The sequence below is a fragment of the Massilia sp. X63 genome (assembly GCF_041023745.1).
GTDB lineage: Bacteria > Pseudomonadota > Gammaproteobacteria > Burkholderiales > Burkholderiaceae_D > Telluria.
Map to the genome: position 1 here is coordinate 223,993 of NZ_JBFTEF010000007.1, position 56,961 is coordinate 280,953.

Annotated in this window: 48 protein-coding genes and 3 tRNA genes (2 of these 51 cut by a window edge); 18 read left to right on the forward strand and 33 right to left on the reverse strand. The window is 66.3% G+C overall.

Translation table 11 applies throughout. The features are described from left to right. Together maiA and AB3347_RS15995 are read right to left on the reverse strand one after the other, a co-directional pair. Positions 1 to 479, reverse strand: the 5' portion of a protein-coding gene (gene maiA, locus AB3347_RS15990; RefSeq protein ID WP_369092786.1) for a maleylacetoacetate isomerase. It extends 166 nt beyond the left edge of the window; 479 of the gene's 645 nt are visible here — the first part of the coding sequence; its start codon is at positions 477 to 479; the stop codon falls past the left edge of the window. Beyond that, positions 476 to 1,510 (reverse strand): fumarylacetoacetate hydrolase family protein, encoded by a 1,035-nt coding sequence (locus AB3347_RS15995; protein ID WP_369092787.1) that lies wholly within the window; start codon positions 1,508 to 1,510, stop codon positions 476 to 478. Before AB3347_RS15995 ends, maiA begins: the two co-directional genes overlap by 4 nt. A gap of 113 nt (positions 1,511 to 1,623) precedes the next feature. On the opposite strand from AB3347_RS15995, the gene AB3347_RS16000 reads away from it, so the two are divergent. Continuing rightward, positions 1,624 to 2,535 carry a LysR family transcriptional regulator gene (locus AB3347_RS16000; protein WP_369092788.1) on the forward strand — a complete coding sequence of 304 codons (912 nt, stop codon included), beginning with the start codon at positions 1,624 to 1,626 and terminating at the stop codon, positions 2,533 to 2,535. A gap of 19 nt (positions 2,536 to 2,554) precedes the next feature. On the opposite strand, the gene AB3347_RS16005 is transcribed toward AB3347_RS16000, so the two are convergent. Further along, the gene (locus AB3347_RS16005; protein ID WP_369092789.1) at positions 2,555 to 3,370 is read right to left on the reverse strand and encodes a substrate-binding domain-containing protein; all 816 of its coding nucleotides are present in this window, start codon (positions 3,368 to 3,370) and stop codon (positions 2,555 to 2,557) included. 121 nt (positions 3,371 to 3,491) lie between these two features. Between AB3347_RS16005 and AB3347_RS16010 the strand changes: the two genes are divergently transcribed. Together AB3347_RS16010 and AB3347_RS16015 are read left to right on the forward strand one after the other, a co-directional pair. Further along, the gene (locus AB3347_RS16010) at positions 3,492 to 4,628 is read left to right on the forward strand and encodes a substrate-binding domain-containing protein (RefSeq protein ID WP_369092790.1); all 1,137 of its coding nucleotides are present in this window, start codon (positions 3,492 to 3,494) and stop codon (positions 4,626 to 4,628) included. A gap of 32 nt (positions 4,629 to 4,660) precedes the next feature. Then, on the forward strand, positions 4,661 to 5,236 hold the full coding sequence (locus AB3347_RS16015) for a gamma-glutamylcyclotransferase (RefSeq protein WP_369092791.1): 576 nt from the start codon (positions 4,661 to 4,663) through the stop codon (positions 5,234 to 5,236). A 27-nt stretch (positions 5,237 to 5,263) separates the two neighbouring features. Here the strand turns inward: AB3347_RS16015 and AB3347_RS16020 are convergent, their stop codons facing one another. Continuing rightward, positions 5,264 to 6,712, reverse strand: a complete 1,449-nt coding sequence (locus AB3347_RS16020) for a cytochrome P450 (RefSeq protein WP_369092792.1) — start codon at positions 6,710 to 6,712, stop codon at positions 5,264 to 5,266. 87 nt (positions 6,713 to 6,799) lie between these two features. Here AB3347_RS16020 and AB3347_RS16025 point away from each other — a divergent pair, with 87 nt between their 5' ends. Further along, a complete protein-coding gene (locus tag AB3347_RS16025) occupies positions 6,800 to 7,729 on the forward strand; it encodes an AraC family transcriptional regulator (RefSeq protein ID WP_369092793.1) in 930 nt (309 codons plus the stop codon). 21 nt (positions 7,730 to 7,750) lie between these two features. Here AB3347_RS16025 and AB3347_RS16030 read toward each other — a convergent pair whose 3' ends face one another. The 5 genes from AB3347_RS16030 to AB3347_RS16050 form a co-directional block, all read right to left on the reverse strand. Further along, entirely contained in the window at positions 7,751 to 8,899 is a 1,149-nt protein-coding gene (locus tag AB3347_RS16030) for a PA0069 family radical SAM protein (protein ID WP_369092863.1), read from the reverse strand. A 94-nt stretch (positions 8,900 to 8,993) separates the two neighbouring features. Next, positions 8,994 to 9,635, reverse strand: a complete 642-nt coding sequence (locus tag AB3347_RS16035) for a tRNA-uridine aminocarboxypropyltransferase (protein WP_369092794.1) — start codon at positions 9,633 to 9,635, stop codon at positions 8,994 to 8,996. Next, the gene (locus AB3347_RS16040) at positions 9,632 to 11,005 is read right to left on the reverse strand and encodes an efflux transporter outer membrane subunit (RefSeq protein ID WP_369092795.1); all 1,374 of its coding nucleotides are present in this window, start codon (positions 11,003 to 11,005) and stop codon (positions 9,632 to 9,634) included. The genes AB3347_RS16035 and AB3347_RS16040 overlap by 4 nt, the downstream gene beginning before the upstream one ends. Continuing rightward, the gene (locus AB3347_RS16045) at positions 11,002 to 12,087 is read right to left on the reverse strand and encodes an HlyD family secretion protein (RefSeq protein ID WP_369092796.1); all 1,086 of its coding nucleotides are present in this window, start codon (positions 12,085 to 12,087) and stop codon (positions 11,002 to 11,004) included. The genes AB3347_RS16040 and AB3347_RS16045 overlap by 4 nt, the downstream gene beginning before the upstream one ends. 1 nt (position 12,088) lies before the next feature. Continuing rightward, positions 12,089 to 13,759 (reverse strand): MFS transporter, encoded by a 1,671-nt coding sequence (locus AB3347_RS16050; RefSeq protein ID WP_369092797.1) that lies wholly within the window; start codon positions 13,757 to 13,759, stop codon positions 12,089 to 12,091. A gap of 247 nt (positions 13,760 to 14,006) precedes the next feature. Between AB3347_RS16050 and AB3347_RS16055 the strand changes: the two genes are divergently transcribed. From AB3347_RS16055 to AB3347_RS16080, 6 genes are all read left to right on the forward strand, one after another. Beyond that, positions 14,007 to 15,266: a dienelactone hydrolase family protein gene (locus AB3347_RS16055; RefSeq protein ID WP_369092798.1), complete on the forward strand. Its 1,260-nt coding sequence runs from the start codon at positions 14,007 to 14,009 to the stop codon at positions 15,264 to 15,266. A 236-nt stretch (positions 15,267 to 15,502) separates the two neighbouring features. Then, positions 15,503 to 16,687, forward strand: coding sequence for an esterase/lipase family protein (locus tag AB3347_RS16060; protein ID WP_369092799.1), 1,185 nt, complete (start codon positions 15,503 to 15,505; stop codon positions 16,685 to 16,687). A gap of 79 nt (positions 16,688 to 16,766) precedes the next feature. Further along, positions 16,767 to 19,610 carry a type VI secretion system Vgr family protein gene (locus AB3347_RS16065; RefSeq protein WP_369092800.1) on the forward strand — a complete coding sequence of 948 codons (2,844 nt, stop codon included), beginning with the start codon at positions 16,767 to 16,769 and terminating at the stop codon, positions 19,608 to 19,610. A 1-nt stretch (position 19,611) separates the two neighbouring features. Continuing rightward, complete coding sequence (locus AB3347_RS16070) at positions 19,612 to 20,430, forward strand: DUF4123 domain-containing protein (protein WP_369092801.1); 819 nt, start codon at positions 19,612 to 19,614, stop codon at positions 20,428 to 20,430. Then, positions 20,430 to 21,167 (forward strand): DUF3304 domain-containing protein, encoded by a 738-nt coding sequence (locus AB3347_RS16075; protein WP_369092802.1) that lies wholly within the window; start codon positions 20,430 to 20,432, stop codon positions 21,165 to 21,167. Before AB3347_RS16070 ends, AB3347_RS16075 begins: the two co-directional genes overlap by 1 nt. Then, positions 21,164 to 23,158 carry a DUF2235 domain-containing protein gene (locus AB3347_RS16080; protein ID WP_369092803.1) on the forward strand — a complete coding sequence of 665 codons (1,995 nt, stop codon included), beginning with the start codon at positions 21,164 to 21,166 and terminating at the stop codon, positions 23,156 to 23,158. The genes AB3347_RS16075 and AB3347_RS16080 overlap by 4 nt, the downstream gene beginning before the upstream one ends. A 52-nt stretch (positions 23,159 to 23,210) precedes the next feature. Here AB3347_RS16080 and AB3347_RS16085 read toward each other — a convergent pair whose 3' ends face one another. Further along, positions 23,211 to 25,112, reverse strand: a complete 1,902-nt coding sequence (locus AB3347_RS16085) for a PAS domain S-box protein (protein ID WP_369092804.1) — start codon at positions 25,110 to 25,112, stop codon at positions 23,211 to 23,213. Between the two features lie 203 nt (positions 25,113 to 25,315). Between AB3347_RS16085 and AB3347_RS16090 the strand changes: the two genes are divergently transcribed. From AB3347_RS16090 to AB3347_RS16100, 3 genes are read left to right on the forward strand one after another with little or no spacing between them, the layout of a single operon-like run. Next, entirely contained in the window at positions 25,316 to 27,190 is a 1,875-nt protein-coding gene (locus AB3347_RS16090; protein ID WP_369092805.1) for a histidine kinase dimerization/phospho-acceptor domain-containing protein, read from the forward strand. A 42-nt stretch (positions 27,191 to 27,232) separates the two neighbouring features. Beyond that, positions 27,233 to 27,571, forward strand: a complete 339-nt coding sequence (locus AB3347_RS16095) for an ATP-binding protein (RefSeq protein ID WP_369092864.1) — start codon at positions 27,233 to 27,235, stop codon at positions 27,569 to 27,571. 1 nt (position 27,572) lies between these two features. Next, the gene (locus AB3347_RS16100; RefSeq protein ID WP_369092806.1) at positions 27,573 to 28,028 is read left to right on the forward strand and encodes a response regulator; all 456 of its coding nucleotides are present in this window, start codon (positions 27,573 to 27,575) and stop codon (positions 28,026 to 28,028) included. On the opposite strand, the gene AB3347_RS16105 is transcribed toward AB3347_RS16100, so the two are convergent. Continuing rightward, positions 28,010 to 29,680, reverse strand: coding sequence for a response regulator (locus AB3347_RS16105; protein WP_369092807.1), 1,671 nt, complete (start codon positions 29,678 to 29,680; stop codon positions 28,010 to 28,012). The two genes, AB3347_RS16100 and AB3347_RS16105, sit on opposite strands and share 19 nt — an antisense overlap. 158 nt (positions 29,681 to 29,838) lie before the next feature. Between AB3347_RS16105 and AB3347_RS16110 the strand changes: the two genes are divergently transcribed. The 3 genes from AB3347_RS16110 (at position 29,839) to AB3347_RS16120 (ending at position 32,195) form a co-directional block, all read left to right on the forward strand. Then, positions 29,839 to 30,168 (forward strand): hypothetical protein, encoded by a 330-nt coding sequence (locus AB3347_RS16110; RefSeq protein ID WP_369092808.1) that lies wholly within the window; start codon positions 29,839 to 29,841, stop codon positions 30,166 to 30,168. A 68-nt stretch (positions 30,169 to 30,236) separates the two neighbouring features. After that, on the forward strand, positions 30,237 to 30,575 hold the full coding sequence (locus tag AB3347_RS16115; RefSeq protein WP_369092809.1) for an ArsR/SmtB family transcription factor: 339 nt from the start codon (positions 30,237 to 30,239) through the stop codon (positions 30,573 to 30,575). 84 nt (positions 30,576 to 30,659) lie between these two features. Next, the gene (locus AB3347_RS16120) at positions 30,660 to 32,195 is read left to right on the forward strand and encodes an amidase (RefSeq protein ID WP_369092810.1); all 1,536 of its coding nucleotides are present in this window, start codon (positions 30,660 to 30,662) and stop codon (positions 32,193 to 32,195) included. A gap of 207 nt (positions 32,196 to 32,402) precedes the next feature. On the opposite strand, the gene AB3347_RS16125 is transcribed toward AB3347_RS16120, so the two are convergent. Next, positions 32,403 to 32,478: transfer RNA gene (locus AB3347_RS16125), tRNA-Asn, on the reverse strand. A 126-nt stretch (positions 32,479 to 32,604) separates the two neighbouring features. Here AB3347_RS16125 and purT point away from each other — a divergent pair. Then, positions 32,605 to 33,813: a formate-dependent phosphoribosylglycinamide formyltransferase gene (gene purT, locus AB3347_RS16130; protein WP_369092811.1), complete on the forward strand. Its 1,209-nt coding sequence runs from the start codon at positions 32,605 to 32,607 to the stop codon at positions 33,811 to 33,813. A 117-nt stretch (positions 33,814 to 33,930) separates the two neighbouring features. Here the strand turns inward: purT and AB3347_RS16135 are convergent. From AB3347_RS16135 to AB3347_RS16150, 4 genes are all read right to left on the reverse strand, one after another. Further along, a tRNA-Asn gene (locus AB3347_RS16135) sits at positions 33,931 to 34,006 on the reverse strand. Between the two features lie 68 nt (positions 34,007 to 34,074). Next, positions 34,075 to 34,833: an alpha/beta fold hydrolase gene (locus AB3347_RS16140; protein WP_369092812.1), complete on the reverse strand. Its 759-nt coding sequence runs from the start codon at positions 34,831 to 34,833 to the stop codon at positions 34,075 to 34,077. Between the two features lie 125 nt (positions 34,834 to 34,958). Then, a tRNA-Asn gene (locus tag AB3347_RS16145) sits at positions 34,959 to 35,034 on the reverse strand. A 120-nt stretch (positions 35,035 to 35,154) separates the two neighbouring features. Continuing rightward, a complete protein-coding gene (locus AB3347_RS16150) occupies positions 35,155 to 36,366 on the reverse strand; it encodes an aromatic amino acid transaminase (RefSeq protein WP_369092813.1) in 1,212 nt (403 codons plus the stop codon). 126 nt (positions 36,367 to 36,492) lie between these two features. Between AB3347_RS16150 and uvrB the strand changes: the two genes are divergently transcribed. Beyond that, positions 36,493 to 38,601, forward strand: coding sequence for an excinuclease ABC subunit UvrB (uvrB, locus tag AB3347_RS16155; RefSeq protein ID WP_369092814.1), 2,109 nt, complete (start codon positions 36,493 to 36,495; stop codon positions 38,599 to 38,601). Positions 38,602 to 38,659: 58 nt separating this feature from the next. On the opposite strand, the gene AB3347_RS16160 is transcribed toward uvrB, so the two are convergent. The 17 genes from AB3347_RS16160 to AB3347_RS16240 form a co-directional block, all read right to left on the reverse strand. After that, entirely contained in the window at positions 38,660 to 39,409 is a 750-nt protein-coding gene (locus AB3347_RS16160; protein WP_369092815.1) for a hypothetical protein, read from the reverse strand. A 227-nt stretch (positions 39,410 to 39,636) separates the two neighbouring features. Continuing rightward, a complete protein-coding gene (locus AB3347_RS16165; protein ID WP_369092816.1) occupies positions 39,637 to 41,652 on the reverse strand; it encodes an ATP-binding protein in 2,016 nt (671 codons plus the stop codon). Positions 41,653 to 41,745: 93 nt separating this feature from the next. Continuing rightward, complete coding sequence (locus tag AB3347_RS16170) at positions 41,746 to 42,342, reverse strand: MarC family protein (RefSeq protein WP_369092817.1); 597 nt, start codon at positions 42,340 to 42,342, stop codon at positions 41,746 to 41,748. Positions 42,343 to 42,442: 100 nt separating this feature from the next. Continuing rightward, on the reverse strand, positions 42,443 to 42,910 hold the full coding sequence (locus tag AB3347_RS16175; protein WP_369092818.1) for an Lrp/AsnC family transcriptional regulator: 468 nt from the start codon (positions 42,908 to 42,910) through the stop codon (positions 42,443 to 42,445). 306 nt (positions 42,911 to 43,216) lie between these two features. Beyond that, positions 43,217 to 43,756, reverse strand: coding sequence for a phosphoribosyltransferase (locus tag AB3347_RS16180; RefSeq protein WP_369092819.1), 540 nt, complete (start codon positions 43,754 to 43,756; stop codon positions 43,217 to 43,219). Between the two features lie 21 nt (positions 43,757 to 43,777). After that, positions 43,778 to 45,094 (reverse strand): adenylosuccinate synthase, encoded by a 1,317-nt coding sequence (locus AB3347_RS16185; protein ID WP_369092820.1) that lies wholly within the window; start codon positions 45,092 to 45,094, stop codon positions 43,778 to 43,780. A gap of 3 nt (positions 45,095 to 45,097) precedes the next feature. After that, on the reverse strand, positions 45,098 to 46,252 hold the full coding sequence (locus tag AB3347_RS16190; protein WP_369092821.1) for an ATP phosphoribosyltransferase regulatory subunit: 1,155 nt from the start codon (positions 46,250 to 46,252) through the stop codon (positions 45,098 to 45,100). Between the two features lie 283 nt (positions 46,253 to 46,535). Continuing rightward, on the reverse strand, positions 46,536 to 47,408 hold the full coding sequence (hflC, locus tag AB3347_RS16195; protein ID WP_369092822.1) for a protease modulator HflC: 873 nt from the start codon (positions 47,406 to 47,408) through the stop codon (positions 46,536 to 46,538). Next, positions 47,408 to 48,691 carry an FtsH protease activity modulator HflK gene (hflK, locus tag AB3347_RS16200; protein ID WP_369092823.1) on the reverse strand — a complete coding sequence of 428 codons (1,284 nt, stop codon included), beginning with the start codon at positions 48,689 to 48,691 and terminating at the stop codon, positions 47,408 to 47,410. Before hflK ends, hflC begins: the two co-directional genes overlap by 1 nt. 3 nt (positions 48,692 to 48,694) lie before the next feature. After that, a complete protein-coding gene (gene hflX / locus AB3347_RS16205) occupies positions 48,695 to 49,924 on the reverse strand; it encodes a GTPase HflX (RefSeq protein WP_369092865.1) in 1,230 nt (409 codons plus the stop codon). Positions 49,925 to 49,956: 32 nt separating this feature from the next. After that, on the reverse strand, positions 49,957 to 50,193 hold the full coding sequence (gene hfq / locus AB3347_RS16210) for an RNA chaperone Hfq (RefSeq protein ID WP_026354376.1): 237 nt from the start codon (positions 50,191 to 50,193) through the stop codon (positions 49,957 to 49,959). Between the two features lie 154 nt (positions 50,194 to 50,347). Further along, entirely contained in the window at positions 50,348 to 51,691 is a 1,344-nt protein-coding gene (gene der, locus AB3347_RS16215; protein ID WP_369092824.1) for a ribosome biogenesis GTPase Der, read from the reverse strand. 9 nt (positions 51,692 to 51,700) lie between these two features. Further along, positions 51,701 to 52,861: an outer membrane protein assembly factor BamB gene (bamB, locus tag AB3347_RS16220; protein WP_369092825.1), complete on the reverse strand. Its 1,161-nt coding sequence runs from the start codon at positions 52,859 to 52,861 to the stop codon at positions 51,701 to 51,703. A 97-nt stretch (positions 52,862 to 52,958) separates the two neighbouring features. Then, positions 52,959 to 53,633 carry a YfgM family protein gene (locus tag AB3347_RS16225; protein WP_369092826.1) on the reverse strand — a complete coding sequence of 225 codons (675 nt, stop codon included), beginning with the start codon at positions 53,631 to 53,633 and terminating at the stop codon, positions 52,959 to 52,961. A gap of 64 nt (positions 53,634 to 53,697) precedes the next feature. Further along, the gene (gene hisS, locus AB3347_RS16230; RefSeq protein WP_369092827.1) at positions 53,698 to 55,068 is read right to left on the reverse strand and encodes a histidine--tRNA ligase; all 1,371 of its coding nucleotides are present in this window, start codon (positions 55,066 to 55,068) and stop codon (positions 53,698 to 53,700) included. Positions 55,069 to 55,121: 53 nt separating this feature from the next. Next, positions 55,122 to 56,417, reverse strand: coding sequence for a flavodoxin-dependent (E)-4-hydroxy-3-methylbut-2-enyl-diphosphate synthase (gene ispG, locus AB3347_RS16235; protein ID WP_369092828.1), 1,296 nt, complete (start codon positions 56,415 to 56,417; stop codon positions 55,122 to 55,124). Positions 56,418 to 56,420: 3 nt separating this feature from the next. Beyond that, on the reverse strand, positions 56,421 to 56,961 hold the 3' portion of the coding sequence (locus AB3347_RS16240; protein ID WP_369092829.1) for a helix-turn-helix domain-containing protein. It continues 461 nt past the right edge of the window; 541 of the gene's 1,002 nt are visible here — the last part of the coding sequence; its start codon lies beyond the right edge, outside the window; the stop codon is at positions 56,421 to 56,423.

The window sequence follows — 56,961 nt, forward strand, 5'->3', positions numbered from 1 at the left end:
TCGCCGTGGCAGAAGCTGCCGGTGCCCGGGTTGCGCGCCAGGTGGGCCTCCAGCGAGCGCAGGCCTTCGATGACCCAATGGCGGTACCAGTCGGTCTTGGCCTGTTCCGGCTGCCCCAGGTGCTTCACCAGGTACTTCAGCACGCGCAGGTTGTTGACCGGGTGGATGTCGCAGGCCACGATCTGGGACAGTTCACGCACGCGGGCGCGGCCGATCGCATCCTTCGGCAGCAGCGGCACCAGCGGGTGGACCTCTTCCAGGTATTCGATGATGGCCATCGATTGCGTCAGGGTCATGTCGCCGTCCTGCAGCGCCGGCACCAGTCCGCTCGGGTTGACCGCCAGGTACGCGTCCGTCAGGTGCCGGCCGCCGTCGGCAAGCAGGTGCACCGGCACCGCCTCGTAGTCCAGTCCCTTCAGGTTGAGCGCAATGCGCACCCGGTACGCGGCCGAGCTGCGAAAGTAGGTGTAGAGCTTCATGCCGGCCTCCCCTCCTTGCGATGGTAGTGCGTGACCTCCTGGTCGATCGCGCCGAAGATGCTGGCGCCGTCCTTGTCGACCATCTCGATGCGCACGGTGTCACCATAGCGCAGGAAAGGCGTGGCCGGCTTGCCCTGTTCAATCGTCTCGTACATGCGCACCTCGGCCAGGCAGCAGTAGCCGACGCCGCCGTTGGCGATGCTGGAACCGTGCAGGCTGCCCTGCTTGTTCGACACCGTGCCCGAGCCGACGATGCTGCCGGCGCCCAGCTCGCGCGTCCTGGCGGCGTGGGCCACCAGCTGGGCGAAGCTGAAGGTCATGTCCTCGCCGGCGTTGGGACGGCCGAAGGGGCTGTCGTTGAGGGTCACCAGCAGCGGCAGGTGCAGCTTGCTGTCCAGCCAGGCATCGCCCAGCTCGTCCGGGGTCACGGCCACCGGCGAGAAGGCGCTGGCCGGCTTGGACTGGTAGAAACCGAAACCCTTGGCCAGCTCGTTCGGGATCAGGTTGCGCAGCGATACGTCGTTCACCAGCATCACCAGGCGGATCGCGTCGGCTGCCTCTTCCACGGTGGCGCCCATCGGCACGTCGCCGGTCACCACCGCCACCTCGGCTTCCAGGTCCACGCCCCAGTCTTCCGACAGCACGGCGATCGGGTCGCAGGGGCCGACGAAGGAATCGGAACCGCCCTGGTACATCAGCGGATCGCTGTAGAAGGATTCCGGCACCTCGGCATTGCGCGCCTTGCGCACCAGCTCGACGTGGTTGATGTAGGCCGAGCCGTCGCACCACTGGTAGGCGCGCGGCAGCGGCGAATGGCATTCTTCCTCGATGAAGGACTCGGCCTTCTCGGCCGTCCCCGCGTTCAGGCGCTCGTACACCTTCTGCAGCTGCGGCGCGACTTCCGTCCAGTTGTCGAGCGCACACTGCAGGGTGCGGGCGATCTTCGGCACGGCCTGGCAGGTGACCAGGTCGCGGCTGACGACGACCAGGGTGCCGTCGCGGCCGCCGGCCTTGAGGGAGGCGAGTTTCATTGCTGTTTCCTTTGCGAGGTTTGAGGTGACCCCGCCATTAGAGAGCAAATCGTACTATCATTCAAACAGTATTTTTCGCCCGATTTATTAGATTATCTTATGAATACCGCATCATGAATCCGACCCTGCGCCAGATGCGCGCGTTCGTGGCCCTGGCCCGGACAGGTAACTTTACGCTCGCCGCGCAAGCGATGCACGTCACGCAATCGGCGCTCTCGGGTTTGATCAAGGAGCTGGAACAGACCCTGGGCGCCAAGGTCGTCGACCGCAGCACCCGCAAGGCCCTGCTCACCGACATCGGCAAGGAACTGTACCCGCTGTTCAGCCAGATGATCGACGACCTCGACGGCGCGCTGGCGAACGTCGCCGACCATACCCGCCTGAAGAAAGGCATGGTGCGCATCGCCGCGCCCCAGCTGCTGTCCTGCACCCTGATGCCGGAAGCGATCGCCGCCTACCGCAGCAAGTACCCCGACATCGAAGTGCGGCTGGGCGATACCGGTGTCGACAGCGTGATTGCGCGGGTGCTGTCGGGCCAGGCCGACTTCGGCATCGGCCCCGAGCGCGAACCGGCTCCGCCGCTGGATGCGCGCCCGCTGTTCGAGATGCCCTTCGCGCTGGTGTTCCCGAAAGGGCATGCGCTGGAACGCGCGGCGCGCGTCACCTGGCAGGACGTCGCGCGCTATCCGCTGATCTCGCTGCAGGGCCAGTTCACCGAGCGCCTGCTCGACGACATGCACGCCTCCCTGCGCGAGGTGCCGGTGAAACCCGCCAACGAAGTGAGCTTCATGACCACCGCGCTGGCGATGGCCGCCGCCGGGCTGGGCGTGACGGTCTGCCTGCCCTATGCGGCGCCGCTGGCCGCGCTCTACGGACTGGTGATGCGCCCGCTCGAACAGCCGGTCCTGAGCCGCCGCTTCTTCATCTACACCCGGCCGGGCCGCTCGCTGTCGCCGGCGGCCGAGAGCTTCATCGCCTTCCTCGAAGAATTCGTGCAGCGGGCGGCTCCCGCTGCGGCGCCGTGAAGCCGGCGGCCGTTCGCCATCACCTGGCCGGCTTGGCCGACGGATAGAAGACCTGCTCGCCGCCGGCCTTGAACGAGGCGATCAGCTGCTGGCCTTCGCTCGAGGTGATCCACTCGATGAGCTGCATCGCCCCCTTGTAGTTGACGTGCTGGTGGCGCTCCGGATTGACCGCGATGATGCCGTAGGGGTTGAACATCCTGGAATCGCCCTCGACCGCGATCTGCAAGCCGGTCTTGGCCTGGTAGGCCACATAGGTGGCGCGGTCGGTGAGCGTGTAGGCCTTCATCTCCGCCGCCATGTTCAGCACTTCGCCCATGCCCAGCCCGGCCGAGATATAGGCCGCGCCCTGCGGCTGGGTGCCGATTTGCTTCCAGTAGGCCTTCTCCATCTGGTCGGTGCCCGAGTTGTCGCCGCGCGAGACGAAGCGCGCCTGGCTGGCGGCGATCTTCTTCATCGCGGCCAGCACATCCTTGCCGCCCTTGATCCCGGCCGGATCGCTCACCGGGCCGACCAGCAGGAAGTCGTTGTACATGACGTCGCGCCGGTTCACGCCATGGCCTTCGGCGACGAACTTGTCCTCGGCCGCGCGGGCATGGACCAGGGTCACGTCGACGTCGCCGTTCCTGGCCAGTTCGAGCGCCTTGCCGGTGCCGACCGAGATCACGTTGACCTTCGCCTTGGTCTTGGCTTCGAACCTGGGCAGCAGGTATTGCAGCAGGCCCGAGTTCTCGGTGCTGGTGGTGGTCGAGAGCTTGATGACCTGCTGGGCCAGGGCGGGCGCCGCCGCGGCCAGCAGGAAGCCCAGCAGGGCAAGCTGTTTGTTCAGGAAACGCATGGCAGGTGATCCTTTCCGGTGGCATCCATGTGGGCCCAGGCCCGGGCCGGCCCGCCATCGACATGGGTGGTGCCCCATCCTAAGCTATACTGAAAATCTTTCAATATGAACAAATTTGCATATGTTGCGCGTCAACCTGGCATACACGTTCGACCATTCCCCCTCCCCCCAACGCCAGCTCGGCAATCCCCTGTTCGACATCCTCGGCGCGATCCACGGCTGCGGCTCGGTCGGCGCGGCGGCGGCGCGGCTCGGGTTGTCCTACCGCCACATCTGGGGCGAGCTGAAAAAGTTCGAGACCGCGCTGCGGGCCGAGCTGATCGTGTGGGAGCGCGGCAAGCGGGCGCGCCTGTCGCCCTTCGGCGAAAAGCTGCTGTACGCCGAACGACAGGCCAGGATGCGCGTGCAGCCCCATGTCGACAACCTGATCGCCGAGATGGAGCGCGAGTTCGCGCTGGCCTTCGATCCGCAGGCGCACGTGATCCCCATGTTCGCCAGCCACGACCTGGCCTTGCCGCGCCTGAAGGAATTCATGGCGCGCGAGGCCAAGCTGCACCTCGACCTGCAGTTCCGCGGCAGCCTCGAATGCATCGCCGCCCTGTCGCGCGGCGAATGCCTGCTGGCCGGCTTTCACGTGAGCGAAGACCACGCGCCGGGCAGCATGACGCACAAGGCGTTCAAGTCGATGCTCAAGCCGGGCCGCCACAAACTGATCAATTTCGTCGGCCGGCAGCAGGGCCTGATGCTGGCCGCCGGGAATCCCAAAGGCATCGCTAGCGTCGAGGACCTCGCGCGCGCGGAGGTGCGCTTCGTGAACCGCCAGCCCGGTTCCGGCACCCGGGTCACGATCGAGCAGCTGCTGGCCAGGGCAGGCCTGCGGCCGGAACACATCGCCGGCTTCGACAACACCGAGCCGACCCACCTGGCGGTGGCGGCCAGCATCGCATCGGGCGCAGCGGACGCCGGGTTCGGCATCCAGGCCGCGGCGGCGGCCTTCGGACTGGCCTTCGTGCCGCTGATCCGCGAGCAGTATTATTTCGTCTGCCTGAAGGAGGCGGTGGACCGGCCGCCGGTGAGCAAGCTGCGCGAACTGCTGCGGCGCAGCGAATGGCAGGCCTTGATCGCCGACCTGCCCGGCTACGACATCGCCGCTGCCGGCGAAGTGGTCGCGCTGCGCCGCGCCCTGCCCTGGTATGCGTTCCGGACCCCGAAGCACGCCCCGGCGCCGGCGCCGGCGCCGGAGCACGCGGCAGGCTAGAATAGCGGGCATTCCCGTTTTCCCCGCCACCGATGTCCCTCAATACCATCGAGATCAACCGCCTGATGGACCGTTTCGACAGCCACGACAGCGTCTGGCTGTTCGGCTACGGCTCGCTGATCTTCAAGGCCGATTTTCCCTTCATCGAACGCCGCCCCGCGTCCATCCAGGGCTGGAGCCGGCGCTTCTGGCAGGGCTCGCACGACCACCGCGGCACCGAAGCGGCGCCGGGCCGCGTCGTCACCCTGGTGCCCGACGCAGGCGCGCGCTGCGACGGCATGGCCTACCTGGTCACGCCGGAAGAATTCGCCCACCTCGACCACCGCGAAAAGAACGGCTACCTGCGCCTGGCCACCGAGATGAGGTTCGACGATGGCGGCACGGCCGAAGGCATCGTCTACATCGCCACGCACGAGAATGCCGCCTACCTGGGTCCGGCCAGCGAACGCGACATCGCGCGCCAGATCGCCGGCGCGCGCGGCCCGAGCGGCCCGAACAGCGAATACCTGCTGGAGCTGGCGCGCGCCCTGCGCGAACTCGGCCGGCACGACGAGCACGTGCACGCGATCGAACGCCACCTGCAGGAACTGCTCGGCGCGGCGCCCTGAGCACCCTGAGCACCTGCCGCCAGGGCGCTACCTGCGCGAGAGCTTCAGCACCAGCGGCTGCTTCGGGCGCAGCGAGATGTTCAGCTCCGGTTCCGGCGCGGCCTGCCCGTCCGCCTGCGCCAGCACGAAGCGCTGCAGCAGCATGGCCGCCACCACCGTCATCTCCGCCAGCGCCAGGTGCTGGCCCAGGCATACCCGCGGCCCGGTCCCGAAGGGCATGAAGGCCCCGCGCGGAATCGCCGGCGCGCCGGGCGCAAAACGCTCCGGCCGGAAGGCCTGCGGCTCCGGGAACCAGCGCGGGTCCTGGTGCATCAGGAACACCGGAATCATGAACATGGTGCGCGCCGGGATGGTGAAGCCGCCCAACTCGACGCCGCGGGTCGCACGCCGGCTCATCAGGACCGGCGCGGCCGGATACAGGCGCATGGTCTCGTTCAAGGTCTGGGCCAGGTAGCCGAGCTGCGGCAGGGCGTCCTCGGTCGGCAGGCGTCCCTGCAGCACCGCATCCACCTCGCGCCGCGCCTGTTCCTGCGCCGCCGGATTCGACGCCATGCACCAGGTCCACCAGACCAGGCTGGCGGCCGTGGTCTCGTGCCCGGCCAGGAAGGCCGTCATGCATTCGTCGCGCACCGCCGCCAGCGGCCAGGCGGCCGCATCCTGGCGGTGCAGCGCCAGCAGGCGGCTCAGCAGGTCCTGCGGCCAGGCCTCGTCGGGCAAGGCCAGCCGTGCTTCGATATGCCGCTCGACCATCCCGGTCAGCAGCGCGCTCACCTGGCGCTTGCGGCGCTTCCACGGCAGCCAGTCGGGCGCGCTGGCTGGCCAGAACATCTCGGCATTGCCGTCCACCAGGGCCTCGTGCACCGCAGCTTCCATCGCGCGGGCCTCGCTGCCGATCTCGGACGAAAACATCATGCGCATGATGACGTCCATGGCCAGCGCGGTAAGAAGGCTGTCGATCGGCATGGCGGCGCCCGGCTGCCAGAGCGCCATGGCCGCCTCTGCCGCCTGCGCGATGGTCGGCACGAAGCCCTTGACCGACTTCGGCGCGAAGGCCGGCTGCAGCGCCTGGCGCTTGGCCGCCCAGGGGCCGTGTTCCGCGATGAGGACGCTGTTGCCCTGCAGGTAGGAGAACACCTTGACGCCGCGCTCCCAGCGGATGACGGCGTCGTGGTGCTGCACCAGCAGCTCGCGCACCAGTTGCGGGTCGCTCAACACGATCTGGTGCTCCGGCCAGATGCGCAGGTGGACGACGTCGCCGTAGGCCTGGCGCCAGCCGGCGACGGCGGCCGGCAGGTCGCGCGCCATGTGCGCCAGCAGGCCCCAGCCGGTCAGCCCGGACGGCGGTCCGGGCGGCCAGGTAGCAGGCGCATGCATGGGCGAATGCGCGGGCGGATGCGGCGCCGGCGCCTGGGTGTCGGAAGCGGACGGCATGCCGTCCGCATGGAAGGGGCAGCGGGGAGAATTTGTCGTGTCCATGGCGTCCATTCTTCGCCGTTTCGCCGGCCGCGTCTTGAATGCAAACGACATCGACAGGCCGCCTGGGCATGCCTATACTGCTGGCTCATGGCCCCCGACAGTCACGATCTTTTCGCCCGCTGCCCCGACCCGAAGGCGCGCGCGCCGCGGATATGCGCCGGGGATAAAGCCCCCCATGACCGGCTCTACCTGGCGCCGCCCGCGCTGCAGGGCGCGATGCTGGCGCTGGTCCGGCGCGACACCTCGGGGCTGGTGCTGAGCGATGCCCAGCGCCTGTCGCACTTCCCCGCCTCGCCGGTCGTCACGCTGTCGTGGTACCACGGCATGGAGGGGGGAGTGGTGGACGCGCACGGTGGCTGGCGCCCGTTCGGCGCGCGCGTGGTGCTCTCGGGCAGCCACTCGCACCCGCTCGTCACCTGGTCGCCCACCGGCGGCCGCGGCTACATGGCCTGCTTCGCGCCGGACGCCGCGCAAGCCCTGTTCGGCATCGAACTCGCCGCCCTGCAAGACCGCTTCGTGCCGGCGCACGCGGCGCTCGGCGCCGACTGGCAGCCGTTTTTCGAGGCGCTGCTGGATGCGCCCGACGACGCCGCCGCCATGCGGGTGCTGGAAGACCAGCTCGGCCGGCGCTGGCGCAATGCCCAGGGAAGCGCATCGGGCCGCCCCTCGCTGCGCCAGATGGGCCGGCACTGGGTACAGCGCCTGGCCTGGCAGGCGCACCAGTGGCGCGACACCCACGGCACGCGCCAGGTCGAACGCCGCATCAAGTCCTTCAGCGGACGCTCGCTGCGCGAGTGGCAGTCGCTGGTGCGCACCGAAGGCCTGTTTTTCGCGGCCCGCGAACGCTACGAGACCGGCCAGCCCTTCGACTGGGCCACGCTGGCGCTCGACGAAGGCTTTTCGGACCAGGCCCACCTGAGCCGCGTCACCCGCCAGATCTGCGGCTTTCCGCCAACCGAATTCGCCGATCGCTACGTCGAGGACGAATCGTTCTGGATCTACCGGCTGTGGGTATGATCGTCAGGGGCGGCGAGCCTGCTAGAACAGGTCCAGCTGCCCCGCCGCATTCCCGCCCGCCCTGCCCGCGGCGGCCGCCGGACGCGCCGGCACGGTCAGCGGCTTGCGGAACTGCGCGCCATCCAGCCGGCCGAAACGCCCGCGAAACTCCCCCATCCCCAGGCGCTCCACGGCCTTGCTGAAGCGCTGGCGGATCAGGTCGGCCCACACGCCCTCGCCGTGCATGCGCTTGCTGAAGTCGCTGTCGTAGTCCTTGCCGCCGCGCAAGTCGCGGATGCGGTTCATCACGCGCTGGGCCCGGTCGGGGAAATGGGCCTGCAGCCATTCCTGGAACAGCGGATTGACCTCGTGCGGCAGGCGCAGCACCACGTAGTGCGCGCCGATCGCGCCGGCGTCGCGCGCGGCTTCCAGGATGCGTTCGATCTCCGGTTCGGTGACGAAGGGAATGATGGGCGCCACGCTCACGCTCACCGGGATGCCGGACTCGGCGAGCGTGCGGATGGTGCGCAGCCGGCGTGCCGGCGCGGCGGCGCGCGGCTCCAGCGTGCGCGCGATCCCGGGGTCGAGCGTGGTCAGGGTGATGGCGGCGCAGGCTTGGTTCTTCTCCGCCATCGGCGCGATCAGGTCGATGTCGCGCTCGATGAGCGAGGACTTGGTGATGAGCCCCACCGGATGATGGCACTCCTTGAGCACTTCGAGCACCTGGCGCGTGAGTCCCAGTTCACGTTCGCAGGGTTGATACGCGTCGGTGTTGACGCCGAGCGCGATGTGCTCCGGCACGTAGCCCGGCCTGGCCAGCTCGCGCCGCAGCAACTCGGCCGCATTGACCTTGGCGAACAGGCGGCTTTCGAAATCCAGGCCCGGCGACAGGCCGAGGTAGCTGTGCGTCGGTCGGGCGAAGCAGTAGATGCAGCCGTGCTCGCAGCCCCGGTAGGGGTTCAGCGAGACGTTAAAGGGGATGTCGGGCGAGGCGTTGCGCGTGAGGATGGTCTTGGCGTGCTCGTCGGTGACGATGGTCTTGATGGCGGACGCTTCGTCGTCATCGCGCTCCCAGCCGTCGTCGAATGCTTCGCGGCCGTTGACTTCGTAGCGGCCCTGCAGGTTCGACACCGCGCCGCGCCCTTTACGGGCAAGGACCGGCGGCAAAGCAGGCGAACGCGGGCCGAGCATGGTCTGCTCGTCCACGGGCTGGCGCTGGCTTGGTCGGGGGCGATCGGGCACGGCGGCTCCATACTGTATATTTATACAGTATGGTACGCCTTGCTCAGTCGGATTTCAAGTCCGGCGTGGCAGGCGGCACGAAAGCCGCTTGCTGTTGCACAAAACCCTCGAAGGCGTCCAGCAGCGGCTGGAACGGTGCGCCCTCGCCTTCCAGCTGGGCCAGCGCCAGGGCGGCCGCTTCCAGCGAGGACAACTGGTGCGGGGCATGGGCCTTGCGGATGCGGTAGTTCGAGGGCGCGACGTCAACCAGCGCCAGCCGCGGCAGGCGCTGCAGCAGCGGGTTCAGGTACAGCATCTTGCGGCTCTTGCGCCAGGTCGCGTCCAGTACCACCAGGCGCAGCCGGTCCGCCTGCGTCGGCGCCAGGGGTGGCGGTGCCGGCAGGCCGGCGTCGCCCGGGGTGTCCGGATACAGCAGCACCGGCACGCGCCCGCCAGCATGCAGCAGCGCATCCAGTTCGGCGTCATCGAAGGCCTCGCCTACCGACAGCACGCTGCCGGGCACGCTCAGGTGCAGCAGGCGGGCGCTGTTCTTGGCATTGTTGACCTCGAGCGGATGCTGCAGCACCAGCAGCGCCGCGCGCGCCTCCACCCGCGTGATCCAGCGGCAGATGCAGGCCGACTGCGCGCGCAGGCAGGTCGGGCAGCGCGCGCGTTTCACGCCGACCGCGCTCATGGCGCCGCTCATGGTACGAAGCGCCAACCGCCGCCCAGCGCCCGATACAGGTCGACGTGCGCCGCCAGCAGGCTGGCGCGCAGCTGCAGCACGGTGTTCTCGGCGCTGAAGGCATTGCGCTGCGCGTCCAGTTCCTCCAGGTAGGAGGCGTAGCCGTTGGCATAGCGGTTGTGCGCCACCCGCAGTACCTCCTTGGCGGCCGTGCGGCGCGCCTCGGCTTGGAGCAGCTGGCGCCGCAGGCCGTCGATCGCGGCCAGCGCATTCTCGGTCTCGGCAAAGGCGCCGCGCACCACGTTCTCGTACGTGAACACGGCGCGGTCGCGCACGGTCCCCGCGATCTCGGCCTGGGCGCGCAGGCGGCCGGCGTCGAACAGGGGCGCGAGCACGCTGCCGCCGATGCTCCACAGCTCGACGGGCGACTGCAGCAGGCTTCCCAGGCTGTGGCCCTGGGCGCCGAGCGATGCCGTCAGGCGGATCGAGGGCAGCAGCTGGTCGCGCGCCGCGGCCAGGCCGGCGTCGGACGCCGCCACGGCGCGCTCGGCCTGGGCGATGTCGGGGCGGCGCCGCAGCAGTTCCGAGGGCAGGCCGGGCGCGGGCGCCGGCAGGCGCAGGTCCAGCAGCGGCAGGCCGCGCGCCACGGTTCCGGGGCTGCTGCCGACCAGCAGGTTCAAGGCCTGTTCCTGCTGCGCGATCGCGCGCTCCAGCTGTGGCACCACGCCGGCGGTCGCGTGCAGCTCGGCCTCGGCCTGCGACATCTCCAGGCGCGAGCTGTAGCCGACCTCGAACTGGTGGCGCGCCAGCGCGAACGAACGCTCGCGCGAAGCCAGCGTGGCGCGCGCCAGCGCCAACTGGGCGTCCAGGCCGAGCAGATTGAAATAGCCGGAGGCCGTGTTGGCGGCCACCGACAGCGCCGCCGCGTCGAGCGCGGCTTCCTGCGACAGGGCCTCGAAGCGCGCTGCCTCGGTCGTACTGGCCAGGCGCCCGAACAGGTCCACTTCATACGCCGCCTGCACCGCGCCGACCACCGAGCTCACCTCGACCGGCTGGCCGAGCGGGCCGATGGCGCGCGCCCGCGACGGTCCGAAGGACAGGTTCAGCGACGGGACCTGGCTGCTTGCGGCGACGCGCACGCGCGCCCGGTATTCCTGCAGGCGTGCGCGTGCGATGCGCAGGTCGCCGTTGTTGTCGAGCGCGCGCCGCACCAGGGCGTCGAGCCGGGCGTCGCCGAAGGCCTGCCACCAGTCGCGCGCCACGACCGTATCGCTGCCGGGAGCGGTGCGCCATGCGGCCGGCACCTGCAGGGTCGGCGCGGGCGCCGGCTGCGGCGCCATCGCGCAGCCGGCCAGCAGCAGCGCTACGACAAGACAAACGGCGCGCGTCATGGCGCTTCCTTGCTCGCGGAGGCGGTATCGATGGACGCCACCACCGACATGCCGGGCCGCAGGCGCTGCGCCAGCGGCTGGTTCGGGTCGATACTGATCCGCACCGGGATGCGCTGGGCGATCTTGACGAAGTTGCCGGTCGCATTGTCCGGGCTGATCACCGAGAACTCGGAGCCGGTCGCCGGCGCAATCCGTTCCACGTGGCCGCGTAGCGCGGCGTTGTTCAGCGCGTCGACCGTGAAGCGCACCGGCTGGCCCAGGCGCACGTTGGCCATCTGGGTTTCCTTCATGTTGGCGATGATCCAGAGCGTGTTCGGCACCAGGGCGGTGAGCTGGGCGCCGGCGTTCACGAAGGCCCCCTGGCGCACCGTCACCTGCCCCAGCTGGCCGTCGCGCGGCGCCAGGATGCGGGTGTTCGACAGGTCGATCTCGGCCAGGCGCACCTGCGCTTCGGCGTTCGCCAGCGCGGCTTCCAGCGAGGCGCGGCTCACGCCCACCGAGCGCAGGTTCTGGCGCGCGATCTCGAGCGCGGCGCCGGCCTGCTCGCGCGCCGCCACCGCCTGCGCGCGGGTGGCGCGGGCGGCGTCGCGTTCGCGCGCCGACAGCGAGCCGTCGGCCGCCAGTTCCTCCACCCGGCGCAGGTCGGCCTCGGCGCGCCGCGCCTGCGCTTCGCTCGAGGCCAGCGTCGCCTGGCTCTGCGCGATGGTGGCCTGCGCGCTGCGCCTGGTCTGGGCGTAGTTCTCGAGCGCGGCGCGGCGCGTGGCCAGCTCGGCGCGCGCCTGTTCCAGGCGCTGGCCCGGAATGCGGTCGTCGATGCGCATCAACAGCTCGCCCTTGCGCACCGCCTGGAAATCCTGCACCAGCACCTCCACCACGTAGCCGCTCAGCTGGGGACTGATGATGGTCACCTGTCCGCGTACCAGCGCGTTCTCGGTGCTCTGCAGCGTGCTGCGGAAGGGCGGCAGGTTCCAGGCGTAGAGCACGAGCAGCACGCCGGCCAGGGCAATGGCGCCGAAGGCGAGTGCGCTCAGCAGGATGCGGCGCGAACGTTTGTTGGCGGGGGATGTGGACGATTCGGACATATCAGTCGGTCACTGGTTCGGGTGGCGGCGGCGCCCCGGGCGGCGGCGTTGCCGGCACGGGCTGCGGGGCGGGGAAATAATGCAGCCACACGGCGTGCACGAAGATCCATGCGGCGGCGGTGGCGGCGAGTACGGACAGCACGAGGAAGACGTCGTTGTAAGCCAGGATGTTGGCTTCGCGGGTGGCGCTGGCGGCCAGCGAGGCCACGCCCTGGCGGGTGCGGGCGGCGGGGTCGGCCACCAGCTGCCCGACCGCGGCTGCGCCGGACTGGATGCGGCTGGCCACCAGCGGATCGAGGCTGCTCAGGTGCTCGACGATGACCGAGGAATGGTATTTCTCGCGCAGCACCTGGAAGGTGCCGACGATGGCGGAACCGAGCAGGCCGCCCAGGTTCTGGGTCAGGCCGAACAGCACCGAGAAGCTGATCAGGTTGGCCGGGTTGGCGATCACGCTGCCGATCAGGGAGACCACCAGCGGCCCGAGGAACAGGGTGCCGCCGAAGGCGAGCAGGCTCTGGCTCAGGTACATCTGCTCGGCGCGGGTCTGGTTGGTGGCGTGGGCGTCGAGCCAGGCGCCGAGCGCCATGAACACCAGCGAGACGACCTGGGGCGCCATCAGGTGCTTGACGTTGATCGTCAGCGCCGAGACCACCACCCCGGCGACGGTGGCGCACAGCACGATGGCATACAGGGTCTGCAGCTGGTCGTTGTTCAGGCCCACCATGCGCAGGAAGCCGACCGCGCCCACGCTCTGCTCGGACAGGACGATGCGCACCAGGATCATCGACAGCGCCAGGCGCAGGATGTTCGCGCTGGTGAAGAAGCGGATGTTCAGCAGCGGATTGGTGCGGTTGTGCTCGACGCAGATGGCGGCCGCCAGCAACAGCATCGAGGCCGCCAGCGCGACCCCGATCCAGGGCGCCTCGAACCACCACAGCACCCGGCCGAAGCTGAGCGCCGCGCACAGCAGCGCCATGCCGGGCGCGAACAGGGCGAAGGTGACGAAGTCCATCGGGCGGAAGGCCTGGAAGCGGTCGCCCGGCGGCAGCTTGAGCATCAGCACCGCCGCCAGCGAAACCAGGGCCAGGCCCAGCTCGAACATGTACAGGCCGCGCCACTCGGCGATCTGCAGCAGGTCGCCGGAAAAGATGTAGGCCAGCGGCAGCGCCAGCTGGGCGCAGCCGAGCGCCAGCGCCATGCCGCGCAGGCGCCACTCCTTCTTGAAGGCCTGCAGCACGTAGTACAAGCCGAGCGGCGACACCGCCGCCGCCAGCATGCCGTGGGCGGCGCGCACCGCGATGGCCGAGCCGAGGTCGCCCACGAACAGGTGGGCAAAGGTCACCAGGGCATACAGCACCAGGAAGAACTCGGTGAACAGGCGCAGCCCGAACTGCTGGCGGAACTTCACCAGCAGCAGGTTCATGGAGGCGTTGGCCATCACGTAGGCGGCCGGCAGCCAGGTGGTTTCGGTGGAATAGGCGCCGAGCGTGCCTTGCAGGTTGACGAGGTTGACCGAGACCAGGGCGTTGCCGAGGCCGCCGGTAATCGTGATCAGGATGCCAACGAACAGGTAGGCGAAACGCAGCGGGGTCGGATGGGCAGGCGTGGACGGAGAGCCGGGGAGCATCGGCTTCTCATCAGGCGCCCATTCGCGCGGCGCGTACTTGCTCATCCGATCATCCCTCGGCTCCCTTGACAGGTTGTCATGATAACCGTTCACGAAAAACCACGTCGGACACCTGCCGGAGGCGGCCGCAAACGCTGGCGGCGTGATCACTTTGGCATGGCACGAAAATTTACCCTCAGAATTGCCACAACGAGTATTGCTCTGTGTTTTCTACGTACCTAGAATCAATTTATGCCATGCGGAAATTTGTTCCGTATTTGCTTCAACTGGTCGTCGTCGAAACAGAGTCAACATGGTCCAACGCTTCACGCTCCGCAACCTGCTTGCCGCCGCCCTGGCGGCTGCCGCGATGATCCCCGGGATCGCCGTGCAGCAGGAGTTGCAACTTGATCACCGGATGAACGAGCACATCGAGCAGGTACCTGCCGGCCCGCAAGGTCGCGCCATGCTCGAGACCACCGTGTTCCAGCCGAATGGGCCGGGGCCCTTCCCGCTCATCATCATCAACCACGGCAAGGATCCGGGCCGCCCCAACCTGCAGCCGCGCGACCGCTTCTATCACATGGCCACCGCCTTCGTGAAACGCGGCTACGCCGTGATGGTGCCGATGCGCCAGGGCTTCGCCAATTCGACTGGCCGCTACCGCGACTTCGGCTGCAACATGACCGCCAACGGCTATGCCCAGGCGGAAGACATCGCCGCCACCCTCGCCTATGCGCGCCAGCAGAAATGGGTCGACGCCGACCGCATCGTGGTCGCCGGCCAGTCCTACGGCGGCCTGGCCACCATCGCCCTCGGCACCCAGAAACTGCCGGGCGTGCGCGGCCTGATCAACTTTGCCGGCGGCCTGCGCGACGACAGCGACCGCTGCGCCTGGCGCTCGGCGCTGGTGGCGGCCTTCTCGGAATACGGCGCCAAGTCGAAGCTGCCGACCCTCTGGATGTATGGCGAGAACGATTCGCTGTTCGGTCCCGAACTGGCGCAGCGCATGCATGCGGCCTTCGAACAGGCCGGCGGCAGCGGCCGCCTGGTGGAGTTCCCCGCCTTCAAGCGCGATTCGCACGGCATGCTGGCCAGCCGCGACGGCGAGAAGGTGTGGCTGGACGACACCATGCGCTTCCTGGCCCAGGTCGGCATGCCGACCAAGGTCATCCACGAGGTACCGGCCCCGCCGACCCCGGCGCGCACCGATTACGCCAGCGTCGACGACGTCGAGGCCGTGCCCTTCCTGTCCGAGAACGGCCGCCGCGCCTACCAGGAATACCTCACCAAGATGAGCCCGCGCGCCTTCGCGGTGTCGCCGAGCGGCGCCTGGACCTGGGCCGAGGAAGGCGAAGACCCGGACGGCCGCGCGCTGGCCACCTGCACCGCCAAGAGCACGGAGCCGTGCCGGCTGTACTCGGTGGATGACTACGTGGTGTGGAACGGCGACATCGACCAGGCCGAGAAGGCCTCGATGACGGCCTCGGTCACGCCGGCGCCGAAGCCGGTTGCGGACCCGAATGCGTCGGCGCCGACGACCTCGATCGGTTCCAACAAGGCCACGAACTAGTAGGGTGGTCGGCTGTGCCGACCGCGCGTTCAACGCAGGTCCCCGAAACCGCGACATTGTTCGATACGTGAACACTTGTCGAACGCGCGCTCGGGAGGACCCGACCGCCCACTGTCAAGCAAGCTACGCACTGTTTCTGTGCGTAATATCCGGCACCCGCCAGGATTCCGACCCAGCGCAAACCGCGCCCTGCCGCCAGCTCCGACAATGGCCCTGACGCCATCCCGGAGAATTGCATGTTTCGCATCACTCACGCCCTGCTCGCGCTGGCCGCGCTCTGCACCTGCGTGCCCGCGCCGGCAGCCAACAACGACCCCGTCATCCTGGTCCACGGCTTCCTCGGCTTCGGCCCGGACACCTTCGAGCACAGCGGCTTCAACTACTGGGGCGGCTACGGCGACATCGCCTCGCACATGCAGGTCTACCGCGGGCCGCGCACGGTGTTCGCGGCGGTGGTCGGCCCGGTCAGCTCCAACTGGGACCGCGCCGCCGACCTGTATGCCCAGATCAAGGGCGGCTGCGTCGACTACGGCGCGGCCCACGTGCGCAAGTACGGCCTGCCCGGCCAGCAGCAGCAACCCGCCGGCAAGTGCTGGGCGGCCGACCCCAGGAACAACCCCGAGAACTACCCGCTCGCGCTCTACCCGGCCTGGGACGCCGCCCACCCCGTCCACTTCATCGGCCACAGCCAGGGCGGCACGACCATCCGCGCCCTGGTCGAGCTGCTCGAACACGGCTCGCCCGAGGATGAAGGCGGCCACACGCTGTTCAAGGGCGGCAAAGTGGGCTGGGTGCGCAGCGTGAGCACGATCTCGGCGCCCCACGACGGCACCACCTTCGCCGACGCGGTGCTGAACGTGATGCCGCCGCTGCAAACGCCGCTGGGCGAGCTGCTCAGGCACCGCTGGGCCAACTGGGAACTGTCGCCGGACGGCGCGCGCGAATTCAATGCCTGGGCGCGCACCTCGCCGCACATCTACTATTTCTCGCTGGGGACGGTGGCCACCGAAGCCGGCAGCTGGTGCTGCAACGAGACCGACCGCGCGATCGCGCCGATCCAGACCATCTCGTACCAGTATCCGCGGCTGGACATGATCCCCGCCTTCAAGGGCATGGCCGGCGAATGGATCGTGCCCTCGGCCCTGCAGAACGGGCTGGGCGGCTACACCCAGCAGGGTGCGGGACGGGTGCGCATCGACAGCGCCTGGTTCGCCAACGACGGGGTGGTGAATACGGTGAGCATGCGGGCCCCCGCCGGGCACCCGGTGCGCGCGTACGACGGCAAGCCGGTCAAGGGAGTGTGGAACTTCCTGGGGAATTACAAGGGCTACGACCACTTCGACATCCTGAACTGGCCGAACCCGGGACCGTCGGCCAATCCGGTGTACGAGCGGATCAGCGACATCATCTTTGCTTTGTAGGATGACTTAACGCAAGAGCCTTCTTTTAACTCGCACGTATCGTGGCTGGCGGTTTCATTCAGGAATGGAGCACGTCAGCATGAGCACCGAATTGACGGAACGGATCGCGGCAGCGCTTGCCGAGTTTTCGGGTACGACCAGGTTCCTCGTTCTCACGATCGGCGATCAGGCGCGGGACGTCGCCTCATCCACCCTGCTCGTCGAAGCCTACGCCGCGGATGATTCCCTGCTCGGCATTTCCACGTGCGAGGTCATCGCACTGTCCACCAGCGCGCATCTGGACGTCGAGTCGCTGCTGGGCCAGCCAGTGGCACTCGGGATCACGCTTGCCGACGGCAGCCTCGAACGTGTCGGCGGCGAGATCGGCGCCATTGCCACGCTCGGCAGCGACGGAGGGCTTGCACGCTACCGCATCCGGATCACGCCATGGACGTGGCGGCTGGCGCATGCGCGCAACAGCCGTGTCTGGCAAGACAAGTCGATCGTGGATATCGTTGACGAAATATTCGCCGCCTACTCGCCCGGAGCAAGATGGCGCTGGAGCAGCGACACGGCGCGAGTGCTTGCCACCGTGCCGCTGCGCAGCTACTGCTGTCAGTACCGCGAATCGGATCTGGATTTCGTGCGCCGGATTCTGGCTGACGAAGGCCTTGGCTGGCGCATCGAACAGACCCGAGACGGCCCTTGCCTCGTGTTGTTTGCAAACAGCACCAGCCTCGACGCCATGCCACACGATCCGGGCTGCCGGGACGGCACAAGCGTCCGCTATCACGGCGCAAGCGCAGTGGAGCAGAAGGATTCGGTGCAGGCACTCGTGGCGCACAGACGCCTGCATGCCTCGCTGACCACCTTGCAAAGCAGCGATTACAAGTCCGGACGGCTGGTCGGCGCATCTTCCCCCTCGTTTATCCATGCTGCCGGCTTGCCGGAACTTGAATCCTACGATGTCCCAGGACAGTACGCCTTCGCGGATCTTGCGCAGGCGCGACGACATGCCAATCTGCAGATGGAAGCGACCGAAGCACGCAGCCAGCTATGGCAGGGCCGCTCCACCGTGCGCACGCTGCGTGCCGGGACGCGGCTGACGGTCGAAGCGACATTCTTGCAGCGGCTGGGCGGTACGGCAGGGTTCACCATGTCGCGCGTGCGAAGCGTCGGCGTGAACAATATGCCCCCGCCGGCACAGCAGGCCTTGGCCGAACTCTTCGGTCCGCTCCCCGAGCTACTGGAAAAGACTGTCGAGGGCCGTCTGGACGAGCTTGCACTACTCATCGACCATGCTCGGACGTTTGGCTATGCCAACGCCTTCGAAGCGATTCCTGCGGAGATCCCATGGCGCCCTCAGCTGTGCTGCGACGACGACCGCATCAGGGCCAGGCCGACTGCGCGTGGCGCGCAGACCGCGATCGTCATCGGGCCGGATGGGAACACTGAGCCGATCGGCAGCGACGAGGTGTACTGCGACCGCCTGGGTCGCATCCGCATCCGGTTTCACTGGCAGGACAACAGCAATGCCAGCTGCTGGGTCCGGGTTGGACAGCGCCTGGCGGGCGCGAACATGGGCAGCCAGTTCCTGCCCCGAATCGGGCAAGAAGTGCTGGTGCAGTTTATTGAAAACGATATCGACCGGCCGGTCGTGGTCGGGGCACTGTACAACGGCAGGGGCGAAGGCGGTATCGCCGCTACGCCAGGCGGCAGGCGGAACGAGGACAGCAGGCAGGAGTGCTTTGGCCGGGCGCATGACCATTCCTGCTCGGGACAAGGCAATCTCACGGCAGGAAACAGCCCCGTATGGCACGGCGCTTCGGCCGGCGGCGATGGACACCGCAACGCGGCGGCACAGTGGGGTATTCGCACTGCCGGACTTGGTCGAGCGGGATACAACCAGCTGCTGTTCGACGACACCGATGGGCAAGGCCGCGTCCAGCTCAGGAGTACAGCGTCCGCGACAGAGCTGAACCTGGGACACCTGCACCACGCCGCCGACAATTATCGCGGCAGTTTCCGCGGACGCGGCGCCGAACTGCGCTCCGACGCGTATGGGGCGGTGCGCGGGGCAGCGGGGCTCCTAGTGTCGAGCCACGGAATCACGCACGACGCGCGGTCCCGCGATCCCGCCGGAGCCGACGAAGCGGGAATCGCGCTCGCCCGCCAGGCTGCTGCTGCCGTCGGCACGTTGCACGCCGCAGCGACTGCCCATCGGACGGTAGGACTGGCGACCCATGCCGGCGCTGGGAAGCCGAACGCAAGCCTGCTGAACGTTGAAACTGCGCCGCTGGAGGCGTTTGCGCGCACCGTGTCTGCAAGCGTTAACGGTACTGGTGCGGCCGGCGCCTCGGCGGAAGACCCGGGGACGGGCAAATTGCCGCATCCAGACGCACCCGTCCTCGTGGTCTCCGCGCATGGCTCCCTCGGGGCCGCTGCTGGACAAGATTTGCAACTGGCAAGCGGCGATACCACAGCCCTGATGAGCGTACAGGATACGCAGTTACTCGGCGGTGCCGACCTGCGCATCCATGCCGGCCAGGCGATCGGTGCGCTCGGGGCGGCGGTAAAGGCTGGTACGGACGGCATCGGCTTGCAACTGATCGCTGCAAAGGACGCGGTCGATCTTCAAGCCCAGGCGGATACGTCCACCGTCCAGGCACGCGACGACATCCGTGTCATCAGCGCCAACGCGCATGTCGACTGGGCTGCCGCACAACGGATCGTCCTGTCGACCGCCGGTGGCGCGAGTCTCACCATCGAGGACGGGAATATTGGTGTGCAATGTCCTGGGAAGCTCACAGTGCATGCAGCCACGAAGAGCCTGACGGCCCCGCAACGGCTGGGCTATCCGATGCCTGCGCTTCCGCGCAGTATCTGCGTCCAGTGCCTCAAACGCGCGCTTGCCGCAGGTGCGGCCTTTTCCATGGTGGAGTGAGATGCTGACCGATCCGTTTATTGGCACCTGGCTCGACACCTTGCGGCTGCGGTTTCGGGAGCGTCCTGCCGCTCACGAACTCCATCTGCTCATCGACGGCGCATTCGTTCCCGGCCTGCACCGGCACCTCGCTGCCAGTAGCAAAGCCCTGCTGTTCTACGGGCTGCCCGGGAGCGGGCCGCACACGCTGGATGTCTCTCCTTTTGTCCTTCGCTTCGATCCGGCCAGCAGGGAAGTCGAGGCCGTGTTGCGCAAGTGCCTGGCATGGCCCATGGTGAACGTGATCGAAACGCCTGAAGCCTGGCAGGGCCTGGCGGCACGGCTGGCGGCGTGGTGCGTCATCGAAGCCGATGGCCAGCGCTTCAATTTCCGTTTTGCCGATACCCGGCGCCTTCCGGCCATCCTGAAAACACTCGACCAGACGCAGCGCCGGCAATTCTCCGGCCCTGCCGTGAGCTGGAGCTATATCGCGCGCGATGGCGACTGGCGGACGCGGGCCCTCGACGGATCGGGTCAAGCAGTGGCGAGCGCTCCACGACTCGACGATGCCCAGTTCGGCGCGCTGGTCGAAGACAGCCGGGTCGACGAAATACTGACCCGCGTCGCCCCCGGCCCCGATCGCGACACTTTCTTGCCATCGAAAGCCCATGCGCTGATTGCATCGGCACTGGCATCGGCAAGCAAAGCCAGCCTGAGCGACAGCGCCCTGGTCGACTGGTGCGAGTGGCTTTGGGCCCGTCGCGCAAAGGATGACATCGGGAATATGGCGGAACTGCTCGAGATGTGGAAAACACGTGCCCTGTCCGATGGAGGCCGCTGATGAGACTCACGACCACGGTGTCATGCGTGCTGTGCCTTCTCGGCCTGGCTGCCCTGCCCGGTTGCCGGCCGTCGACTGCAAACGTCAGCCTGCACGGCGTGAACTACAGCGACCGCGAATTCAGCTATTTCATTGCCGATCCCGAAGACCCGAATAAAACCACGGGCGGCGAGCACATCGCTCCGTTCGCCGGCGGCGGCACGACCTGCTGCGCTGCGCTGCCATCGAAGTGGAAACCCGGCACCAGGATTCGCCTCACGACCATTCACTGGCTGACGAAGCGCGCCGACGGAAGCCTGCCGGAGGTAACGGAAGAACACGAAGTCGAGGTGCCAGAATATGCCGAAGCTGGGGAGCTGTGGGTCGTCAGGGACGCTGACGGGAGGATCAGTGTCGTGTCCAGCAATGTTCAGCCGGATCATCCAGCGTGGCCTGGAAAGATCAAGGGGTGGCCAGTTCCATCGCTGGAATATCAGCGTGGGAGATGGGAACTATATCGGAAATTGGCCGAACACAGCATCAATACCCATCGGTCCTTGGTGACCAAATTGGAACAAGACCCCGAGAAGGAAGCCAGAGAAGCGTGGGAATACGCTAAGGATCGCCACCCCTCTGACTTAGTGGGGTTCGCAGGTCCAAACGACCCGCGTTATATCCAACACCTGAAAAAGGATTACACCGATGGACTGAACAATAGTAAGGCGAGACTGGACGAGATTATGAAAGCAAAGCCATGAGCACATACCTTTCCGCAGCGCTAGGAAAAGAATTCGAAACACCTTTTACGCGTGAACTGTTCTTCGATCAGCGGGATGAAAAGGAACTCACGCGTCTAGAAGCAAGAGAAACTGCACCCATTTGCTCACCAAAATCCTCCTGCAACACCAACCTGTTCTTCGGCTTCTTCTTCGACGGCACAGGCAACAACTACCTCGCCGCCGAGAAGGCCAAAGACCACTCGAACATCGCGCGCCTGTATGACTGCTTCCCGGGCATGAGCGTCCCTGGCGTCCTCCCCAGATCGATGGACTGGCATTTCAAACCGGAGCAATACAAGCACTTTTTCAGGGTCTACGTGCCCGGGCCAGGCACGGAATTCTCGCAGGCAAAGGACAGCGGCGCCGGCATGGACAAGCTGTTCGGCAACGCTTCGGGCCGCCTGGGCGAGCGCCGCATTATCTGGGCGCTGATCCAGGCGATCAATAACGTGCATCGCTTCTTCCTTGGGTCGCCGATGATCCAGCAGGCGGAAATCAACAACCTGTTCGACACGATCTCGCTCACCCGCAGCACCCGTTGCGTGGTCGACGGCCGGTATGGACCCGATGCCGACATGAGCGGCTCGGCCGTCGGTACGCATACCAGATACATGTTGAACCGCTTGCTGGCGCGCCTGCACCAGGCAGTCCAGCTACACTGGATAGACAAGCGCAGCGGCAGGCCGGCAAAGACCGATCCGGGCGTCGTCAAGACGATCTACATCTCCATTTTCGGCTTCTCCCGCGGCGCCACCCAGGCACGTGCCTTCGCAAACTGGCTCCAGACCCTGTGCCGGCTCGACGCACAACTGTGCGGCGCGAAGAAGATGTCGCTCGGCGGCTTCCCGGTGAGCTTCGATTTCCTGGGCATTTTCGACACGGTCGCCTCGGTCGGTGTCGGAAGCACCGTGTCGAGTCAGAATGGCCACGGCGCCTGGGCCGATGCGGACGACAGCCTGCGCATTCCCGCAGGGATGAAATGCCTGCACCTGGTTGCCGCACACGAGCTCAGGCGTAGTTTTCCGCTCGACTCGATTTCGGTGAACGGCGTCGTCCCGGCCGGCTGCAAGGAAGTCGTGGTCCCCGGTGTGCATTCCGACATCGGCGGGGGCTACTGTCCGCGCGAACAGGGGCGCGGCTCCGATCCCAACGGGGACGACATGCTATCGAGAATTCCCCTCATCATGATGTACAAGGAGGCCCGGTTGAACGGGGTCCCGCTGAAACTCGAACTGGCGACAGCGGCTACCCAGGCCAGGTTCGCGATCAGGAAAGAGACGATCCAGGCCTTTAACGCCTATCTCGGCACCTGCATGGAAAAACAAGGCCCCTTGCACCGGATCGTACGCGAGCAGATGCGCAAGCAGATCGAATGGCGTGTCCATCGTCGGGTTTCGGGAAAAAATCCGTTACAGGACAGCCGCAGCTTCCGGCAGGCGTCCGCGTATTACCAGAACGACCTGCACAGCGCAGCGCTGGAGTTCGACGACGAGATCAAGGCCTTCCTATCGTGGCTGCAGTCGAAAGGCGCGCACTTCCGGCCCGCTCCCCAGCATCCAGGTTTTAGCGATCTGCACTATTCGGAGTGGGAAGAAATTGCCACTTTTTGGCACGCACTTGCACCGCCGTGCGAAGCGACGCTCGACCTGTTCGACAACTACGTCCATGACTCGCGGGCGTCATTCAAGCTCAGCGGCCCCGATACCGAAGAGAAGATGCATCAACATCTGCTTTGCTGCGCCAGAGAGCGTGAAAAGGCACTGGCGGTCACCAGCAAGGCGGATCACAGGTCGCGCTGGACGCTGGAAGAACAGCGCGCTGCTGAAGAATATGCGAAGACGAAGAAAATCCCGCGCTTTCGCGTCGCTGGCCATGAACCGTGGGACGGTTCATTCGGCGTCATGGCCAAGGCCGGTTACCTCAGATACAGGAAAATCTACGCCGGAAGCGACACGTTCCTGGTTTCTTGAACGATGACAGCGGAGCCAATCGCCTGCGCATCTGCATCGAGCAGCAGCCCCCTCAATGCACGCTGCGCAGCCCCTTCGCCAGGTCCGACAGCCGATACGGCTTGCTGACAAAAGTGAAGTCCCCCAGCCGGTACTGGTCCAGCTTGAGCGCCGGCTGCGGATAGCCGGAGGCCAGCATTACCTTGATGTTCGGGTAGTTCTCGCGCGTGTACTCGGCCAGCTCGATGCCGTTCACGCCGTTCGGCATGACGATGTCGGTGAACAGGATGTCGACGTCGCGGCTGGCCAGCACGTTCATGGCTTCCTTGCCGCTGGCGGCGGTGGTGACGTCGTAGCCCATGCTCATGAACAGCGCCGAGGCTACGTCCAGCAGGTCCGGCTCGTCCTCGACGATCAGCACGGTCTCGGAATCGCCGTGCGCCACCTCGCGGTCTTGCGTGCTCACGGCCGGCAGGTAGATCGTGATCGAGGTGCCCTCTCCCAGCGTGCTCTGGATGACCACCTCGCCGCCCGACTGCTTGATGAAGCCGTACACCTGCGACAGGCCCAGGCCGGTGCCCTTGCCGGTCTCCTTGGTGGTGTAGAAGGGTTCGAAGGCGCGCTGCGCCGTTTCCGGCGTCATGCCGGTGCCGGTGTCGGTCACCGAGATGCGCACGTAGGGTCCCGGCGCCAGCTGCGCCACCTCGCCCTCCTTCAGCGCTACCGCCGCGGTGTCGATCGCCAGCCGGCCGCCGTCGGGCATGGCGTCGCGCGCATTCACCACCAGGTTGAGCAGGGCCGATTCGAAGCGCGCCGCATCCACCACCGCGCTGCCGGCCTCGGGATCGAGCTTGAATTCGAACGCGATGCCGCCATGCACGGCGCGGCGCAGCACCGATTCGAAACCGGCGATCAGGCGGTTGATGCCGCGCGTTTCGGGCTGCAGCGGCTGCTGGCGGGCAAACGCGAGCAGTTGCTGGGTGAGCGTGGCGCCGCGGTCGATCGCGCGCCGCATGCTGTCGAGCGTCTTGGCGTCGCTGCTGCCCTGCCGCGTCAGGCTCAACACCTCGAGGCCGCTGGCCAGAACCGACAGCAGGTTGTTGAAATCGTGCGCGACGCCGCCGGTGAGCTGGCCGATCGATTCCATCTTCTGCGACTGGAACAGGGCCAACTGGGCCTGCTCGAGCGCTTCCTCGGTGCGCTTCTTCTCGGTGAGGTCGCGGGTGATCTTGGCAAAGCCCAGCAGCGTGCCGTCCTCGTCGTGGACCGCGTCGATGATGACGTGGGCCCAGAAGCGGCTGCCGTCCTTGCGCACCCGCCAGCCCTCGGCTTCGTAGCGTCCTTCGCGCGCCGCCGTGCCGAGTGCGCGCACCGGCAGGCCGCCGGCGCGGTCTTCGTCGGTATAGAAACGCGAGAAGTGGCTGCCGACGATCTCGGCGAAGGAATAGCCCTTGATGCGCTCGGCGCCGACGTTCCAGTTGGTGACCGTGCCTTCGGGCGACAGCATGTAGATCGCATAATCGGTCACGCCCTGCACCAGCAGCCGGAAACGTTGCTCGCTTTCGCGCAGCGCGTCCTCGGCCTGCTTGCGCCCGGTGACGTCGCGGGTGATCTTGGCGTAGCCCAGCAGGTTGCGGTGCTCGTCGTAGATCGGATCGATCACCACATGGGCCCAGAAGCGGGTGCCGTCCTTGCGCAGGCGCCAGCCCTCGGCCTCGTACTTGCCGTGCTCGAGGGCGTGCGCCAGGGCGCGCGCCGGCAAGCCGCTGTCGCGCTCTTCCGGCAGGTAGAAGCGAGAGAAGTGCTCGCGCAGGATCTCGTGCGTCTGGTAGCCCTTGAAGCGCTGGGCGCCGGCATTCCAGCTGGCGATGTGGCCGGACGGGTCCAGCATGTAGATCGCGTAGTCGCTGATGCCGGCGATCAGGTACTGGAACCGTTGTTCGTCGGTCAAGGGTGGCTTGGTGAGTGGTTTCATGACCGGGGTGCGGAATTGTGTAATACGTGCCCTGTGCGCGAAATATCCTATCATAGCGCTACTCAGCAATAGATTGCCACGCGTTTGACCCGTATTTGACTTGCCCGGCTATCAAGCTTGCCGGGAAATCCACATTGACGTTCGATCTGCCGGATTTGACGTTACAATACCGAATTGTATCCTCAGCAGGCCTCTGTTTTCACATGACCCAGGCACCATCCGACTCCCTCGACCTCAGCCGCTGTGCGAACGAACCGATTCGCACCCCGGGAAGCATCCAGCCGCACGGCTTCATGCTGACGCTGTCGCCGGCGTCCGATGCGCAGCTGGTGCTGCAGGCCAGCGCCAACCTGGCGCGCTGGACCGGCATGCCCGCCCAGGAGGCCATCGGCCGTCCGCTGGCGCAGGTGGTGGGCGACACGGCCGCCGGCCGCATTGCCGCGGAGCTCGCGGCCAGCCCGGCGGTGGCGCGGCCCACCTACCTGGGCACCGTCACGGTCGACAACGGCGCCCACTTCGACGTCCTGGCCCATGCCTGGGACGGCCTCTTGATCCTCGAATTCGAAGGGGTCGACCGCCGCCGCGCCGCCGATTTCCGCAACCTGTACCCGCTGATCGGCGACTTCCTGGTCAAGGTCAACCAGCCCGCCTCGATCCCCGAGATGTCCGAGCTGGCCGCGCGCCGCGTGCGCGAAGTGAGCGGCTTCGGCCGGGTGCTGGTCTACCAGTTCGACGCCGACGGCCACGGCCGCGTGCTGGCCGAGTCGAAGCGGGACGGCTACGAATCCTACCTGGGGCAGCACTTCCCGGCGAGCGATGTGCCGGCCCAGGCGCGCGCCCTGTACACGCTGTCGCCGATCCGCCTGATCCAGGATGCGAACTACGAGCCGGCGCCGCTGGTGCCCGAACTGAACCCGGCGACGGGCGCCCGCAACGACCTGTCCTTCGCCGCCCTGCGCAGCGTCTCGCCGGTGCACCTGCAATACATGCGCAACATGGGCACCCTGGCCTCGATGTCGGTCTCGCTCATCGTCAAGGGCAAGCTGTGGGGCCTGATCTCCTGCCACAACGCCGAGCCCTGCCCGGTGTCGGTCGAGAAGCGCACCGCCTGCGAGCAGCTGGGGCAGATCCTGGCGCTCGTCATCGAATCGCGCGAGGACGCCCAGGAACTGCAGTTCCGCCTCGACGTACGCCGTATCATGGTCGAGATGCTGGGCAACCTGACCAAGGGCGCCGATTTCCTCGAGAACATGAGCGGCGTGTTCCCCGAACTGCTGCGCTTCGGGCGCGCCGGCGGGGTTGCCATCGTGGTCGACGACCGCGTGCTGACCTATGGCGACACGCCGGACGCAACGCAGATCCGCGCCCTCAGCGAATGGCTGTCGGTGCACGGCCACACGGAGGTGTTCCACACCGACCACCTGAAGGAAGTGTATCCGCCGGGCGCCGACATGGTGCGCAATGCCAGCGGCCTGCTGGCCCTGCCGATCTCGCGCATCCACCAGCATTACCTGCTGTGGTTCCGCCCCGAGGTGGTGCAGACCATCGAGTGGGCCGGCAACCCGCGCGGCAAGCAGGCCTCGCCTTCCGACCCGACCCAGCTCACGCCGCGCCTGAGCTTCCAGGCCTGGCGCGAAACCATCCACGGCCGCAGCCTGCCCTGGCACGTGGCCGAGATCGAGCTGACGGTCGAGTTCCGCAGCGCCCTGCTGGGCATCGCGCTCGAGCGCGCCGAGCAGATGGCCGAACTGGCCGAGGAACTGGGCCGCGCCAACAAGGAACTGGAAGCCTTCTCGTATTCGGTCTCGCACGACCTGCGCGCGCCGCTGCGCCACATCGTCGGATTCTCCGACCTGCTGATCGAATCGGGCGGCACCGAAGACCCGGAGCGGCGCCAGCGCTTCCTGAAGAACATCAAGGAGTCGGCGCGCCTGGCCGGCAAGCTGGTCGACGACCTGTTGTCGTTCTCGCAGATGGGCCGCGCCGCCCTGCGTCCCACCAAGGTGGACATGAACGACCTGGTGTCGGCCTGCATCGACAAGCTCGGCATGGAAATGCAGGGCCGCAACGTCGACTAGCACATCGAGTCGCTGCCCACGATCTGGGCCGACCCGACCTTCCTGCACCTGGCGGTGTTCAACCTGCTGTCGAACGCCGTGAAGTTCACCGGCGGGCGCGACCCGGCGGTCATCACCATCAGCTCCGAGGACGAGCCAGAATTCACGGTGTTCCACGTGGCCGACAACGGCGCCGGCTTCAACATGGAGTACGTCCACAAGCTGTTCGGTGTGTTCCAGCGCCTGCACCGGATGGAAGACTTCCAGGGCACCGGCATCGGCCTGGCCAACGTGCGCCGCATCGTCGAGCGCCACAACGGCCGCGTCTGGGCTACATCGAAGCAGGGAGAAGGCGCGACCTTCTCGTTCAGCATCCCGAAACAACATTCAACTGAGGCATAGAATGCTCAAGCCCATCCTGCTCGTCGAAGACAACCCGAACGATCTGGAGCTCACCCTGATTGCGCTGGCAAAAAGCCAGCTCGCCAATGAAGTGGTCGTGGTACGCGACGGCGCGGAGGCGCTCGACTACCTGCACCGCCGCGGCGAATTCCGCGAACGTATCCTCGGCAACCCGGCCGTGATCCTGCTCGACCTGAAACTGCCCAAGGTGGACGGGCTCGAGGTATTGAAAGAGATCCGCGAGACCGATGCGCTCAAGAGCATTCCGGTCGTGATGCTGACCTCGTCGAAGGAAGAACAGGACGTGATCCGCAGCTACGAGCTGGGCGTGAACGCCTACGTGGTCAAGCCGGTGGACTTCACGGAATTCGTGCGCGCCATCGCCGACCTGGGGATCTTCTGGGCGGTCCTGAACGAACCGCCGCCGGGCTCGCGCCGTTACATCAAGCCCAAGTGAGACTGGACGCCCTGCTGCCGGCCTGAAGCGGCCTTCTGCTCGCTTGCTTTCTGCTCGCGCTTGGCGCGGCGCAGCAGGTGGCGGATGCGCGCGCTGAGCGCGTCCGGATGGTAGGGCTTCTGCAGCAGGTGCACCGAGGCGTCCAGCTTGCCTTCGTGCGCGAGCACGCCTTCGGCATAGCCCGAGGTGTACAGCACCTGCGCGTACGGCAGGCGGCGGCGCACGATCTCTCCCAGCTGCAGGCTGCTCACCGGGCCCGGCATGATCACGTCGGAAAACACCAGGTCGATGTGGCGGCCGCTGTCGATGATCGCGAGCGCGCTTTCCGCGTCTTCCGCTTCCAGCACCTCGTAACCGAGCGCCGACAGGATGCCGCAGGTCGAACTGCGCACGTCGGGCTCGTCCTCGACCACCAGGATCGTCTCCAGGCCGCCGGCCAGCGGCGTGCTGGCCACCGACTCGATCGCGCTGGGGGCCGCATCGCTGCGCGGCAGGTAGATGCGCACGCTGGTGCCCTGCCCCGGTTCGCTGTGCAGCACGATCTCGCCGCCCGACTGCTTCACGAAGCCATAGGCCATCGACAGGCCCAGGCCAGTGCCCTGCCCGGTCGGCTTGGTGGTAAAGAAGGGTTCGAAGGCGCGCAGCAGCACTTCCTGCGGCATGCCCTTGCCGGTGTCCGCCACCTCGATCATGACGTAGTTCCCCGGCGGGACCTCGGCCGGCAGCGCGGCGCCGGGACCGGCATTGGCGGCGCGGATGGTCAGGGTGCCGCTGCCGGCCATGGCGTCGCGCGCATTGATGGCCAGGTTCAGCAGCACGTTGTTCAGCTGGTTCGGGTCGACCATGGTGCTGCCCAGGCCCGGCTCGATCTCGGTGACGACGCGCGCGCTGGGCCCGAGCACGCGGCGCATCATGTCGTCCATCTCGCGCAGCAGGTGCCCGGGGTCGACCACCACCGATTGCAGCGGCTGGCGCCGCGCGAAGGCCAGCAGGTGCGCGGCCAGCTTGGCGCCGCGTTCGACACCGGACAGGGCCATCTCGACGCGCGCCTTCGCGCTCTCGTTCAGGTTGCCCACCAGCTTGAGCAGCTGCAGGTTGCCGCCGATGATCTGCAGGACGTTGTTGAAATCGTGTGCGACGCCGCCGGTGAGCTGGCCGATCGCTTCCATCTTCTGCGCCTGGTGCAGCGCCGACTGGCTGGCCGCGAGCTGCTCCTGGCTGACGCGCAGCGAGGCGAAGGCGGCGTCACGCTGGCGCCGCGCGATGCAGGCGCCGCTGTGGTAGCGCACGCGCGCCACCAGCTCGCGCGGATCGGGCCACTTCACCAGGTAGTCGTTGGCGCCGACGGCAAAGGCGCGGGCCTTGATCTCGGGGTCGTCTTCGGAAGACAGGACAATGACGGGAACGTCTTCGGTATCGGGATGGGCGCGCAGGCGCGCGGTGACCTCGAAGCCGTCCAGGTCGGGCATGCGCAGGTCGACCAGCACCACCGTGGCGCGCACCTCGCGCGCCACCTCGACCGCACGCGCTGCGTTCGACTCGTAGCACAGGGTGTGGCGGACGCAGCCCTTCAAACCGTGGGCGATGATGTCCTGCGCAAAGGGTTCATCGTCGATGAGGAGAACGGAGCATTCGGGACGATCGTCAATCATTGCGGCGGGCTCACTGATACGACACGATCTTGCAAAAAGGTAAGCTTTGATTCTACTACATTATCCGAACCGTGCGCACGATTGGCCGTCCTGAGCCGTGCGCGCGTATTGACAGCGGATGCCTTGCAAGTTCGGGGGGCCGACGCCACCTAGGGGTCATGCCAAAGCGCCGGCCCGAACCAATCGATGTCGATCCTGCTCCCGATGCGCACTGCCCCTTGTGCGGCCGCGTGCTCGGGACGGCGAATATCGACCGCCACCACCTGATCCCGAAGACCTTCAAGGGGAAGGAACAATTCCCCATCCATAAGATCTGCCACCGCAAGATCCACTCGGCCTTCACCGAGCGCGAACTGCTGCAGGCCTATCACACCTGGGACGCGCTGCGCGCGCACGAGGACATCCGCGCCTTCATCGACTGGGTGGCGAAGAAACCGCCCGACTTCTACACGCGCACCCATACCTCGAACAAGAAGAAGTTCCGCTGAACCCGGCTGCATGTTCTCCACCATCAGTATATAATTTCATATACTGAAACCAAGGAAGCGGCCATCACATGGAATTTCCCACATCCGTCGACCTGGGCCGGCTGGAGGCGGCCGCGGGCGAAGCCAGCCAGCTGCTCAAGGCATTGTCCAACCGCGACCGCCTGCTGCTGCTATGCCAGATGACGCAGGGCGAACTGTCGGTCGGCATGCTGGAAGAACGCACCGGCATCCGCCAGCCTACCCTGTCGCAGCAGCTGACCGTGTTGCGCGAGGAAGGCCTGGTCACGACCCGGCGCGCCGGCAAGCAGGTCTTCTATACCGTCGCCAGCGCCAAGGCGCTCGCACTGCTGCAGCTCCTGTATACGCTCTACTGCCCAAGCGAGCTCGAAACGGCCGACCAGGCCTGACCTGGCCGGCCACGAGCGCGCTTTTGCTTGACAAGGCAGGGCGCAGCGGATTTCATGCAAGGCAAGTTCAACACAGGCTGACCCATGGATTTCGACACCTACCTGCGCCACGACGCCACCTCCCTCGCCGCCCTCGTCGCCCGTGGCGAAGCCACGCCGCACCAACTGCTCGACCTGGCGCTGGCCCGCCAGGCCCAGGTGCATGGCCGGGTCAACGCCGTGGTCCGGCTGATGGAAGAGGAAGCGCGGCGCCAGTTGCAAGGGCCGCTGCGCGGCCCCTTCGCCGGCGTGCCCTTCCTGCTCAAGGACACCCTGCAGGACTACGCCGGCCTGCCGACCACGAATGCCAGCCGCGTCATGCGTCACCATGTGCCGACCCGGCATGCCGCCGTGGTGCGGCGCTACCTGGATGCCGGCCTGGTCGTCTTCGGCAAGACCAACCTGCCGGAATTCGCGCTCAAGGGCGTGACCGACCCCGAGCTGTTCGGCCGCACCAATAACCCCTGGAACCTGGCGCACACGCCGGGCGGCTCGAGCGGCGGCGCGGCCGCTGCGGTGGCAGCCGGCATCGTGCCGATGGCGGCCGGGAACGACGGCGGCGGCTCGATCCGCATCCCGGCCGCCTGCTGCGGCCTGTTCGGCCTGCGGCCTTCGCGCGGACGGGTCTCCGCCGGCCCGGACGTGGGCGAAGTCTGGTTCGGCGCCTCGAGCGAAGGCGTGCTGTCGCGCAGCGTGCGCGATTCCGCGCTGGCGCTCGACGTGCTGCAGGGCGCCGAGCCGGGCGACCCGTTCATCGTCGCCCCGCCCGCCGCGCCCTATGCCGATCTGATGCGGCACGACCCGGGCCGGCTGCGCATCGGCTTCACCAGCGCGTCGCCGCTCGGCACCGAGGTGCATCCGGAAGCGGTGGCGGCGGTGCGGCACGCGGCGCAGCTGCTGCGCAGCCTCGGGCACGAGGTGGAAGAAGCGGCGCCCGAGATCGACGGCGCGGCGCTGGCCACCAGTTACCTGCACGTCTATTTCGGCCAGGTGCCGGCGCTGGTGGCCCGCATGCGAGCCGCGGGCGCCGGCGGCGGCGAGCCGGAACTGATGACGCGCCTCCTGGTGACGCTGGGCAGCGCGATCAAGGCGCCGGCGCTCACCACCCAGCTGGCGCAGTGGAACAGCTTCGCGCGCGCGCTGGGACGCTTCCACCAGCGCTACGACATGCTGCTCACGCCCACGCTGGCGCACCCGCCGGTACGGCACGGCGCAGGCGACCTGCCGCCTGCCCAGCAGGCCGCGCTGGGCTTCCTGCAGCGCACCGGCATGCTCGGCCTGCTGGCGCGCCTCGGGCTGCTCGACAGCACGGTAGAAAAGATCGCACAGGACAACCTGCGCTACGTGCCCTTCACGCAGCTGTCGAACCTGACCGGGACGCCGTCGATGTCGGTGCCGCTGCACTGGACCGCCGACGGCTTGCCGCTGGGCGTGCAGTTCGTGGCGCCGTTCGGGCGGGAAGACCGGCTGCTGCAGCTGGCGCATCAGCTGGAAGAGGCGCAGCCGTGGTTTGATCGCTTGCCGGGGATGACGCAGGAAGATGCCGCGGCGGGCGGCCGAGCCGGAGTCGCCACTGCTTGACCAGCCCACGCTCCATACCACCGTCGGCCCGGCGCAGGCCATGCGTTGTGTGATGGCATCCGCGCAGCGCCAAACACGATGCGAGGGCATCGGGTTCCGGCCTGCGCCGGAACGACGCTTTGAAGGGCGACGGCAATTCATGCACGCGCCCCGCCTTCCGACGCCAACAACAAAAAGGGCCGCATTCGCATGCGGCCCTTCGTATTCTGGCTCCCCGACCTGGACTCGAACCAGGGACCTGCGGATTAACAGTCCGTCGCTCTACCGACTGAGCTATCAGGGAAAGGAGGCCGCATTATAGCGACCCGTTCCGGATTTGACCAGTGCTTTGCAAAAACATCTCAGCGGCGGCAGGGCGCGGGGGCCTTTGCTATAGTCGCAGCTTTCTTTCACCACCCTGCCTCATCCCATGACGACCCCACGCCTCTTCGGTACCCCACTCTCCCCTTCCGCCACCAAGGTCATGCTGCTCGGCTCCGGGGAGCTCGGCAAGGAGGTGATCATCGCCCTGCAGCGCCTGGGCGTGGAGACCATCGCCGTCGACCGCTATCCCAATGCACCCGGCCACCAGGTCGCGCACCGCGCGCACGTGATCGACATGACCGACGGTGACGCCCTGTCGGCCCTGATCGCGCTGGAGAAGCCCGACCTGGTGGTGCCGGAGATCGAAGCCATCGCCACCGAGACCCTGTTCGCGCTCGAGCAGGCCGGCCGGATCACCTGCATTCCGACCGCGCGCGCCGCGATGCTGACCATGAACCGCGAAGGCATCCGCCGCCTGGCCGCCGAGGAACTCGGCCTGCCGACCTCGCCCTACCGCTTCGCCAGCAGCCTGGAAGAACTGGAAGGGGCCTGCGCCCAGGTCGGCTTCCCCTGCGTGGTCAAGCCGGTGATGTCCTCGTCCGGCAAGGGCCAGTCGAAGCTCGACAGCGCGGCGGACGTCGTACCAGCATGGGAGCATGCGGCCAACGGCAGCCGCGTCGACGCCGGCCGCGTGATCGCGGAAGGCTTCATCGACTTCGACTACGAGATCACCCTGCTCACGGTGCGCTCGCTGGGCGCCGACGGCCAGGTGGAAACCGGCTTCTGCGAGCCGATCGGCCACAAGCAGGTACGGGGCGACTACGTGGAATCGTGGCAGCCGCACCCGATGAGCCCGGTGGCGCTGGAACGCGCACGCGACATCGCGGCCAAAGTCACGGCCAATCTCGGCGGCTGCGGCGTGTTCGGCGTCGAACTGTTCGTCAAGGGCGACATGGTGTGGTTCTCGGAAGTGAGCCCGCGCCCGCACGATACCGGCATGGTGACCATGGCCAGCCAGGTGCAGAGCGAGTTCGAGCTGCACGCCCGGGCCGTGCTGGGCCTGCCGACCGACGTGTCGCTGCGCGCGCCCGGCGCGTCCGCCGTCATCTATGGCCAGCATGAGGCTGCCGGTATCGCCTTCGAGGGCGTGGCCGATGCGCTGCGCGTGCCGGGCGCCGACCTGCGCCTGTTCGGCAAGCCGGAATCGTTCGCGCGCCGCCGCATGGGCGTGGCGCTGGCGACCGCAAGCGACGTCGAGACGGCGCGCCAGCGGGCGTTGGAAGCGGCGGCGCGCGTGAAGCCGGTCATCCGCTGAGGGCATTGCAGGCAGAGCGCCGCCGGACTGCGCATCGATACGCCCGGCGCCGCTCCGGCTGCCGGGCAGTTCGACAAAAACAAAAAGGGCCGCATTCGCATGCGGCCCTTCGTATTCTGGCTCCCCGACCTGGACTCGAACCAGGGACCTGCGGATTAACAGTCCGTCGCTCTACCGACTGAGCTATCAGGGAAAAGAGGCCACATTATAGCAGCGCTTTTCGATTTCGCGAAGTCCCGGCCTAGCGAAAGGCAAGATTTCCTAGATCCGCAGGCGGCCGACCAGTTTCGTCAACGCCTCCAGCACCAGTTGCGGCTCCGACATCTGCGGGAAATGCGCGCTTTTCGTCGCCACCACGCGCTGGCCCAGCGGCGACAGCCGCGCCAGCGCCAGCTGGTTGCGCTCGCGCTCGCGCCGCGCTTCTCCGGAGACGATCCAGCGCGGCAGGCGCTTGCCGCCCGAGACCACGGTGACCGGAATCGGCGGGAAGGCCGGCGCCTCGGCGATCTCCTCCACCGTCTCGGCCTCGTTGCTGACCTCGTCGTTCGGGTCGGGCGGCGAGACGCGGTCCAGCAGGCCGGCCATGGCGCGCTGCAGCGGCGAGCGATAGCGCTTCATGTTGAGCACGTCGTCGGGCGCGGTCGCCTCGAGGAACAGCACGCCGCAAGTCTCTTCGGGATAGACGCGCGCGAACAGGTTGGCATGCAGGCCGGCGAAGGAATGGGCGACCAGCAGGAAAGGCGGCCTGGCGCCGATCTCGCGCAGCAGCGCCCGCAACTGCAGGATCACGGTGGTCGCCATCTGCGGCTCGCGCGGCCGTCCGCTGCCGCCCACCCCGGGCCGGTCGTAGGTGACGACCGTGCCCAGCTTCTCGATCTCGGGAAACAGCCGGTGCCATCCTTCCAGCGGACTGCCGGAACCGCCCAGCATGACGATGGTCGGCGCGCCCTGGCCCGACATCGAAAAACGGAGCACCTGTCCGGCGACGGCAATTCTCTTGCTCGATGGAAGATGCTTCACTTGTAGAGTCCTGAAGTGATGAGTGTTGCCAGCGTACCCCGTAGGCATGACTTCGTGCAATACCCACAGTCACCGTTGCGCAAAAACAAAAAGACCACATCTTGCGATGTGGCCTTTCAGAATTCTGGCTCCCCGACCTGGACTCGAACCAGGGACCTGCGGATTAACAGTCCGTCGCTCTACCGACTGAGCTATCAGGGAATTGATGACAGCATTATATGTTTGCGGTGACAGTGTGTCAAATTCGACGCTGTCGCGCAGCCAATTTTGCTGCTCTCCGGAATGATCGCTACATCTCGTCAGTTCCGAAGAGCCGCGATTTTAAAGAACTTTCGCCACGGCGTCAACGACGCGCTCGAGATTGGTGGAATTCAGGGCGGCGACGCAGATGCGGCCGGTGTCCACCGCGTAGATCGACTGTTCGCGCAGCTTGCCCACCTGCTCTTTGCTCAGGCCCGAGTACGAGAACATGCCGACCTGCTCGCGCACGAATTCGAAGTCGTGGCCCGGGGCTTTTTCTTTCAGCTTCTCGACCATGAGGTTACGCATCTCCTTGATGCGCACGCGCATGCCGGCCAGCTCTTCTTCCCACAGCTGGCGCAGTTCCGGGGTCGACAGCACCATCGCGACCACCTTGGCCGTATGGGTCGGCGGGTTCGAGTAGTTGGTGCGGATGACGCGCTTGAGCTGCGACAGCACGCGCGCGGCTTCCTCGCTACTCGTGGCCACGATCGACAGCGCGCCGGCGCGCTCGCCATACAGCGAGAAGGATTTCGAGAACGAGTTCGACACCAGCAGCGGAATGCCCTTGTCGGCGAAGCGGCGCACCACGGCGCCGTCTTCCGCGATGCCGGCGCCGAAGCCCTGGTAGGCCATGTCGAGGAAGGGCACCAGGCCATTCGCCACCACGGCCTCGATCACCTGGCCCCACTGCTCTTGCGTGAGGTCGGCGCCGGTCGGGTTGTGGCAGCAGGCGTGCAGCACCACGATCGAAGCGCGCGGCATGGCCTTGAGCGCAGCCAGCATGCCGTCGAAGTTCACGCCATGGGTGGCCGGGTCGTAATAGGTGTAGTTGTGGACGGCGAAGCCGGCGCTCTCGAACAGGGCGCGGTGGTTTTCCCAGCTCGGATCGCTGATGTAGACGTCGGAACCAGGTGCGAAACGCTTGAGGAAATCGGCGCCCAGCTTGAGCGCGCCGGTGCCGCCCAGGGCCTGCACGGTGATCGCGCGCTTCTCTTGAATTACGGCGCTGTCGGCCCCAAATACCAGCTCTTGCACGGCCTTGTCGTATGCCGCCAGTCCTTCGATCGGCAGGTAGGTACGCGGCGCCGGCTGCTCCATCAGCTTCGCTTCCGCTTTTTGCACGCACTGCAGCAAAGGCACCTTGCCATTGTCGTCATAGTAGACGCCGACACCCAGGTTGATCTTGGCCGGATTGGTGTCGGCGTTGAACGCTTCGGTAATGCCCAGGATCGGGTCGCGGGGCGCCATGTCGATGGCGCCGAAGAGGCTGGCGGAGGCTGTAGAAGTCATCGTGATAAACTGGGTAACTGAGTGAGTTTGTCGGTGGGTTCGCAGCAATTGAAGAGAACGGCACTGCTTGTCTAGTCATGCTGCAGTGCCGCAAGCGGATCCCCATTCTAGCAAAGGTCTCAAAGTATGGCAGATTTATCCATCGCAAATGCTCCCGAACCTGCTCCGGACGCGACAGTCATCACCTACCCCGGTTCGCCCTTCAAGCTGCACCAGCCCTTCCCGCCGGCCGGTGACCAGCCGACCGCGATCGCCGGCCTGATTGAAGGCATCAACGACGGCCTGATGTACCAGACCCTGCTCGGGGTGACCGGTTCCGGCAAGACCTACACCATGGCCAACGTGATCGCGCAGGCGGGACGGCCGGCCATCGTGTTCGCGCCCAACAAGACCCTGGCGGCCCAGCTGTATGCGGAGTTCCGCGAATTCTTCCCGCAGAACGCGGTCGAGTATTTCGTCTCGTACTACGATTACTACCAGCCGGAAGCCTATGTGCCGCAGCGCGACCTGTTCATCGAAAAGGACTCGTCGATCAACGAGCACATCGAGCAGATGCGCCTGTCGTGCACCAAGTCGCTGATGGAGCGGCGCGACGTGGTCATCGTCGCCACCGTGTCGGCAATCTACGGTATCGGTAATCCGAACGAATACCACAAGATGATCCTGACGCTGCGCCACAAGGACAAGGTGGCGCAGCGCGACATCATCGCGCGCCTGATCCAGATGCAGTACACCCGCAACGAGATGGATTTCTCGCGCGGCTCCTTCCGCGTGCGCGGCGACACCATCGACATCTTCCCGGCCGAGCACGCCGAGCTGGCGATCCGCGTCGAGATGTTCGACGACGAGATCGAATCGCTGCAGCTGTTCGACCCGCTCACGGGGCGCGTGCGCCAGAAGATCCCGCGCTTCACGGTGTATCCGGGCTCGCATTACGTGACGCCGCGCTCCACCGTGCTGCGCGCGGTGGAATCGATCAAGGCCGAGCTGCGCGACCGCCTCGAGTACTTCCGCAACGAGAACAAGCTGATCGAGGAGCAGCGCCTCGAGCAGCGCACCCGTTTCGACCTCGAGATGCTGGCCGAGATCGGTTTCACCAAGGGCATCGAGAACTATTCGCGCCACCTGTCCGGCTCGATGCCGGGCGAACCGCCGCCGACCCTGATCGACTACCTGCCGAAGGACGCGCTGATGTTCATGGACGAGTCGCACGTGATGATCGGCCAGCTCAACGCGATGTACAACGGCGACCGTTCGCGCAAGGTCAACCTGGTCGACTATGGCTTCCGCCTGCCTTCGGCGCTGGACAACCGGCCGCTGAAGTTCCAGGAATTCGAAGGCAAGATGCGCCAGACTGTGTTCGTCTCGGCCACGCCGGCCGAGTACGAAAAGCAAAAGGCCGACAACGTGGTCGAGCAGGTGGTGCGCCCCACCGGCCTGGTCGACCCGAAGGTCATCGTCAAGCCGGCGCGTTCGCAGGTCGACGACCTGATGAGCGAGATCACCGACCGCATCGCCAAGGACGAGCGCGTGCTGGTGACCACGCTCACCAAGCGCATGGCCGAGCAGCTCACCGAATACCTGAGCGACCACGGCATCAAGGTGCGCTACCTGCACAGCGACATCGAGACCGTGGAGCGCGTGGAGATCCTGCGCGACCTGCGCCTGGGCACCTTCGACGTGGTGGTCGGCATCAACCTGCTGCGCGAAGGCCTGGACTTGCCGGAGGTGTCGCTGGTGGCGGTGCTGGACGCCGACAAGGAAGGCTTCCTGCGTTCCGAACGCTCGCTGATCCAGACCATCGGCCGCGCGGCGCGTAACCTGAACGGCGTGGCGATCCTGTACGCCGACCAGATGACCGATTCGATGAAGAAGGCGATCGACGAGACCGAACGCCGCCGCGCCAAGCAGATCGCCTTCAACGAGGCGCACGGCATCACGCCGAAGGGCGTGAACAAGAAGATCAAGGACATGATCGACGGCGTCTACAGCAACGCCGCGCAACGGGCGATGGGCGAAGGCCTGGTCGAAGAGGCGGCCACGGCCAAGGTCGAGGCCATGAGCGAGAAGCAGATCAGCAAGGAGATCAAGCGCCTCGAGAAGCTCATGGTCGACCACGCCAAGAACCTGGAATTCGAAAAGGCGGCCCAGGTGCGCGACCAGCTGCACGTGCTCAAGCAGCAGGCCTTCGGGGCGCCGGGGGCGGACAACGTGGTGTCGATGCTGGGCAAGTAAGCAGCCCAATCGGCCGCATCCAACCGTTCCCGCTTGCCGGGAACGGTTTTTTTTCGGCTCAGCCCTTGTGCGGCTGCGCAGGCCCTTCGGCCAGTTCCGGATAGGCCGCCTCGATGGCCTTCACAATCGCCGCGGCTTGCTCGTCATAGGCGGCGTAGCGCTCGAACAGCTGCTTGGGCGCAATCATCTGCGTCAGCATCCGCTTGCCCTTGGGCGAGGTGAACACCCGGAAGTGCTCAGGCAGCTCATCGCTGTTCAATTCGCTGTCCTGGTAGGCGCGCAGCTTGTTCTGGCGCCCCGCCCAGCCGCTTTCCGAAGAACGGATTTCCGACAGCGTGGCCTGGTACAGGGCAAAGATCGCATCGAGCAGCTTCGCGTCTTCGATATAGGCCATTTTCCCGCTGGAGCGGAAGCCTTCGTAACGGCTGATCAAGGGCCTGAAGAAGTTGTTGGCGTCGGAAAACTGCACCGCCTGTTCGAACGCCGGTCCTTGCGGCATCCGCTGTGGATCCAGGGCCGCCAGGTAGGTGAAATTCGCGTTGAATGCGCGGTAGGACTCGGTGATGTTACGCACCGCCTCGATGTCGGATTTCAGGTCGGTGCGCAGTCCGGTCAGGAAGGCGCGCACTTCCTGCTGCTGGTGATGGTGCTCGCTCAGGCCGTGCAGCCAGATGCTGAGGCTGACGGCGAACACGATCGTGAAGAACTCGATCGCGATTTCACGCAGTTTGTGGGAAAGCGTGTGCTCCTTGCTGCCAGCCAGGCGAATGATCTTCTGGCCGTGCTTGATTACCTCTTGATCTGCCATTCCGGGTGCGCCCATCCAATGAAATGAGCGCGACTATACCCGAGCCTTGGGAAAATAGAAATATTTTGCCCCTGTCCCGGGCCCGATTACCCGGGGCGCTTGAACATCCATGGGTCGAGCCTGTACAAGCGCGCGATGCTGAGCTTCACGTCCGCATGCGCCGAGTGGTCCGGTCGGCTTCCGGAGAGGACTGCGCACGGATGGGTACGGCAAGCTCAGGCTGGGATTCAGGCGCCGCGGCCGCGCACCTCGGCCAGGATGCGCAGCAGTTCCGACAGGTCGGCCGGCTTGACCAGGTGGCGGTCGAAACCGGCCGCACTCGCGCGCTCGCGGTCTTCGCTCTGGCCGTAGCCGGTGAGCGCGATCAGGAGCGCCCCCCGGGTCTCGGACGAGGCGCGCAGGCGGCGCGCCAGTTCGTGGCCGTCCATGTCGGGCAGGCCGATATCGAGCAGCATGACTTCGGGCCGCTCGCGCAAGGCGCGGGCCAGGCCGCTGGTGCCGTCGAACTCCACGCTCACCACATGGCCATGCGCTTCCAGCAGGGTGGCGAGCATCTGGGCCGCGTCCGCGTTGTCGTCGACCACCAGCACCCGCACCGGCCCTTCCTGGGCCTGCGCTTGCGCGGGCGGCGATGCCTGCGCCGGCGCCGGCTGCAGCAGCGGCAGGCGGATCGTGAACTCGCTGCCCTGGTTGGCCCCTTCGCTGAAGGCCGCCACCCGCCCGCCATGCAGCGCGACCAGGCTTTTCACCAGCGCCAGGCCGATGCCCAGGCCGCCCTGCGAGCGGTCGGGCGTGCGCTCGGCCTGGGTGAACAGGTCGAAGATGTAGGGCAGCACCTGCGGGTCGATGCCCTGCCCGTTGTCGGACACGGCGACCACCGCTTCGCCGTTCGCCTCGCGCACGCGCACGGCGATGTGGCCGCCGGATGGGGTGTACTTGGCGGCGTTGTTCAGGATGTTGGACACCACCTGCACCAGGCGGGTGCGGTCGCCCGACACGTGCAGCGCCTGCGGCGGCAGTTCCAGCGTGAGCGCATGCCGTTTCATGTCCAGCAGCGGACGCACCTGCTCGACCGCGCCACCGACGATGGCGGCGACGTCCAGCTCTTCCTTCTCGATCTCGGCCAGGCCGCGCGTCACGCGCGAGACGTCCAGCAGGTCGTTTACCAGGTCGGTCATGTGCTCGGCCTGGCGCACGATGATCTCGCTGGCGTGGCGTGCGCGCTCGGGGTCGAGCGAGCCGCGCTGGAGCAGCTGGGCCGCGGTCGTGATCGGCGCCAGCGGATTGCGCAGCTCGTGCGCCAGCATCGCCAGGAACTGGTCCTTCTGGCGGTTGGCGGCGCGCAGGTCGTCTTCCACGCGCTTGCGCAGCGTGACGTCGCTGCCCTCCACGAAGATGCCTTCCACTTCTCCCTTCGGGCCGCGGATCGGCTGGTACACGAAGTCGACGAAGCGCTCTTCCAGCGCGCCGCTGGCGTCGCGCTGGACCCGCACCGGCACCGCATGGCCGACGAAGGGCTGGCCCGAGTGGTAGACCTGGTCGAGCAGCTCGAAGAAGCCCTGCCCGGCCACTTCGGGAAGCGCCTCGCGCGCCGGCTTGCCGATCAGCTCGCGGCGCCCGATCAGCTGCAGGTAGGACTCGTTGGTGATCTCGAAGACGTGATCGGGGCCGCGCAGCACGGCCAGGATGCCGGGCGCCTGCTCGAACAGCGTCATCAGGCGCTGGTTCTCCTGCTCGCGGTAGCGCTCGGCCAGCACCTCGCCGGTCATCTCGACGCAGGCGCAGAACATGCCGGCCACGGTGCCGTCCTCGTCGCGCACCGGCGAATACGAGAAGCGGAACCAGGTGTCCTCGTCATAGCCGAAGCGGTTCATGCGCAGCGGCAGCCGGTCCATGTAGGTGGCCTCGCCCTTGAGCGCGCGCACGATCAGCGGATGGATGTCGTCCCAGATCTCGCGCCAGATGTCGTGGAAACGGCGGCCCAGCGCCGCCGGGTGCTTCTCGCCCAGGATGATGGCGTAGGAGTCGTTGTACAGGAAGCCCAGCTCCGGGCCCCAGGCCGCGAACATCGGGAACTTCGAGTTGAGCATCAGGCCCACCGCGGTGCGCAGGGCCTGGGGCCAGTTGCGTGGATGGCCGAGCGGCGACGCCGACCAGTCGTGTGCCCGCATCATGGCCCCCATCTGCCCGCCCCCGCTCAGGAAGGGCAGCCATTCGGATGGGGTGTCGTATTCCGGTTTCATGCGTTCATGCGTTCATGCCGGCGGCGGATGCCGCGCTGATCTTATCAGACGAAGTGTGCCAGAAAGATGCAGCTTGCCCCCGCACGCCTGCCATCACAGGGTCTTCACGAATTCGCGGATGCCGCCCAGCAGCATCTCGACCGACATGGCCGTCAGAATCAAGCCCATCAGGCGCTCGAAGGCGGTCATCACCTGCGGCCCCAGCTTCTGCTGCAGGCGCTCGGCGCTCAGGAACACCGCCAGCCAGACCACGCCGACGGCGGCCAGCGCGGCCACGTGGACCATGGTTTCGGCCAGGCTGCCCGAGCTGAACAGCAGCACCGTGGCCAGCGCCGAGGGGCCGGCCAGCGCGGGAATTGCCAGCGGCACGATGAAGGGCTCGCCGCCTTCGCTGCGGCCGAGCACGCCGTCCGGATGCGGGAAGATCATGCGGATCGCGATGATCAAGAGGATCACCGCGCCGCCGATGCGCAGCGCGACCGGCGACAGGTGCAGGGCCTCCAGGAAGTGCTGGCCGAAGAACATGAACACCAGCAGCAGCAGGAAGGCGATCGCGCACTCGCGCACCACAATGCGGCCGCGGCGCTGCACCGGCACGTCCTTCAGGGCCGCCGCGAACAGGGGAACGTTGCCGAACGGGTCAGTGACGAGGATCAGGAGGATGAAGGTCTGGAAGAAGCTTTGGGTCATCGAGTTCTGCTTGTTATTGTGAATGATGCGCGCATGGCCGTCACGCATCTTAACAGAGTAATACGTTGGAGAAATGGCGCCTTTGTATCGGGCACGGCGATCAAGGCTCTACCGAATGGGTCCGCTTCAGCGTGCGCAGCACGAAGGTCGAGCGGCTGTGGCGGATGCCGGGAATCTTGTACAGGCGCTGGCGCAGGAAGCGCTCGTAGCCCTCGGTGCCGGCCACCGCGACCTTGATCAGGTAGTCGTAGTCGCCGGTGAGCAGGCTGGCTTCCATTACCTCGGGCAGTTGCGCCAGCGCTTCGCCGAAGCGTTCCAGCATGTCTTCGTCGTGGCGCTCGAGGGTGACCTCGATGATGACGGTGTCCGGCAGGCCCAGCGCGCGCTGCGACAGGATCGCGGCATAGCCCTCGATGAAGCCGGCCTCTTCGAGCGCCCGGACCCGGTTCCAGCAGGGCGTGGGCGACAGGTGCACGCTGTCGGCCAGCTTCTGGTTACTGGTGCGGCCGTCGCTGCGCAGGATGCGCAGGATCTTCCGGTCGATGTCGTCGAGCTGGCCGTCTTTCATGCAAATCCCCTATGCTTTTGAAGAATATTCCATGTTTATATCATAGCGCAGGAGATTCTTCTTCCATCTTCGCAAAACGAGGAAACTACAAAAGCACCTTTCCGGGGGGCGGGCGTACGATGATGGGACTCTATCGAGCACTTGCCGCGCCGCCCCGAACCTCCGCCACGAACGGAGCTGCATCGCGCGCCGCGGGCGCCGCTTCACGAGAGCGGCCGGATCGACAAGCAAAACGGGCAGGAAAGGCTTGCGCCTCTCCTGCCCGTTTTGTCTTCCCACGCCGCAAGGGCGGCGAGGGATTCCGGATTACTTCTCGAACTTCTTCATCCACGCCGACAGCTGGTGCGGACGCAGGCCGTCGTAGTCCTCGAAGGGCTGGTGGATCCACGGATTGTGCGGCAGGTCTTCCAGGTGGTAGTCCGGCGTGAAGCTCGACGTGCCCTTGACCCAGATGACCGCCGAACGCACTTCGCTGACGTCCGGGTAGTTGGTCTGCAGGTGCTCGCGCACGCGTTGCAGGGTCACGCCGGAGTCCGCCAGGTCGTCGACCAGCAGGATCTTGCCCTGCAGCGGGCCCTTGGTCATCGTCATGTACTTGGCGATATCCAGGTTGCCCTGCTTGGTGCCGGCTTCTTCGCGGTAGGAGCTGGTCGACAGGATCGCCAGCGGCACGTCGAAGATGCGCGAGATCACGTCGCCCGGACGCACGCCGCCGCGCGCCAGGCACAGCACCATGTCGAACTTCCAGTTCGATTCATACACTTGCAGCGCGAGGCGCTCGACCAGGCGGTTGTACTCGTCCCACGAAACCCAGAGGTCCTTGTCGGTCGATGCAGGGGTGTTCATTTCAAACTTTTCCTATTGTTATTAGGCTGCGAACGGATGACGCAGCACGATGGTTTCTTCGCGATCCGGGCCGGTCGACACCATGTCGATCGGGATGCCGACCAGTTCTTCGATGCGCTTGATGTAGGCGCGCGCGTTGGCCGGCAGTTCGTCCATCGACTTGGCGCCGACGGTCGACTCGGTCCAGCCCGGCATCTCTTCGTAGACCGGCTGGCACAGCGCGGCTTCTTCGGCGCCGACCGGGAAGATGTCGACCTCGCGGCCGTCGATCTTGTAGCCGGTGCACAGCTTGAGCGATTCCAGGCCGTCCAGCACGTCCAGCTTGGTCAGGCACATGCCGGTCACGCCGTTGATCTGCACCGAGCGGCGCAGCAGCGCGGCGTCGAACCAGCCGCAGCGGCGGGCGCGGCCGGTCACGGTGCCGAACTCGTGGCCCACGCGCGACAGGTGCTCGCCGACGCCTGCGTCGGTCGGCAGTTCGGCCGGGAACGGGCCCGAACCGACGCGGGTGGTGTAGGCCTTGGTGATGCCCATGATGTAGTGCAGCATGCCCGGGCCGACGCCGGCGCCGGCGGCGGCGTTACCCGCCACGCAGTTCGACGAGGTGACGAACGGATAGGTGCCGTGGTCGACGTCGAGCAGCGAGCCTTGCGCGCCTTCGAACAGCAGGCTGCCGCCGGCCTTGTGCGCGGCATACAGCGCGGACGAGACGTCGCCGACCATCGGGCGCAGGCGCGGGACCAGGGCCATCGCGTCGTCGAAGGTCTGCTGGAAGTCGATCGCTTCGCCGCCCAGGTAGTTCACCAGCACGAAGTTGTGGTACTCGAGGTTTTCCTTGAGCTTCTCGGCAAAGCGCTCTTCGTTGAGCATGTCGGCGATGCGGATCGCGCGGCGCGCCACCTTGTCTTCGTAGGCCGGGCCGATGCCCTTGCCGGTGGTGCCGATCTTGTTCTCGCCGCGCTTGGCTTCGCGCGCCTTGTCGATGGCGACGTGGTAAGGCAGGATGACCGGGCAGGCTTCCGAGATCTTCAGGCGCGACGCGACTTCGACGCCGGCGGCTTGCAGCTTGTCGATCTCGCGCATCACGTCCGGGACCGACACGACCACGCCGTTGCCGATGTAGCAGGCCACGCCTTCGCGCATGATGCCCGAAGGGATCAGCTGCAGCGCGGTCTTCTGGCCCTTGATCACCAGGGTGTGGCCCGCGTTATGGCCGCCCTGGAAACGGACGACGCCGGCCGCATGGTCGGTCAGCCAGTCGACGATCTTGCCTTTACCTTCATCGCCCCACTGGGTGCCGATGACAACGACGTTCTTTGCCACGTTAGTATTTGACATCACTTAACCTAAGTTTTTGAGAATCCAATTTCCGTTTTCGAGGACGAGCACGCGGTCGCACTCGAACTCGTCCTGAACATTGTCGTGACCCGGCATGGACTGGATCACGACTTCGCCTGCCTTGCGCAGGTCAGCGATTTTTTCCTTCAACTCCGGCGCATTGCCCCAGGGTGCGCGGATGGAGTGCTTGCGCTCGGCAGTCGGCAGCAGCCGCGCCAGTTCGCGCAGGTCGAGCGAGAAGCCGGTCGCCGGACGCGCGCGTCCGAAAGCCTCGCCCACATGGTCGTAGCGTCCGCCGCGCGCCACCGCGTTCGGCAGGCCCGGCACGTAGAGCGCGAACATGGCGCCGCTCTCGTACTGGTAGCCGCGCAGGTCGGCCAGGTCGATCGCTACGTCGGCGCGACCAATGGCGCCAGCCGCCAGCGCGGCCAGTTCGGCCAGCGCACGGGTGACGCCCGGCAGCGCCGGCAGTTCTTCCTTGGCGCGCGCCAGCACCTCGACGTCGCCGTACAGATGCGGCAGCGCCAGCAGGGCCTTGCGGGTGCTCGGCGCGTAATGTTGCGTAAACTCGTCCAGGCCGGGCGCATCCTTGGCGCGCAGCAGGCCGATGAGCTGGGCTTCGTCGCGGCGCGCGGCCGGATCCTCGGCCAGCAGGGCGCGCAAGATGCCGACGTGGCACAGGTCGAGGCGCACGTTGTCGAAGCCGGCCAGCGCCAGCACACCCAGCGCCAGCTCCTGGATCTCGGCATCGGCTTCCAGGCCGGCGTGACCGTAGATCTCGGCGCCGATCTGGATCGGCTCGCGGGTGGCGTGCAGGCCCGACGGACGGGTATGCAGCACGCTGCCGGCGTAGCACAGGCGGGTGATCGATTCGCGGTTGAGCAGGTGGGCGTCGATGCGCGCCACCTGGGTGGTCATGTCGGCGCGCAGGCCGAGCAGGCGGCCGGACAGCTGGTCGACCACCTTGAAGGTGCGCAGTTCGGTGTCCTGCCCTGCTCCCGCCAGCAGCGACTCGACGTATTCGAGCAGCGGCGGCATCACCAGTTCGTAGCCGTACAGGCGGAAGGTATCGAGCATCTTGCGGCGCAGATCCTCGATCTTGCGCGCTTCGGACGGCAAGACATCGGCAATATTTTCAGGCAATAGCCAATTTGGCATGGGCAGACAGCTAACGGGTTGTTTTCAAGAGCGGTATCAAGCGCACGGACGTGCCGGCGCACGGTGCGAGCGCCGAATCGGCAATTTTACCCGAAAATAATAAGGCGTAGGCGGGGGATGTTGGGTCGCGAGGCTGGAAGGCTTGTCAGAGTGCCATGTTGCAACGCTTGTCTATACTAGAAATGTCCGCGTAAACGTAGGGTGGGCAGGTCCCCTGCCCACGCGGTCAAGCAGCTCATGTACTGTTTGAACGCGTGGGCGGCAGAGCCGCCCACCCTACGAATTACTTCGAACCCGGTTGTTTGAAGTACTTGAAGAACTCCGAATTCGGATCCACCACCATCACGTCGCCACGGTTCTTGAAGGTCGCGCGGTAGGCTTCCAGCGAACGGTAGAACTTGGCGAATTCCGGATTCTTGCCGAAGGACTCGGCATAGATCACCGATGCCTTGGCGTCGCCGTCACCCTTGATCTTCTCGGCCTCGCGGAAGGCTTCGGCGATGATCACGGTGCGCTGGCGGTCGGCGTCGGCGCGGATCTGCTCGGACTCGGCGGCGCCGGTCGAACGCAGTTCATTGGCCACGCGCACGCGCTCGGCCTTCATGCGCTCGTACACGGAGTCGTTGATCTGCTCGATGTAGTCGACGCGCTTGAGGCGCACGTCCACCACGCCGACGCCGATCTCCTTGGCCTCGGCCACGACCTTGTCCTTCACCGCGTTCATCACGGCGCCGCGCTCGCCCGAAATCACTTCGCGCACGGTGCGCTTGGTGATCTCGTCGTTCAGGGCCGCCTTGATGATCTGCGACAGGCGGTCGCGCGCGCGGCTTTCGTCGCCGTTGAAGCTGACGTAGTACAGGCGCGGATCGGTGATACGCCACTTCATGAAGGCATCCACCAGGATGTTCTTCTTTTCGGCGGTGATGAAACGGTCGGCGTCGGGCGTGTCGAGCGTCAGGATGCGCTTGTCCAGGTAGATCACATTCTGGAACGGCGGCGGCAGCTTGAAGTGCAGGCCCGGCTCGGTGATCACGTCGCGCACCTGGCCGAGGGCGAACACGATGGCGAAGCGGCGCTGGTCGACCACGAACACGGTCGACGACAACAGCATCAGGGCAATGAACCCCGCCACAAATAAAGTTACGAGGCGGTTCATTAACGGCTCTCCCGATCACGTGAGGAATCGCGGCTGCGGCTGTCGCGCTGGCGCACCGAATCCATGGCTTGCATGACGTCCGACTGCGGCGCCGATTGCGGCACCTGGACCGGACCCGATTTGTTGCCGACGGCCTCGTGGCCGGCGTTCTGGCCGATCAGCTTGTCCAGCGGCAGGTAGATCATCGGATTGCCGGCGCGCGAATCCACCATCACCTTGCTGGTGCTGGAGAAGATCTGCTGCATGGTGTCGATGTACATGCGGTCGCGCGTGACGGCCGGGGCCTTCGCATATGCCGACACCACCTGGTCGAAGCGCGAGGCGTTACCGGTCGCGTTTTCCACCACCATCGAGCGGTAGGCTTCGGCGTCCTGCATCAGGCGGAAGGCCTGGCCGCGCGCCTGCGGGATCACCTGGTTCGCGTAGGCCTCGCCCTCGTTCTTGGCGCGCGCACGGTCCTGGCCGGCCTTGACGGCGTCGTTGAAGGCTTCCTGCACCTGCTCCGGCGGCTGCACCGCCTGCATGGTGACGTTGGTGATCAGGGCGCCGAGCGCGTAGCGGTCGACGATCTGCTGCATCATCTGGTGCACGTCGACGGCGACCTTCTCGCGGCCTTCGTACAGCACGAAGTCCATCTTGCTGCGGCCGACCACTTCGCGGATCGCGGTCTCGGCGATCTGGCGCACGCTGTCGTCCTGGTCGCGGTTGTTGAACAGCCACTGGACCGGGTCTTTCAGCGTGTACTGCACCGCGAACTGGATGTCGATGATGTTCTCGTCGTCGGTCAGCATCAGCGACTCTTGCGGCTGCTTGTTGCGCACGTTGGCGCGGTAACCGATCTCGGCGGTGCGGATCTGCGAGACGTTGACGGTCTCGTGCGACTGGATCGGGTACGGCCAGCGCCAGTTGAAGCCGGCGCCGGTCTTGTGGCTGAGCTTGCCGAAGGTGGTGACGACGCCGACCTGGCCTTCCTGCACGATGAAGGCGCCGCTCGCCAGCCAGATCAGGCCGACGATGACCGCCACCACGCCCGCGGTGACGCTGGCGCCGCGCATGTCGCCGCGGCCGGACGGGCCGTTGCCGCCGTCGCCGCCGTTGTTGCGGCCGCCGAACAGGCGGTTCAGGCGGGCATTGAAGTCGCGCCAGAGTTGGTCGAGATCGGGCGGGCCTTCGCCCGGCCGCCGGCCCTCCTGGGCCTTGTGGTCACCCTGGGGTTTGTGGCCCCAGCGTGGATCGTTCAGCGACAGTTTGATGCCGCAACGTTTTAGTAAGGAAACGAGCATAGGCTAGTGTGGCCCGAGATGGGTGGAGGTTGTCATATTGTTGTCTGCAGGACTAGCCAGGGAGCCGCCCACCGCCGGTTCTTCCCCGGAAAAGGGCTCCTCACCCTGTTCCTGCATATCGTCGTCCAGGCCCGCCGCCTGTGCGCCGAACTGCGTTTCGCGGCGCGCCGCCATCGCCGCCTCGACGATGGCCTCGCGCAGCAGGTCCAGCCCGGCCCCGCTGTGGGCGCTGATGAAAACGCGGCTGATCTTATCATACTCATCACGCTCGATCCCGGGCTCCAGCCCGGCCGCGTCGATCTTGTTCCAGACCAGGATCTGGGGTACGTGATCGGCGCCGATCTCGCGCAGCACCTCGTTGACCTGCTCGATCTGCTCCATGCGCACCGGCGAATTGCCGTCGACCACGTGCAGCAGCAGGTCGGCGTGGATGGTTTCCTCGAGCGTGGCGCGGAAGGCCGCCACCAGCTGGTGCGGCAGTTCGCGCACGAAGCCGACGGTATCGGAAATGACGACACTGCCGACCTCGTCGCCGAGGTAGAGGCGGCGGCTGGTGGTGTCGAGCGTTGCGAACAGCTGGTTCGCCACATACACCCCGGCCTTGGTCAGGGTATTGAACAGGGTCGACTTGCCGGCATTGGTATAGCCGACCAGCGACACCGAGAAGGTCTGGTTGCGTCCGCGCTGGCGACGCTGGGTTTCGTGCTGCTTGCGCAGCTTGGTCAGGCGGATGCGCAACTGCTTGACGCGCTCGCCGATCAGGCGGCGGTCGGTCTCGAGCTGGGTTTCGCCGGGACCGCGCAGGCCGATACCGCCCTTTTGACGTTCCAGGTGGGTCCAGCCGCGGATCAGGCGCGTGGCCAGGTGCTGCAACTGGGCCAGTTCGACCTGCAGCTTGCCCTCGTGGCTCTGGGCGCGCTGGGCGAAGATGTCGAGGATCAGGCTGGTACGGTCGATCACGCGCACTTCGAGGCGGCGCTCGAGGTTGCGCTGCTGGGCAGGCGACAGGGCGTGGTTGAAGATGACGAGATCGATGCCCTCGGCCTTGCAGGCCACCTTGATTTCGTCGGCCTTGCCGCTGCCGACGAAATGGGCGGGATCGGGACTGCTGCGCTTGGCCGTGATCGTGGTGATCGGGTCGGCGCCGGCGGAGCGCGCAAGCAGGGACAGCTCTTCGAGGCTGGCGGCGAAATCGCCAGCACCAAAATCGATGCCGACCAGCGCTGCGCGCATGGTGTTGTTGCCGGGGGCGTCAGCCATCGGCCTTACTCGGCTTCGGAGTCGAGATTAAGGTTGACGGCGCGAGCCGGAACGACGGTGGAAATGGCATGCTTGTAGACCATCTGGGTCACGGTATTACGAAGCAGGACGACGTACTGGTCGAAGGATTCGATGTGGCCTTGCAGTTTGATGCCGTTGACCAGGTAGATGGAGACGGGGACGTGCTCCTTGCGCAAAGCGTTCAGGAATGGGTCTTGTAACAGTTGCCCTTTGTTGCTCATAACAGCTCCGTAATGTTGTTGTAGTTCAGTGAGTGTAGATGCGAGATTGTGGCTATTTGCCAAATTTCAAGTGCCTGGGCTACATTCCGCTGCGGCGAATGAAAGCCCTGAGCTACTGTAACCTGTTTTGCCACTTTTTGTCGTACTGCTACGGCTATTTCTGCTCCTTGGCAAATGGGTTCTTCCCGGTACGCATTTCCAGCCGGACCGGCGTGCCGACCAGGTTGAAGGTGTCGCGGAAGTGCCTTTCGAGGTAGCGCTTGTACGGCTCGCTGACGGCTTCCAGGGCATTGCCGTGGATGACGATGACCGGCGGATTCTGGCCGCCCTGGTGGGCGTAGCGCATCTTGGGACGGGTGCTGCCCTTGCGCTTGGGTTCCTGCTTCTCGATCGCTTCCTGCAGCGCGCGGGTCAGGCGCGGGGTCGACAGGTTGGCCGTGGCGGCGGCATAGGCCGCATCCACCGACTTCATCAGCTGGCTGATGCCGGTGCCCTTCAGGGCCGAGATGAAGTGGGTCTTGGCGAAGGACAGGAAGTCCAGCTTGCGGTCGAGGTCCATCTTGACCTGGTCGCGCTGGTCCGACTGCAGGCCGTCCCACTTGTTGACGGCCACCACCAGCGCCCTGCCCGATTCCAGGATGAAGCCGGCGATGTGGGCGTCCTGCTCGGAAATGTCTTGCTGGGCGTCGAGCAGCAGGATGATCACGTTGGCGTCCGAGATCGACTGCATCGTCTTGATCACCGAGAACTTCTCGATGGCTTCGAAGATCTTGCCGCGGCGGCGGATACCGGCCGTGTCGATCAGGGTGTACTTCTTGCCTTCGCGCTCGAACGGCACTTCGATCGAGTCGCGGGTGGTGCCCGGCATGTCGAAGGCGATGACGCGCTGTTCGCCGACCAGGGTGTTGATCAGGGTCGACTTGCCGACGTTCGGGCGGCCGACGATGGCGATCTTGATGCCGTGGTCGGGATGCTCGGGCTCGTCTTCCTCGTCGGGACGGTTGGCGAACGCGAAGTCGAGTGCCTCGTTGACCAGGTCGTGCACGCCGTCGCCGTGGGCGGCCGAGATCACGTAGGGGTCGCCCATGCCGAGTTCGTAGAAGTCGGCGGTGACCGAGGTGTACTTCATGCCCTCGGACTTGTTGACCACCAGCATGACCTTGCGGCCCGTCTTGCGCAGGTAATCGGTGATGGTCTTGTCGTGCGGGGTCATGCCCTGGCGACCATCGACAATGAACACGACGACGTCGGCTTCCGCCACCGCCTGGCGCGTCTGCAGCGCCATTTCGTGCATGATGCCCTCTTTGGCCACCGGTTCGAAACCGCCGGTGTCGATGACCAGGAACGGACGTTCGCCGATCCGGCCTTCGCCATAGTGGCGGTCGCGGGTCAGGCCAGGGAGATCGGCCACCAGCGCGTCCCGCGAGCGGGTCAGGCGGTTGAATAAGGTCGACTTCCCGACGTTCGGGCGACCAACGAGTGCAATTACCGGCTTCATGTAGTTATTCTATTCGACCGCAATGGCGGCCACAGTTCCATTTTGTGTTTGAAAAATCAGGTGCGATCCAGCCACCAGCGGGGTGCCGATGACGGCGCTACCGTCGGTGGCGGCGCGCGCGAGGAACGAACCGTCCTCGCGCGACAGGAAATGCACGATGCCCTGGTAGTCGCCCACGGCCACGGCGCGGCCGTAGGAAACCGGGGTCGACAGGCGGCGGAAGGCCAGTTTGTCGTTTTTCCAGGCGTTCGAGCCGGTGTCGCGGTTGAACGCGAACAGCGCGCCCTTGTCGTCCGGCGCGAACACGAAGCGCTGGTCGACGGCGACGCCGACCTCGGACGACAGGTCGCGGGTCCACTTGACCGAGCCGTTGGCGGCGTCGAAGCAGCCGACCCGGCCCTGGTAGGAGACGGCGCAGACCTCGCCCTCGAACAGCACCGGGGCGCCGCCGATGTCGGTGACGCGCTCGAGTTCGGTGGCGCCGCGCGCCACGCCCACTTCCAGGTCCCAGCGCGGCGCGCCGGTGGCCAGGATGAAGGAGGACAGGCGGCCGGCCGGCTGGGCGATGATGACGTCGCTGCCGTTGATCAGCATGCCCGGGGAGGTGCGCAGGGTCAGGGCCGGCGAGGTACGCTGCACGGTCCATTTCTTCTCGCCGGTCTTGGCGTCCAGGCCGACGATGCGGTTGTCGAGGCTGCGCGCAACCACAATGCCCTGTCCCACCACCGGCGCGGACAGGATCTCGCTCGACAGCTGCGAGGTCCACAGCTTGTTGCCGTCCATGTCGAAGGCCAGCACGGTGCCTTTGGCGCCGCCGACCACGATCAGGTTGCCGTCGGTGCCGACGCCGGCCGACAGTTCGGTGCCGGCCTTGGTGCGCCACAGCTGCTTGCCGCTGGCCGCGTCGACGCGGGCGATGTCGCCGTCGCCGCCGGCCACCACCACGGTATTGCCGGCCAGCGCCGGCGAGAAGCTGGTCGATCCGGCCTTGCCGATGTCGAGCTTCCATGCGGTACGCACGGCCATCGTGCCCTTCAGTTCCACCAGCGCCGCAGGCTGCTCGGTCTTCGGCTTCGAGAAGGGATTGAGCGAGCTGAGCGAGGGGAGGCTCGAGCAGCCCGTCATCAGGGCCAATACACCAACACCAACAAGTTTGCTGCTAATACGCATATTCTTTAACCTTGTTTCTGGGCTTGTTTCTGGGCTTATATAGGGCGCAAAGCCCGCGCCCACCGTCACGGCGGGCGCGGGCCTGTCAATCTTAAGCTTACGCAGCAGCGGCCGGCGCTTTCGCGTCTTTCGCTTCCGCCGGCACGGTGCCGCCGATGGCTTCGAGCTTGACCTGGACCAGCTGGCGGCCCGGGTTATCCTTGTGCATCGCCGCCAGCGCGGCGACATAGGCCTGGCGCGCTTCGGCAAGCTTGTTCTGCGCCACCAGCACGTCGCCCTTGCGGTCCGCCACCTCGGCCGAGAACGGCGCCGGGTAGGTCTCGTTCAGCAGCTTGAGCGCGGCGTCGTAGGACTTTTCGTCCAGCAGCACGCCCGCCAGGCGCAGCTTGGCGACGGCCTTGTACTCGTCGTTGCCGTGGTCCACCACCCATTGCAGCTGGGTCTTGGCGGTCTTCAGGTCATTCGCTTCGAAGGCGGTCTTGGCGGCGCCCAGCGCGGCCATCTGCGCGTACACGGTACCGTCGTACTTCTTCTGGATGTCGCCGGCCACGCGCTGGGCCTTGGCGTTGTCGCTGGCGGCCAGGGCGGTCTGCAGCTCGTCGTACAGCGCCGAGGCCTCGACGGCCTGGGTGCGCTTGTGCGAATTCCAGAAGTTGTAACCGGCGTAGGCAAGCAGCGCGACGATCAGCACGCCCATGATGAGGTTGCCGAAACGGGCCCAGAAGGCCTTGAAGTTCGCTATCTGTTCCTGTTCTTCGAGGTCGTATGCCATTGTCTGCTCTGTCTTGTTCTAGTGGTGGTGGATCGGTACTGTCATGCCTGCTGCTGTGTCCGGCTTACGGACGGTGGTGATGCCCGTGCTCGTTGCAGTTCTCGTCGTCGCAGTCGTGTTCGCCGCCGCCGACGATCTGGTCGACCACGTAGTCGACCACGTTCTCGAACGCGACCTTCGACTGCTGCTGCTCGCCAGCCGCCTTGTCGACGTCTGCGCGCATCGCCTTGACGACCGCCTGGTTCGACGCGATCTCGTCCTCGCCGATGATCACAGCGAAGGCGGCGCCGCTGCCGTCGGCCTTCTTCATCTGGCTCTTGAAGCTGCCCGCGCCTGCCGGCGTTGCGCAATGTAACACAACATCCAGGCCGGCATCCCGAAGTCGCTCGGACAGGATGAAGGCCTGCGACTGCGCTTCCTCGCCCTGGTGGACCATGTAGACGTCGCACTGCGCCGGCGCGGCGCTGTCGCCCAGGCCCTTCATCAGTTCGATGATGCGCTCGATGCCCATCGCGAAACCGACCGCCGGGGTGGCCTTGCCGCCGAACTGCTCGATCAGCGGATCGTAACGGCCGCCGGCGCAGATGGTGCCCTGCGAGCCCAGTTCGTCGGTGACCCACTCGAACACGGTGCGGTTGTAGTAATCGAGGCCGCGCACCAGGCGCGGGTTGATGGTGTACTGCACCGCGTTGCGGTCCAGGATTTTCTTCAGGCCGTTCAGGTGCGCCAGCGACTCCTCACCCAGGTAGTCGAGCAGCTTGGGCGCGCCGTTGACCATGTCCTGCATGGCCGGATTCTTGGTGTCCAGGATGCGCAGCGGGTTGCTGTGCAGGCGGCGCTTGGCTTCGGCATCGAGGATGTCCTCGTGCTTTTCCAGGTAGGCGATCAGGTCGGCGCGGTGGCGCAGGCGTTCGTCGGCGTTGCCGATCGAGTTCAGCTCGAGGCGCACGTTCTGCAGGCCCAGGTCGTCCCACAGGCGGCGGCACAGCATGATCAGTTCGGCGTCGATGTCCGGGCCCGAGAAGCCGACGGCTTCGGCGCCGAACTGGAAGAACTGGCGGTAGCGGCCGCGCTGCGGACGCTCGTGGCGGAACATCGGACCCTTGTACCACAGGCGCTTGGGGCCGTCGTACACGAGGTTATGTTCCAGCACGGCGCGCACCACGCCGGCGGTGCCTTCCGGGCGCAGGGTCAGCTGGTCGCCGTTCATCGAGTCCTCGAAGGAGTACATCTCCTTCTCGACGATGTCGGTGACGGCGCCGATGGCGCGCGCGAACAGCGAGGTATCCTCGACGATCGGGGTGACGATCTTCTGGTAGCCGTAGCTCTTCAGGATGGTCTCGGCGGTGTTCTCGAACAGCTCCCACATCGGTGCATCTTGCGGGAGGATGTCGTTCATGCCTTTGACGGCGACGATTTTTTCTGGTTTGGACATGTTGTTAGCTCGCTTTTCGCAGGGTGGGCGGCGACGCCGCCCACCCTGCGGGTTTATTCTGCCACTGCCTCGCGGCTGTAATTTTTTTGTACGTAGTTCAGCACGATGGTCTTGAACTCCTCCACGATGCGCTCGCCGCGCAGGGTGGCGAACTTCTGGCCGTCGACGAACACCGGCGCGGCCGGCGATTCGCCGGTGCCCGGCAGGCTGATGCCGATGTTCGCGTGCTTCGATTCGCCCGGGCCGTTGACGATGCAGCCCATCACGGCCACGTTCATCGCTTCCACGCCCGGGTAGGTCTTCTTCCACTCCGGCATCTGCTCGCGCAGGAAGGTCTGGATGTTGTCCGCCAGTTCCTGGAACACGGTGGAGGTGGTGCGGCCGCAGCCCGGGCAGGCGATCACCATCGGGGTGAACTTGCGCAGGCCCATGGTCTGCAGGATCTCCTGGCCGACCACGACTTCCTTGCTGCGGTCGCCGCCCGGTTCCGGGGTCAGCGAGATGCGGATGGTGTCGCCGATGCCTTCCTGCAGCAGCACCGACAGCGCGGCGGTCGAGGCGACGATGCCCTTGCTGCCCATGCCGGCCTCGGTCAGGCCCAGGTGCAGCGGGTAGTCGCAGCGGCGCGCCAGTTCGCGGTAGACCGCGATCAGGTCCTGCACGCCCGACACCTTGCACGACAGGATGATCTTGTCGCGCGCCAGGCCGACTTCTTCGGCGCGCACGGCGTTCTCGATCGCCGAGGTGATCAGGGCTTCGTACATCACCGCCTGGGCCGACCACGGCGTCGCGCGCGACGCGTTCTCGTCCATGATGCGCGCCAGCAGCGACTGGTCCAGGCTGCCCCAGTTGACGCCGATGCGCACCGGCTTGTCGTATTTGGCGGCGATCTCGATCATCTGGGCGAACTGGGTGTCGCGCTTGGCGCCCTGCCCCACGTTGCCCGGGTTGATGCGGTACTTCGACAGCGCTTGCGCGCATTCCGGATAGTCGCGCAGCAGCAGGTGGCCGTTGTAGTGGAAGTCGCCCACCAGCGGGGTGTCGATCTCCATGCGGTCGAGCTGCTCGCGGATCGCCGGCACCGCGGCCGCCGCTTCCGGCGTGTTGACGGTGATGCGGACGATCTCGGAACCGGCGCGCGCCAGTTCCTTGACCTGGATCGCGGTGCCGATCACGTCGGCCGTGTCGGTGTTGGTCATCGACTGCACCACGACCGGCGCGTCGCCGCCGACCCAGACCTTGCGCTCGCCATGCGCCACCAGCACCTTGCGGCTGGCGCGGCGCGCCAGCGGGCCGGACGGAATCGGTTCACCCATGCAGGCTTCGTTCACGATCATGTTCTGTTCCATTCTTTACTTCAAAGACACTTGCGCGAATTTCTTGCCAGGCGCCTGCTCCAGGCTGACGGCGGCGCCGCGCAGGGTCGCCGTCACGGCGCCCGGATTGCCGACGGTGAGCGTGACCGGTCCGGTGACGTCGACCGTTTCGGTCGAGCCGGCCTTGACCTCGCGCCAGAGCACGCGCTTGCCGCCGACCACCACGCCGATCCAGGCGTCCTCCCGCACGCTCAGCACCAGCGCATTGCCGCCTGCCGCTGCGGGCGCCGCAGCCAGCGGCGCCGCCGTGACCGGCGCCGCCAGGGTGGTGGCGGGCGCGGACGTGGTCGCTGCGGGAGCGGCGGGCGTGGTTGCCGCGGGCGTCGCCGGCGCGGTAGCGGGCGCGGTAGCGGTAGCCGGCGCGCCGGCGCCCGGGGCAGCAGTGCCCTCGCTTGCCGGCGACGGCACCGAGATCAGCGGCACCGACGGGTTCTGCAGCGCGTCGTGGGCGGCCGGCGCGGCCACATGCGGGGTGGCCACCGGCGACTCCAGCACTTCGCTCTCGGTCGCCGGCGGC

Bases quoted from the DNA above. Each gene is read 5' to 3' on its own strand.
- AB3347_RS15995 (WP_369092787.1), bottom strand. From the start codon at position 1,510: ATGAAACTCGCCTCCCTCAAGGCCGGCGGCCGCGACGGCACCCTGGTC.
- AB3347_RS16000 (WP_369092788.1), top strand. From the start codon at position 1,624: ATGAATCCGACCCTGCGCCAGATGCGCGCGTTCGTGGCCCTGGCCCGG.
- AB3347_RS16005 (WP_369092789.1), bottom strand. From the start codon at position 3,370: ATGCGTTTCCTGAACAAACAGCTTGCCCTGCTGGGCTTCCTGCTGGCC.
- AB3347_RS16010 (WP_369092790.1), top strand. From the start codon at position 3,492: ATGTTGCGCGTCAACCTGGCATACACGTTCGACCATTCCCCCTCCCCC.
- AB3347_RS16015 (WP_369092791.1), top strand. From the start codon at position 4,661: ATGTCCCTCAATACCATCGAGATCAACCGCCTGATGGACCGTTTCGAC.
- AB3347_RS16020 (WP_369092792.1), bottom strand. From the start codon at position 6,712: ATGGACACGACAAATTCTCCCCGCTGCCCCTTCCATGCGGACGGCATG.
- AB3347_RS16025 (WP_369092793.1), top strand. From the start codon at position 6,800: ATGGCCCCCGACAGTCACGATCTTTTCGCCCGCTGCCCCGACCCGAAG.
- AB3347_RS16030 (WP_369092863.1), bottom strand. From the start codon at position 8,899: ATGCTCGGCCCGCGTTCGCCTGCTTTGCCGCCGGTCCTTGCCCGTAAA.
- AB3347_RS16035 (WP_369092794.1), bottom strand. From the start codon at position 9,635: ATGAGCGGCGCCATGAGCGCGGTCGGCGTGAAACGCGCGCGCTGCCCG.
- AB3347_RS16040 (WP_369092795.1), bottom strand. From the start codon at position 11,005: ATGACGCGCGCCGTTTGTCTTGTCGTAGCGCTGCTGCTGGCCGGCTGC.
- AB3347_RS16045 (WP_369092796.1), bottom strand. From the start codon at position 12,087: ATGTCCGAATCGTCCACATCCCCCGCCAACAAACGTTCGCGCCGCATC.
- AB3347_RS16050 (WP_369092797.1), bottom strand. From the start codon at position 13,759: ATGAGCAAGTACGCGCCGCGCGAATGGGCGCCTGATGAGAAGCCGATG.
- AB3347_RS16055 (WP_369092798.1), top strand. From the start codon at position 14,007: ATGGTCCAACGCTTCACGCTCCGCAACCTGCTTGCCGCCGCCCTGGCG.
- AB3347_RS16060 (WP_369092799.1), top strand. From the start codon at position 15,503: ATGTTTCGCATCACTCACGCCCTGCTCGCGCTGGCCGCGCTCTGCACC.
- AB3347_RS16065 (WP_369092800.1), top strand. From the start codon at position 16,767: ATGAGCACCGAATTGACGGAACGGATCGCGGCAGCGCTTGCCGAGTTT.
- AB3347_RS16070 (WP_369092801.1), top strand. From the start codon at position 19,612: ATGCTGACCGATCCGTTTATTGGCACCTGGCTCGACACCTTGCGGCTG.
- AB3347_RS16075 (WP_369092802.1), top strand. From the start codon at position 20,430: ATGAGACTCACGACCACGGTGTCATGCGTGCTGTGCCTTCTCGGCCTG.
- AB3347_RS16080 (WP_369092803.1), top strand. From the start codon at position 21,164: ATGAGCACATACCTTTCCGCAGCGCTAGGAAAAGAATTCGAAACACCT.
- AB3347_RS16085 (WP_369092804.1), bottom strand. From the start codon at position 25,112: ATGAAACCACTCACCAAGCCACCCTTGACCGACGAACAACGGTTCCAG.
- AB3347_RS16090 (WP_369092805.1), top strand. From the start codon at position 25,316: ATGACCCAGGCACCATCCGACTCCCTCGACCTCAGCCGCTGTGCGAAC.
- AB3347_RS16100 (WP_369092806.1), top strand. From the start codon at position 27,573: ATGCTCAAGCCCATCCTGCTCGTCGAAGACAACCCGAACGATCTGGAG.
- AB3347_RS16105 (WP_369092807.1), bottom strand. From the start codon at position 29,680: ATGATTGACGATCGTCCCGAATGCTCCGTTCTCCTCATCGACGATGAA.
- AB3347_RS16110 (WP_369092808.1), top strand. From the start codon at position 29,839: ATGCCAAAGCGCCGGCCCGAACCAATCGATGTCGATCCTGCTCCCGAT.
- AB3347_RS16115 (WP_369092809.1), top strand. From the start codon at position 30,237: ATGGAATTTCCCACATCCGTCGACCTGGGCCGGCTGGAGGCGGCCGCG.
- AB3347_RS16120 (WP_369092810.1), top strand. From the start codon at position 30,660: ATGGATTTCGACACCTACCTGCGCCACGACGCCACCTCCCTCGCCGCC.
- purT (WP_369092811.1), top strand. From the start codon at position 32,605: ATGACGACCCCACGCCTCTTCGGTACCCCACTCTCCCCTTCCGCCACC.
- AB3347_RS16150 (WP_369092813.1), bottom strand. From the start codon at position 36,366: ATGACTTCTACAGCCTCCGCCAGCCTCTTCGGCGCCATCGACATGGCG.
- uvrB (WP_369092814.1), top strand. From the start codon at position 36,493: ATGGCAGATTTATCCATCGCAAATGCTCCCGAACCTGCTCCGGACGCG.
- AB3347_RS16160 (WP_369092815.1), bottom strand. From the start codon at position 39,409: ATGGCAGATCAAGAGGTAATCAAGCACGGCCAGAAGATCATTCGCCTG.
- AB3347_RS16165 (WP_369092816.1), bottom strand. From the start codon at position 41,652: ATGAAACCGGAATACGACACCCCATCCGAATGGCTGCCCTTCCTGAGC.
- AB3347_RS16170 (WP_369092817.1), bottom strand. From the start codon at position 42,342: ATGACCCAAAGCTTCTTCCAGACCTTCATCCTCCTGATCCTCGTCACT.
- AB3347_RS16175 (WP_369092818.1), bottom strand. From the start codon at position 42,910: ATGAAAGACGGCCAGCTCGACGACATCGACCGGAAGATCCTGCGCATC.
- AB3347_RS16180 (WP_369092819.1), bottom strand. From the start codon at position 43,756: ATGAACACCCCTGCATCGACCGACAAGGACCTCTGGGTTTCGTGGGAC.
- AB3347_RS16185 (WP_369092820.1), bottom strand. From the start codon at position 45,094: ATGTCAAATACTAACGTGGCAAAGAACGTCGTTGTCATCGGCACCCAG.
- AB3347_RS16190 (WP_369092821.1), bottom strand. From the start codon at position 46,252: ATGCCAAATTGGCTATTGCCTGAAAATATTGCCGATGTCTTGCCGTCC.
- hflC (WP_369092822.1), bottom strand. From the start codon at position 47,408: ATGAACCGCCTCGTAACTTTATTTGTGGCGGGGTTCATTGCCCTGATG.
- hflK (WP_369092823.1), bottom strand. From the start codon at position 48,691: ATGCTCGTTTCCTTACTAAAACGTTGCGGCATCAAACTGTCGCTGAAC.
- hflX (WP_369092865.1), bottom strand. From the start codon at position 49,924: ATGCGCGCAGCGCTGGTCGGCATCGATTTTGGTGCTGGCGATTTCGCC.
- hfq (WP_026354376.1), bottom strand. From the start codon at position 50,193: ATGAGCAACAAAGGGCAACTGTTACAAGACCCATTCCTGAACGCTTTG.
- der (WP_369092824.1), bottom strand. From the start codon at position 51,691: ATGAAGCCGGTAATTGCACTCGTTGGTCGCCCGAACGTCGGGAAGTCG.
- bamB (WP_369092825.1), bottom strand. From the start codon at position 52,861: ATGCGTATTAGCAGCAAACTTGTTGGTGTTGGTGTATTGGCCCTGATG.
- AB3347_RS16225 (WP_369092826.1), bottom strand. From the start codon at position 53,633: ATGGCATACGACCTCGAAGAACAGGAACAGATAGCGAACTTCAAGGCC.
- hisS (WP_369092827.1), bottom strand. From the start codon at position 55,068: ATGTCCAAACCAGAAAAAATCGTCGCCGTCAAAGGCATGAACGACATC.
- ispG (WP_369092828.1), bottom strand. From the start codon at position 56,417: ATGGAACAGAACATGATCGTGAACGAAGCCTGCATGGGTGAACCGATT.